This is a genomic window from Streptomyces sp. P9-2B-2, from assembly GCF_030406865.1.
Classification (GTDB): Bacteria; Actinomycetota; Actinomycetes; order Streptomycetales; family Streptomycetaceae; genus Streptomyces; species Streptomyces platensis.
In genome coordinates this window covers 3676264-3733934 of record NZ_CP129126.1, presented here as the reverse complement: position 1 = coordinate 3733934, position 57671 = coordinate 3676264, and the positions used below count along the sequence as shown (strand labels likewise).

The following is a 57671-nucleotide window of genomic DNA, read 5'->3' as shown; positions in this document are numbered from 1 at the left end:
CGGGAGCACGACGCGGAGCGCGAAGAGGTCCGCACCCATATGGCCCATGTACGCAACAGCCTGGCCGCGCTCACCGGGAAGACGCCGGTACCGGACGAGGACGACGGGACGCCGGGCGGCGGGCGGGAAGCCGCCGCGCCGGAGGCCGCCGGCCCCGACGCGGAGGACACCTTGGAGACGCAGCTGCCCCGCGCGGGCGGCGGCGCGGGCGCCTGACGTACGGCCGCTCCACCGCCCCGGGCGCCTGACGTACGGTCACCGCCCCGCCACCGCCCGGACGCCGGTCTTCCGGTCAGGCCCCGGCCTGCCCGCCCTCGCCCGCGCCCGCGCCTGTGCCCTCACCTGCGCCCGTGCCGCCGGTTTCCGAGTGCACCGGGAAGCGCCGCGGTGCCAGCAGCAGGGCGAGCAGCGCGAGCGCGGCGGCCGCGGCGGCGCCGAGGTAGACGTGGTCGACCGTGGTGTCGACGGCGCGGCGGAGGTAGTCGGTGGCCTGCGCGGTGAGGCCGGCGGGGTGTTCCAGCGCGCGGGAGACCGCGTCGAGGTCGTCGGGCAGGCCGGCGCTGATGCCCGAAGGGGCGTGCGCGAGGCGGTCGTTGAGGGTGGCGTTGGCGAGGGCGCCGAACAGCGCGGCACCGAGCGACTGCCCGACCTGGCGGCAGAAGAGTATGGAGGCGGTGGCGGTACCGCGCTCCCGGTAGCCGACGGAGGACTGCACGCCGATGATCAGCGGGAGCTGGAAGAGGCCGAGGGCCGCACCGAGCGCCAGCATGATGAGCGCGGGCTGCCAGGCCGCGCCGGGGTAGGGCAGCAGGGGGAAGGCGAGCAGGACCAGACCGGCCGCGCCGATGCCGAGCATCGAGCAGGTGCGGATGCCGACCCGGTTGTAGACCTGGCTGCTGAGGGCGGCCGAGACCGGCCAGCTCAGCATCATCACCGACAGCACGAAGCCGGCCGCGGTCGGGCTCAGGCCCAGCACCGACTGGGCGTAGGTGGGCAGGAACGCCGTCGGGGCGACCATCAGCAGGCCCAGGGCGCCCAGCGCGAGGTTGACGGCGGAGATGGTGCGGCGGCGCCACACCCAGCCGGGAATGATCGGCTCCGCGGCCCGCCGTTCGATGAGGACGGTGAGCGCCGCGCACCCCGCGCTGCCGGCGAACAGCAGCAGCGACGGGGTGGAGAGCCAGGGCCACGCCACCCCGCCCTGGACCAGCGCGGTCAGCAGCAGCCCGCCGCAGGCGAAGATCGCCAGCGCACCGGGCCAATCCACCCGGGGGCGGGCGCCGGGCACCGGCCGCTGCCGCTGCGGCTCGGTGAAGTGCCGCCCGATCAGCCAGAGGGCGACCCCGCCCACCGGCACATTGATCAGGAAGATCCACCGCCAGTCGGCGTAGGTGGCGAGCAGTCCGCCCAGGGCGGGCCCGGCGACCGCCGAGGTGGCCCAGACGCTGGAGATCCTGGCCTGGATCTTGGGGCGTTCCTTCATCGGGTAGAGGTCGGCGGCGATGGTCTGGACGGTGCCCTGGAGGGCGCCGCCACCCAGGCCCTGCACCACCCGGAAGGCGATCAGCGAGGCCATGTCCCAGGCGCCGGCGCAGGCCAGTGAGCCGACGAGGAAGAGCACGATGCCGGTGATCAGGACGGGCTTGCGGCCGAAGGTGTCGGAGAGCTTGCCGTAGACCGGCAGGGTGACGGTGACGGCCAGCAGATAGCCGGAGAACAGCCAGGAGAAGACCGCGAAGCCGCCGAGGTCGCCGACGATCTGCGGGACGGCGGTGGCGAGGACCGTCGAGTCGAGCGCGGCGAGTGCCATACCGAGCATGAGGGCGGCGACGACGGGGCGGGGCGGCGGGCCCGTGGGTGGCGGGGCCGGCGTGCGCAGCGTGCCCCTGTCTCCGGTACGTCGCGTGCTTCCGCTCACCGTGCCCCCTCCTGAGATCCTTGTAAGGTGCACCCTTCCACGGGAGCGGGGGGTGCGGAACCACGGAGCCAGGTGGCACGGGGCGCGGGGGTGCCGTCCCCGGCTTCCGGCCCGGGCTGTCGGTGGGCGGGCGTACGCTTGGCAACCCCGGCCCGTGAGACGTGTCGGGCTGCTGCGTTGTTCGCCTCGCTGGGACGGAACCCTCACATGAGCCTGACTGGTCTGCTCGACGTCGTCGCAAAGGACCCGGCGCTCGCCGAAGCGGTGCAGGCCGCGACCGACGGGCACCGCCCCCGGGTGGATCTGGTGGGGCCGCCGGCCGCCCGCCCCTTCGCTATCGCCGCGCTCGCCCGGCAGGCCGGCCGCCCGGTGCTCGCGGTGACCGCCACCGGCCGGGAGGCCGAGGATCTCGCCGCCGCGCTGCGCAGCCTGGTGCCGGCCGGCGAGGACAACTCCGTCGTGGAGTTCCCGTCCTGGGAGACGCTGCCGCACGAGCGGCTCTCCCCGCGCTCGGACACCGTCGGCCGCCGCCTCGCGGTGCTGCGCCGGCTCGCCCACCCGCGCGAGGACGACCCCACCGCCGGTCCCGTCTCGGTCGTCGTCGCCCCCATCCGCTCGGTGCTCCAGCCGCAGGTCAAGGGCCTGGGCGACCTGGAGCCGGTCAGTCTGCGCACGGGGCATACCGCCGACCTCGAAGAGATCGTCGACGGGCTGGCGGCGGCCGCGTACGCACGGGTGGAGCTGGTCGAGAAGCGCGGCGAGTTCGCGGTCCGCGGCGGCATCCTGGACGTCTTCCCGCCGACCGAGGAGCACCCGCTCCGGGTCGAGTTCTGGGGCGACGACGTCGAGGAGATCCGCTACTTCAAGGTCGCCGACCAGCGGTCCCTGGAGGTCGCCGAGCACGGGCTGTGGGCGCCGCCCTGCCGTGAGCTGCTGCTGACCGCTGAGGTGCGGGAGCGGGCCGCGGTGCTCGCGGAGCAGCACCCCGAGCTGGGCGAACTGCTCGGCAAGATCGCCGAGGGGATCGCCGTCGAGGGCATGGAGTCACTGGCTCCGGTCCTGGTGGACGACATGGAGCTGCTGCTGGACGTGCTGCCCAAGGGCTCGATGGCCGTGGTGTGCGACCCGGAGCGGGTACGGACCCGGGCCGCCGATCTGGTGGCCACGAGCCAGGAGTTCCTCCAGGCGTCCTGGGCGGCGGCCGCGATGTCCGGCGCGGCCGACGGCGAAGCCGCCCCGATCGATGTCGGCGCGGCCTCCCTGTGGGGCATCGCGGACGTCCGGGACCGGGCGCGCGAGCTGGGGATGATGTGGTGGTCGGTCAGCCCGTTCGCAGCGGATGAGGACCTGGCGGCCGACGGCGACACCCTCAAGCTGGGCATGCACGCCCCCGACACCTACCGCGGCGACACCCAGCGGGCGCTGGCCGACACCAAGCAGTGGCTCGCGGACGGCTGGCGCACGGTCTTCCTCACCGAGGCGCACGGCCCGGCCGCCCGTACGGTCGAGGTCCTCGGCGCCGAGGGCATCCCCGCCCGCCTGGACGCCGAGCCGGCCGACCTCGCCCCGGCCCTCGTCCATGTCTCCTGCGGCTCCCTCGACAACGGCTTCATCGACCCCGCGCTCCGGCTCGCCGTCCTCACCGAGACCGACCTCTCCGGCCAGAAGGCGGCCGGCAAGGACGGTGCCCGGATGCCGGCCCGCCGCCGCAAGACCATCGACCCGCTCACCCTGGAAGCCGGCGACTTCATCGTCCACGAGCAGCACGGCGTGGGCCGCTACATCGAGATGGTGCAGCGCACGGTCCAGGGCGCCACCCGTGAGTACCTCCTCGTCGAGTACGCACCGGCCAAGCGCGGCCAGCCCGGCGACCGCCTCTACATCCCCACCGACCAGCTGGAACAGGTCACCAAGTACGTGGGTGGCGAGGCCCCGACGCTGCACCGTCTCGGCGGCGCCGACTGGACCAAGACCAAGGCGCGCGCCAAGAAGGCCGTCAAGGAGATCGCCGCCGACCTGATCAAGCTGTACTCCGCGCGGATGGCGGCGCCCGGCCACATCTTCGGCCCGGACACCCCCTGGCAGCGCGAGCTGGAGGACGCCTTCCCGTACGCGGAGACGCCCGACCAGCTCACCACCATCGCCGAGGTCAAGGAGGACATGGAGAAGTCGGTCCCGATGGACCGGCTGATCTGCGGCGATGTCGGCTACGGCAAGACGGAGATCGCGGTCCGTGCCGCCTTCAAGGCCGTCCAGGACGGCAAGCAGGTCGCCGTCCTCGTGCCGACCACCCTCCTCGTCCAGCAGCACCTCGGCACCTTCACCGAGCGCTACGGCCAGTTCCCGGTCAACGTCCGGGCGCTGTCCCGCTTCCAGACCGACACCGAGGCCAAGGCCGTCCTCGAAGGGCTGCGGGAGGGCTCCGTCGACCTCGTCATCGGCACCCACCGGCTGTTCTCCTCCGAGACCAAGTTCAAGGACCTGGGCCTGGTCATCGTCGACGAGGAGCAGCGGTTCGGCGTCGAGCACAAGGAGCAGCTGAAGAAGCTCCGCGCCAACGTCGACGTCCTCACCATGTCCGCCACCCCCATCCCCCGCACCCTGGAGATGGCGGTCACCGGCATCCGCGAGATGTCCACCATCACCACCCCGCCCGAGGAGCGGCACCCGGTCCTCACCTTCGTCGGCCCCTACGAGCAGAAGCAGATCGGCGCGGCCATCCGCCGTGAACTGCTGCGCGAGGGCCAGGTCTTCTACATCCACAACCGGGTCGAGTCCATCGACAGGGCCGCCGCCCGGCTCCGCGAGATCGTCCCCGAGGCCCGCATCCAGACCGCCCACGGCCAGATGGGCGAGTCCCAACTGGAGCAGGTCGTCGTCGACTTCTGGGAGAAGAAGTTCGACGTCCTGGTCTCGACCACGATCGTCGAATCCGGCATCGACATCTCCAACGCCAACACCCTGATCGTCGAGCGCGGCGACAACTTCGGCCTCTCCCAGCTCCACCAGCTGCGCGGCCGGGTCGGCCGCGGCCGCGAGCGCGGCTACGCCTACTTCCTCTACCCGCCGGAGAAGCCGCTCACCGAGACCGCCCACGAGCGGCTGGCGACCATCGCCCAGCACACCGAGATGGGCGCCGGTATGTACGTCGCCATGAAGGACCTGGAGATCCGCGGCGCGGGCAACCTCCTCGGCGGCGAGCAGTCCGGCCACATCGCCGGGGTCGGCTTCGACCTCTACGTCCGTATGGTCGGCGAGGCGGTCGCCGACTACCGCGCCTCCCTCGAAGGCGGCGTCGAGGAGGAGCCGCCCCTGGAGGTCAAGATCGAACTCCCGGTGGACGCGCATGTCCCGCACGACTACGCCCCCGGCGAGCGGCTGCGACTCCAGGCCTACCGCGCCATCGCCTCGGCCACATCGGAGGAGGACATCGCGGCCGTCCGCGAGGAACTCACCGACCGCTACGGCAAGCTGCCCGAGCCCGTCGAGAACCTCCTGCTGGTCGCCGGCCTGCGCATGCTGGCCCGCGCCTGCGGGGTCTCCGACATCACACTCCAGGGCGCCAACGTCCGCTTCGGCCCCGTGGAGTTGCGCGAATCCCAGGAACTGCGCCTCAAGCGGCTGTATCCCCGTACGGTCCTCAAGCCGGCCGCGCAACAAATTCTTGTTCCGCGGCCCACGACGGGGAAGGTCGGCGGCAAGCCGGTGGTTGGACGCGAGCTGCTCGCGTGGACAGGAGAGTTCCTCTCCACCATTTTGGGCTCGTAGCCCCGCTTCCCACGTTGCGGGTGGCGCCGCCGTGCCTTGTTTTCGCCTTCGGCGGGGGTGGGTGTGTTTGGGCGGGGGCCGCTTGTTGGCTGTGGTGGGTGCCGGGTTCGGTCCTCCGGGGCCTGTGTTGTGGACTGCTTCGCTTTACGTCCACAACACAGGCCCCGGAGGACCGCCCCCTCCCGTCCGGTGGGCGGCCTCCGTCCGGTGGGGGAGATGTTAAAGACCAGTAGTTCGGCCGTGTCGTGGCGCGGCTGTACCTACTGGTCTTTAACCATTCCCCCCACTGGGGTGGGGTTCCTCAACTCGCGGGAGGTGGTGGGGGTGGAGGGTGTGTTGCCGGACGTAAAGCGAAGCAGTCCGGCAACACACCCCGGAGCCCCCACCACCGGCACCCACCACAAACCGGGGCCCCACCCCTACACACCCCTCCCGCCGAAGGCGAAACAACAGAAGCGGCACGGCGGGCCACCCGACAACGTGGGCGTCAGGGCGTCACTTCGCGGACGTGCGGTGGAACACCAGCAGGTCCGTCGTGTCGCCGAGAACCACATACGTGGAGCGGGGGTGGCGAGCCTTGGTCTCCGCCAACACCTGCCGCGGGGTGCGGTCATCACGCAGCTGGACAGCGACGTACTGGGGCGCCAGCCCCCCCGTGTCGCCGATCCAGAAGACCTGGGTGCGGTGGGTGAGGCGGCTCAGCGGGCGGATGTCGGACTCCACGGTCGCGCCGTCGGGTATGCGCTCCAGCAGCTTCTCGTCGGCGGTGACGTTCGGTGGGGTGCGGTAGGTGGCGGCCTCGGTGAGCCGGGCGAGGGGCAGATTGGCGGTCAGCGCGAGGGCCGCGGCCAGGACGGCGGCCGGCAGATGGTGGGCGTACGAGCGGAGCCAGGGGCGGGCGGAGACCCGTATGCGCGGCAGGGCGTCGATCAGTGCGAGGAAGACGACCGGCATCAGGACGGCGTTGTAGTGCCAGTCGGTGCCCCAGTAGTGCGGCTCGTGGGAGAGGAAGCGCCAGCCGAGGGTGGGCAGTGCGACCAGGAGGAGGGGGGAGCGCAGTGCGAGCAGTCCGGTGGTGGGGAGCAGGACCCACAGGGTGGTGCGGACGGCGTCGTCGAGGGGGATGGTGGCGCCGCCGCCTTCGGCGCCGAACTTGGTCCAGTAGTCGTACGAGCCGGAGCCGTTGAAGCCGGGTATCAGCAGGCCGAGGGTGACGGCGGTGGCGGTGATGCCGAAGGCGACCAGACCGATGGCCAGGGGGCTGGCCCGGCGGGTGCGTATCAGGGCGAGCGCGCCGATGGTGGCCGCGGTCACCCCGAGGTCTTCCTTGACCAGCACCAGGGGCGCGGCCCAGCAGACCGCCGCGGTCCAGCGTCCGCGCAGCACCGCTTCGAGCGCGAAGGCGATCAGCGGCAGGGCGAAGGCGATTTCGTGGAAGTCGAAGTCGACGGCCTTCTGCACGCCCCAGGACATGCCGTAGGCGATGCCGAGGGCCAGGCCCGGGAGGCGGCCCAGGTGGCGGGCGGCGGCGCGGGTGACCGGCAGCACGGACAGCGCGAACAGCGCGGCCTGCGCGGTCAGCAGGGTCACGGGTGAGGGGAACACCCGGTAGAGGGGGGCGAGCACGATCAGTATGGGGCTGAAGTGGTCGCCGAGGATGTTCGTGCCGGGGCCCTTGAGGTCGACTATCGGCGCCTGGAAGTGCGCGTAGCCCCGTACGGCCTGTTCGAAGATGCCCAGGTCCCAGGAGGAGATGGACATGGTGCGGAACCGGAAGACGGACAGCAGCGCGAACGCGAGGAAGAAGAACCCGGCGGTCCAGTAGGGGTCCAGGTGCGGGGCGCGCAGGGGCGCGGTCCGGGTCCGCAGCCGGTCGGCGGTGTGCCGCAGCCGGCCGGGCGGGTCCGGTGGTGCGCCGGTGGTCGTGGTCGCGGCGGCGGCCGGCCCGGCGGTCCGGGGCGGCGGCACCGTGCCGCTGTGCTCTCCCAGAATCCGTCCGGGGGCGCCCCCAGCCGTTGCTGCGGCCGTTTCCATGCGGATCCTCACTCTCCCCGACCCGAAAAGATACTCGAACTGGCTGACCGGTCCGCCCGGTGGCCGCTGCGCCGCGACGGCCGGGCCGGCAGTGGGTCAGACGTGGTCCTGGGGCGGTGCGTTCCCGGAGAGGGACGGCCGCCGGCCCGGCACCGCGGGGTCGCGGTGCCGGGCCGGGGTCCGGAGCGGGGCGGGGAGCCGGTGGCTCAGAGGGCCAGCTTCCAGCTCACGGCGTCGAGCAGGAAGTCCGGCGTGACCTCGACGTCGAGCTGCTTGGCGGTCGGCGGCGCGTCGAAGACCATCTCCACGCTGGCGGACTCGCCGGGGCTGATCGCGTTGCCGAAGTCGTGGTGCAGGATGCCGTGCTTGTCGTCGTCGACCTCCTCGGCCTCCTTGCCGTTGGCCCGGGCCTTGGTCTGGACGAGGGGCTTGTCGAACGCCTTGCTGCCGGTGTTCTTGACCGTGACGGTGAACTTGTAGGCCTTGTTGCCCTGGGTGTGGCCGCTGACGACGGTGTTCGGGTCGACGGTGTAGGGGGCCGCCTTGGAGACGGTGACCTGGACGCCGTTGTTGTACTTCGCCGTCTCGCCCGGGCCGAGGTCCTTGGCGCTCTCGCCGGAGCCGTTCTTCGGCTGGCCGGAGCTCTGCTCCACCTGCTGGTGCACCTCGTCGACCGCCTTGTTGACGGCCAGCACGGTGACGATGACGCCGACGACCGCCAGGACGAGCGCGAGGGCGCCCAGGATCGTGCCGGTCACGGCCACGCCCTTGTTCGTGGCCTGGCCCTTCTTGGCGCGGCTGAGGCCCACCAGGCCGAAGATCAGGGCCAGCACGCCGAGTGGTCCGGCGAGCCAGAACAGGATCATCGGAATGCCGCTGAGCGCGCCGATGATGCCGAGGATCAGGGCGGCGACACCGAGCCCGTTGCGGGCCGCCTGAGGGGCCGGAGCGCCCGTGGGCCCCTGGGGTGCGGGCTGGTAGTGCGTCTGCTGAGACATGCGAAGGGGCCCCTTCCGGGCGCTCAAGAATCGATTGCTGCCGAAGCGATGGGTCAATAAGAGCAGAGGCTGTGAACCGAGTCAACATGAATGAGTGAGGGTGAGTAGTTCACGCTGTGAAGGGGGATGTGTATCGCTGCTGGGTATGCTTGCCGACACAGCGGTCGGGGGCCACGGATGGGAGTCAGCCAGGTGCCGGACAACGCATCACCGGACAACGCGACGGGCGGTGGAAGCGGGGCGGCCGCCGGCGCCACGGCCGAGGTGACCGCCGCCGGTATCGCCCGGCTCGCCGGGGTCGGCCGGGCCGCGGTCAGCAACTGGCGACGTCGGCACGCGGACTTCCCCAAGCCGGTCGGCGGCACCGAGACCAGTCCCGCCTTCGCCCTCCGCGACATCGAGCAATGGCTGCGCGACCAGGGCAAACTCGCCGAGGTCCCGCTCCGTGAACGGGTCTGGCAGCAGCTCGTCGGGCACCCGGCCGGCACCGCGACCGCACTGCGCCAGGCCGGTGCCGTGCTGCTGCTGGTGCATGAGCGGCCCGCGGTCTGGCAGCAGCTGCGCACCGCCGCCGACGACGCCGAACTGACCGGCGTACTCCCCGCGATGCTCGACGCCGTCCTCGCCGACCGACTCGGCCCCGAGCACCCCGTACGCGGACTGACCCGCGAGGCGCTCGCCCCGTCCGCCGCCCTGGTACGGGCCGCCGGTGACCTCGCGGCGGCGGACGGCGCCCCCCAGGCGTACACCTTCCTGCTGGGCCGTCACCTGGACGCCAACCCCCGGCAGTACACCCTCACCCCGCCGGGACCGGCCGCGCTGATGGCCGAACTGGCCGCGTCGGCCGGACCGTTGGGCAGCGTCCTCGACCCGGCCTGCGGCGCCGGTGCGCTGCTGACCGCCGCCCAGGAACGCGCCGGGCAGGAGCCCGCTGACGGGACGGAGGGCGGGGGCACTGCCGCCGCCCCCGTCACCCTGCACGGCCAGGAAGCCGACCCCGACCTCGCCGCGCTGACCGCGCTCCGCCTCGCCCTGAGCGCTCCCGGCGCCCCGGTCCGGGTCCGCGCCGGGGACACCCTGCGCGCCGATGCCTTCCCCGGCCTCGCCGCCGACGCCGTCCTGGCGCACCCGCCGTTCAACGAACGCAACTGGGGCCATGACGAACTCGCCTACGACCCCCGGTGGGAGTACGGCTTCCCGGCCCGTACCGAATCCGAACTGGCCTGGGTGCAGCACGCGCTGGCCCGGCTCCGGCCGGGCGGCACCGCCGTCCTCCTCATGCCGCCCGCCGCCGCCTCCCGCCGCTCCGGCCGCCGGATCCGCGCCGACCTGCTGCGCCGCGGCGCCCTGCGGGCCGTCATCGCGCTGCCCGCCGGGGCCGCCCCGCCCAACGGCGTCCCGCTGCACCTGTGGGTGCTGCGCAAGCCCGGCGGCGGCCAGCCGCCCGCCCCCCACCTCCTCGTCGTCGACACCGCCGACCTCGCCACCGGCACCCCCGCAGGCCGCGACCGGCCCGACTGGCAGAGCGTCCACACCACCGCCGTCGAGGCCTGGCAGACCTTCGACCGCGAGGGCGGCATCGAGGAACAGCCCGGCGTGCGCCGGTCGCTGGCCGCCATCGACCTCCTCGACGACGATGTCGACCTCGCCCCGGCCCGGCACCTCCCGCCGCCCGCGGCAGCCGGCGGCCCCGCCGCACTCGCCCGGGTCCGCGAGCGGCTGACCGCCACCCTCGCCCGTACGACGGAGCTCACCCCCCGGCCCGCGGCCGGCGACACCGACACCGACCCCGCCACCACCGCCCGCCGCCCGCTGACCACCGTCGGCGAACTCGCCCGCTCCGGCGCCCTGGTGCTGCGCGCGGGCGGCGCCGGCACCGTGGCGACGAGCGGGGGCACCCTGCCTACGGGCGCCACCCCGCCCGAGGGCGGCCGGGAGCCCGTGGAAGCGCCCGCGGTGCTCACCGACCATGACGTGCTCGGCGGCGGCGCCCCGTCCGGCGCCCTCCCCGAAGCGCCCGCCTCCGGGCCCGCGGAGGAGGCGGTGCTGCTCCGCGAGGGCGATGTGGTCGTCCCGGTCCTCGGCGGCGGCGCCGTCGCCCGGGTCGTCGACGAGGCCACCGCCGGCGCCGCCCTCGGCCGCAACCTCACCCTGCTGCGCCCCGACCCGGCCGCCCTCGACCCCTGGTTCCTCGCCGGCTTCCTCCGCGGCACCGCCAACACCCGCCAGGCCAGCAGCTATGCCTCCACCGCCACCCGCCTCGACGTCCGCCGACTGCACCTGCCCCGGCTACCCCTCGCCGACCAGCGCCGCTACGGGCAACGCTTCCGCGAACTGGCCGACTTCGAAGGCGCGTTGCGCCTGGCGTCGCGGCTCGGCGAACAACTGGTCCAGGGGCTGCACGACGGGCTGACGGAGGGGTCGGTGGCGCCGGACTGAGGAGGGCTGGGTGGGGCTGGGCTGACTCGGGCGGGCAGCGGCGGACGGGCCGGAGGGGGCCGTCGGACGGGCCGTGGCGGGCCATCGGACGGAGTCATCGGACAGGCCAGGAGCAGGCAGCCGGACGTGCCGAAAGAGGCGGCCGAGTGGCACGCTCCCGGCCCCCCAGATCCGATCGTCCAATCCGTACAACCCCGCACGCGCGGTCGGTGTCGTCTATACGCTCGCAAGCACGTATGCGCAGCCGGGCCCGCCCGCGCGAAGGGGTGGCGCCGCGGGCCGCCACGCCGCCGCCCCGCCCGCCCCGAACGATCCGTCAGGAGCAGCAATGCACGGCCCCGCCCCGGCCCCTCCGCCGTACCGTCCCCCGGCGCCGGGCACGGTCGTTCTGCTGCGGGTGCTCTTCGTGGCCGTCGCGGTGCTCAGCCTGGGCTTTCTGGCCTGGGCCACGCTGCTGCGGGCGGCGCTCGTCCAGCGCAGGCCGCTGGGGTGGTGGCTGTTCGGCGCCGATGTGGCCCTGCTCGGCGCCACCATCATGTGGTCCGGGGGCTATCCCGAGACGGACTGGCACACGGACGCCGCGGTGGCCGTGATCCTGCTCCAGATGGCCGGCGCCGTGGCCTACTACCTCGTGGTCGACCTGCGCTCGGCACGGACGGCCGGACCGGCGTACGGGCCGCCGGCCGGGCAACTGCCGGGCTTCGGGGCCGCGTACGGTGCCGGCCAGGCGGGCTATCCGGCCGGGGGACCGGCCGCCGGTGCGGCGCCGCACCCCTACGGCCCGGCGCCGGTCCCGCACCACGCCCCGGGGCCCCAGCCGTACGGCGGCGCACCGGGCGCTGCCCCCGTCAACCCGTACGCCCTGACCGAGACCCGGCTGCCTCAGCCCGGGGGACCGGCCGCACCGCCCCACCCCGCGCCGCCGCCCGCCGGCCCGTATGCCCCGCCACCGGACCGGCCCCGGCCGCCGCAGCGCATCGACCGGGTGCGGGCCGAACTCGATGAGCTCAGTGACTACCTCCGCAAGGAGGAGGGCCGGTGAACGGCCGGGTCATCGGCGGGCGTTACGAACTCTCCGCGCTGCTCGGCCAGGGCGGGATGGGCCAGGTCTGGATCGGCTACGACCGCCGTCTGGACCGCCGGGTCGGCGTCAAACTGCTGCGCCCCGACCGGGTCGCGGGCACCCCGGACGGCGAGGAGATGCGCCGCCGCTTCGTCCGCGAATGCCGGGTCACCGCACAGGTCGACCACCCCGGGCTGGTCACCGTCCATGACGCGGGCAGCGACGACGAGGACCTCTACCTCGTCATGCAGTACGTCGAGGGCGCCGACCTCTCCGACCATCTCGCCGAGCACGACCCCTACCCCTGGCCGTGGGCGGTCTCCGTCGCCGCTCAGCTCTGCGCCGTGCTGGCGTCGGTGCACGCGGTGCCGATCGTCCACCGCGACCTCAAGCCCCGCAATGTCATGATCCGGCCGGACGGCTCCGTGGTCGTCCTCGACCTGGGCATCGCCTCCGCCCTGGACACCGACACCACCCGCCTCACCCACACCGGTTCCCCCATCGGCAGCCCCGCCTACATGGCGCCCGAACAGGCGATGGGCGGCGCGGTCGGCCCGCACACCGACCTCTACGCCCTGGGGGTCCTGCTCCACGAACTCCTCAGCGGCGAGGTCCCGTTCGCCGGTTCCACGGCCCTCGGCGTGCTCCACCGCCACCTCCACGAGGAGCCCGTCCCGGTACGCACCCTGCGCCCCGACGTCCCCGAGGCCCTCGAAGCCCTCGTCCTCCGCCTCCTCCGCAAGGACCCCGAGGCCCGCCCCACCGACGCCCAAGAGGTCTACCAGGCCCTGGCCCCCCTGCTCCCCACCGCCACCACCGGCCCTCACGCGGCCCAACCTGCACCCGCCCTGGCCCCTCTGGACCCCACCCGCCCCTTCCGCCACCCGCAAGCCCCCTGGCCCACCCGCTCCGCAGGCCCCCCGGCCGCCGCCCCCACACCAACCGCCCTCGCCACCCCGCAAGTACAGCTGCCCTCCCGTCCCACCGGACCGGGCCTCGTACCCCGCCAAAGCACCTCCTCCCGCCCGGCCGCAACCCCGCACCCGACCCCGGACCCCCGCACCTCCGCCGTCCCCGCCACCCCGGCCACCTCCCGCCCCGGCGCCTGGACCTCCGCAGCCATCCCCCACACCCCCTCCACCGCTCCCCCTACTCCCACCCCCGCTTACGCCCCTGCCTCCACCCCCACGCCCAACTCCCTCTCCGCCTCTCCCTCCCCCTCCCCCTCCACCTCCGGACCGGACGTCGCCGCCGCCGTCGACGAGGTCAAGAGCCTGCTCGACCAGGGCCGGATCACCCGCGCCGTGGACATCCTCGGCGGCATCCTGCCGGCCGCCGCCGAACGCCACGGCGCCCACTCCCCGGTCGTCCGCACCCTGCGCAAGCAGTACGCCGCCACCCTCATGGACGACGGCCAGTACCGCCGCGCCCTGCCCGAACTCCGCCTGCTGGCCGAGGAGTTCGGCCAGGAATCCGGCGCCGGCGCCACCCGCCAGGCCCTCCAGTTCCACTACGAGGCCGCCCAGTGCCTGGAACAACTGGGCGAGGTCGCCCAGGCCCTGGACGAGTACCGCGCCCTCCTTCCCTACTTCGAGCACTACGCCGACGACCCCGTACGCCCCCTGGAGATCCGCCGCTCCATAGGCCACCTCCTCCTGGCCCAGGGCGAACGCGCCGCCGCCCACGAAACCCTCACCCGCCTCCTGTACGACGCCGAACGCCTCCACGGCCCCCACCACCCGTTCCCGGAGGAACTCCGCCGGACGCTGTACTGGCTGGGGAGGGTGCAGGGGTGAGCGGGGGCCCACCGCCCGAGACGTCGTGGCCGGACGCCCTCGCTACATCCCGGGGTGCGGCGGGGCGGGGGCTGACGCTGACGGACGAGAAGGACAGCGGACCAGAAACCGACCCCGGCACAGATCGTTGGCCGAAGCAGTGGCCTGGGCCACGCCGACTCCATAGCATCGATCAATCAAGGTCGAGACTCCGTCGCACGATCTGCCGGGAGGCCATGTGTTCCGCCGAAGGACAGCGCTCTCCGTATCCGCCACCGCCGCTCTGCTGGCCGCGACCCCGTTGCTGGCCGCGTGCGGCAACGATGCCCATCCCGGTGCCGCGGCCATCGTGGACGGGAAGCGGATCACCGTCTCGCAGCTTCAGGCGAAGGTGAAGGACGTGCGCGCCGCGCAGGCCAAGTCCCCGCAGGGCGGGCAGCTCGTCATGAACACCGGGCGGCTGAGCCTGGCCACCCTCAACGGCATGATCTTCGACGAGGTGCTGGCGCGCGGTGCGCAGGACGCCGGGGTGACGGTCAGCCGCGGTGACATCCAGAAGTGGCGCGGCCGGGCCGAGAAGCAGGCCGGCAGTGCCGAGCGGCTGAAGGCGATGTGGCTTCAGCAGGGTGTGGCCCCGGACGAGATCGATGCCATGGTCCGTAACCAGCTGCTGCTCGACGGCGTCGCCGAGCATCTGCACGCGGACCGCCGCGCGCCGCAGGGCCAGCAGAAGCTCGCCGGCGCGCTGGCCAAGACCTCCCGGTCCATGGGGATCGACGTCAATCCGCGGTTCGGCAAGTGGGACGACCAGCAGGTCATCCTCGGCGAGACCAAGGACCCGTGGATCACCCGGGAGCCCGCGAAGCAGCAGGCCTGACCGGAAGCCGGGCGGTCGGGCGGTGGGGCGGCTAGGCGGTTGGGCGGGTCGGGCCCGGGGCCGGAAGCCCGACCGCCGACCGGGGCCTGGCACCCGGCCGTCTCAGTCCCACCCGCCGACCGGCGCCCGGCCGTCTCGGCCCCGTCCGCCCACCGCCACCGATCACTGTCAGTGCCGTGCGTTACGTTCGAGGCGTGAACGCTGACGCCTCCGCCTCCGCCGCCGGTACCGGCGCCGACGCCCGTCCTGAGGGTGCCGGCACCGGACGCCTGGTTCTGCTCACCACCAGCCACCGGGTCGCCCCCGGGCTCCTGTCCTGGCCCGCCTGGCAGATATTGCGGGCGGCCGACCGTGTGGTGAGCGCCGATCCGGATCATCCGCAGCTGGCTTATCTGCGGGAGGCCGGTATCGAGGTGGAGACCGCCGCGCCCGCCGCCCGCGAACTGGTCGACTACTGCGTGCCGGAGGCCCGTACGGCCGTCGTGCTGACCTCGGCGGAGGGGGAGAGCGCACTGACCGACGGCCTGGCACGGCTGGCCGGTTCCGGGCGGGAGACCATGCCGGATCTTGAGCTGCTGCCCGGCTCCTACGACCTGCCCGGTGCCCGGCTGCTCGATCTCGTCCAGGTCATGGACCAGATCCGCGCCGAGTGCCCCTGGAGCAGCGTCCGTACGCACCGCGATCTAGCCAAGTACGGCATCGAGGAGGCGTATGAGCTGGTCGAGGCCATCGAGGAGGGCGACCGCGCGGAGCTGAGGGAGGAGCTCGGGGATGTGCTTCTCCAGGTCGTCTTCCATGCCCGGATCGCGCAGGACGATCCGGACGAGCCGTTCTCCATCGACGATGTGGCGGGCACGCTCGTGGAGAAGCTGCTGCACCGCCACCCCCATGTCTTCGGGGACGAGGACGCGGCCACCCCGGAGGACGTCAAGGCGCACTGGCTGCGGAAGAAGGCGGAGGAGAAGCAGCGGGAGTCGGTGACCGAGGGGATTCCGCTGGCGCAGCCGGGGCTGGCGCTCGCGGCGAAGCTGGCGTCGCGGGTGCGGACGGCGGGCATCGAGGTCGCGCCGCCGGCCGGTGAGGGCATCGGCTATGAACTGCTGGCGCTCGCCGTACGGGCGGAGGCGGAGGGCGTCGACCCGGAGGCCGCCCTGCGCGCGGCGGCCCGGGCCTACCGCGATGCGGTGGTGGCCGCCGAGGGCAGCGCCAAGTAGGCGCTGTCAACCAAGCGGGGCCGCTTAATACAGAGGGCGCGCGCCGGGTGGGCCGGCGCCGCTCAGCCACGACATCACCAGCGGCCCCGCTCAGTCAGCACCTGACCGACGGCGTCACCGCCTCGCTTTCCGCGACCGCCCCCTTCCGGCCCCCGCCGGCCGCACGCCGGCGCATGCGTTCCAGCGCCCACAGGGCCACGACCACGGCGGCCAGCGTCGCGCCCAGCACGCACACCCCGTGCCAGCCCGCGGCGCCCCAGACCGCGGAGGTCAGTGCGGAGCCGATCGCGCCGCCCACGAAGTAGCTGGTCATGTAGGCGGAGTTGAGGCGGTTACGGGATTCGGGGCGCACCGCGTAGACCAGGTTCTGGTTGCTGATGTGGACCGCCTGTGCGGACAGGTCCAGGATGATCACCCCGGCGAGCAGCGCGGCCAGGGACCAGGCGCCGCCCGCTCCGCCGAGGGCCAGCAAGCCCCACGAACCCAGCAGCAGGAACGCCGCCGCGCCGGTGACCCGGTGCGCCAGGCCGCGGTCCGCCAGCCGTCCGGCCACCGAGGCGGACAGTGAGCCGGCCGCGCCGACCAGGCCCAGCAGCCCGATGGCCGACTCCTGCCAGCCGTAGGAGGGCCCGGACATCAGGAACGCCAGCGCCGTCCACAGCACGCTGAAGCCCGCGAAGGTCAGGGCGCCCAGCGCGCCCCGCCACCGCAGCACCGGCTCCTGGCGGAACAGCGCCAGCGTGGAGCGCAGCAGCGCCGGATAGCGCAGCCCGGCGGTGGTGCGCAGGGCCGGCAGCCGGAGCCGCAGCAGTACCGCCATCAGCAGCATCAGCGCCGCGTTGACCCAGTACACGGTGCGCCAGCCGCCCAGTTCGGCGAGCAGCCCGGCGGCCGTACGGGCCAGCAGGATGCCGAGCAGCAGCCCGGTCATGACGGTGCCGACGGTCCGGCCGCGCTCGGCGGGTGCCGCGAGGGTCGCCGCGTACGGCACCACGACCTGGGCGGCGACCGAGGCGAGTCCGGTCAGGGCGGTGCCGGTGAGCAGGAGGGCGGCGTTGGGCGCGCTCGCCGTGACGGTGAGGAAGACCGCGGTCAGCGCGGTCAGGGTGACGGCCAGCCCGCGCCGCTCCAGCAGATCGCCGAGCGGGACGAGCAGCAGCAGACCGAGGCCGTAGCCGACCTGGGCGACGGTGACGACCAGCGCGGCGGTGGACGCGGACAGGTGCAGATCGCGGCCGATGACGTCCAGCAGCGGCTGGGCGAAGTAGTTGCCGGCGACGGAGAGTCCGGCGGCGACCGACATCAGCAGCAGGGTGCCGCGGCCCAGGCCCGGTCGCGTCGCGGCGGTGTCCCCGGCGGCCGGCTCCGGTATGTGCTCGGTCTCCATGACCTGACCTCCTCTGTGCGCCCACGGCCACCGCGGCGGCGGGCGCGTTCCAGCCTGGGGCCGGGCGATCGATGAGTCCAACACATCGTTGTCATCGCATCGATCGTGGATGCAGATCGATCGGTCTAGGGTCGGTTCGTATGGAGCTTCAGCAGATGCGGTATGTGGTCGCGGTCGCCGAGACCGGCGGGTTCACCCGGGCCGCCGAGCGCTGTCATGTGGTGCAGTCCGCGCTCAGCCATCAGATCGCCCGGCTGGAGAAGGAGCTCGGGGCCCGGCTCTTCGACCGGACCAGCCGCAGTGTCCGGCTGACCGCCGCCGGGGAGGCGTTCGTCCCGGTCGCCCGGCAGGCGCTGGAGGCGGCCGAGCGGGCCCGTGCCGAGGTGGCGGCGGCGACCGGGGAGGTGCGCGGCCGGCTCGCGGTCGGCGCGATCACCACCGTCGCGGCCGTGGACCTCGCCCGTGAGCTGGGGGCCTTCCGTACGCGGTGCCCGCAGGTGCGGATCAGTCTGCAGACCGACATGAGCGATGAGCTCATCGAGCAGGTGCGGCAGGGCGTGCTGGACGTCGCGTTCGTCGGGCTGGTGCCCGGGGCCCGCACCGTCGGCGTACGGGAGAAGGAGCTGGCGCGTGGCGAGCTGGTCGCCATCGTGCCGCCGGGGCATCCGCTGGCGGGGCGGGAGTGGACCACGCTGTCGCGGATGGCGCGGGAGACCTTCGTCGACTTCACGGCGGGGTCGGCGGCCCGGCGGCAGCGCGATGACGCGTTCCGGGCGGCGGGGCTGACCGCGGAGGTGGCGTTCGAGGTGACCACGGTCGAGTTCCTGGCGAAGCTGGTGCGGGCGGGCCTGGGCGTCGGCATGGTCCCGGAGGCCATCGCCTCCGAGCTGGCCGGGCTGCACATCGTGCGGGTGCGCCCGGCGCCCGAGCGCACCGAGCGGGTGGTGTGGAGCGGCCTCGGCCCGTCGCCGGCGGCGGTGGCCTTTCTGACCGGGCTGGGGGTGGAGGTCTCGTAGCCGGGCCCCCGCCCGGTGCGCGGGCGCGCCGTTGTGCGCCCAGCGGTTACGGTCGGAAGGTGCACGACAAGCCCCACACCCCCGCCGCCGACGCCCCGGCGGGCTGCCCCGCCGCCGGGCCCGCCCCCGCCCTGTTCACCTGGGAGTTCGCCGCCGACCCGTACCCCGCGTACGCCTGGCTGCGCGAGCATGCGCCGGTGCACCGGACCGAGCTGCCCAGCGGCGTCGAGGCCTGGCTGGTGACGCGGTACACCGAGGCGCGGCAGGCGCTCGCCGACGCCCGGCTGTCCAAGAACCCGGTCCACCACAGCGAGGCCGCGCACGGCAAGGGCAAGGTCGGCATCCCGGGGGAGCGCAGCGCGAACCTGATGACGCATCTGCTCAATATCGACCCCCCGGACCACACCCGGCTGCGCCGGCTGGTCTCGAAGGCGTTCACCCCGCGCCGGGTCGCCGCCTTCGCCCCGCGGGTCCAGGAGCTGACCGACCAGCTCATCGACGCCATGATCGCCAAGCCGGGCGGCGCGGGGCAGGCCGATCTGATCCATGAGTTCGCGTTCCCGCTGCCCATCTACGCGATCTGCGATCTGCTGGGGGTGCCGCGCGAGGACCAGGACGACTTCCGGGACTGGGCGGGCATGATGCTGCGACACACGAAAGCGGGGCACGGCGGTGGACCGCGCGGCGGCGTCGCAAAGTCGGTCAAGAAGATGCGCGGCTATCTCGCCGAGCTGATCCACCGCAAGCGCGCGTCGCTGGGCGACACCGCCGAGGCGGACGAGGATCTGATCTCCGCCCTGATCCGGGCCTCCGACCACGGGGAGCATCTGACCGAGAACGAGGCCGCAGCGATGGCCTTTATCCTGCTGTTCGCCGGTTTTGAGACCACCGTGAACTTGATCGGTAACGGCCTCTACGCGCTGCTGCGCCACCCCGCCCAGCGGGAGCTGCTCCAGAAGTCGATCGCGGCGGGCGACGCCGAGCTGCTCACCACCGGCATCGAGGAACTGCTCCGCTACGACGGCCCCGTGGAGCTGGCGACCTGGCGGTTCGCGACCGAGGAGCTGACGCTCGGCGGGCAGCGGATCGCGGAGGGGGACCCGGTCCTGGTGGTGCTGGCCGCCGCCGACCGCGACCCGGCGCGCTTCGAGGAGCCGGATGTGCTCGATCTGACCCGGCGTGACAACCAGCATCTGGGATACGGGCACGGCATCCACTACTGCCTGGGTGCGCCGCTCGCCCGGCTCGAAGGACAGACCGCGCTGGCGACCCTGCTGACCCGCCTCCCGGACATCCGGCTTGCGGCGGAACCGGACGATTTGCGCTGGCGCGGCGGGCTCATCATGCGCGGACTGCGTTCACTTCCGGTGGAGTTCACTCCGGATCGGCTCTGACCAGCGACAAGGCCATATGTGACGCAGAGTCAACTGCGTGACCTTTACGTGATCTCCGCTACACCGACTTGTGACTACCCGTGACCCCGGCTACCTTTCGACCCTACGATCGACAGGCTTCACTCGATCGGTCGAAGCGGCGATGTGGGGGACCGTTGTATACGGTGCCGCTCGCGTGCGTCGGCCGGCCGGAAGCCTCGTCGAGCAGCTCGAAGAGCTCGTCGACAACTCAACCGCCGCGCGAAAGGCATCCGCATGCGTTCCGGGAACGGCCGACATCGTCGCCCCCGTCAGGCACCGGCCATCTTTGTCACGGCGGGAGTGACCGGCGCCGGCTTCGCCCTCCCCCTCCTCGGGGCGAGCGGCGCACACGCCGCCGACACCGCGACCTGGGACAAGGTCGCCCAGTGCGAGAGTGCAGGCGTGTGGAGCGCCGCCTCGGGCAACGGCTACTACGGCGGCCTCCAGCTGACCCAGGAGATGTGGGACGACTACGGCGGCTCGGCCTACGCCTCGCGCCCCGACTACGCCAGTCGCTCCCAGCAGATCGCCGTGGCCGAGTCGATCCTCGACGACCGCGGGCCGGACGCCTGGCCGAGCTGCGCCGTGAACGCGGGGCTGACCGGCGACGGCAAGGCCCCGGAGGTCGACCCCGGCAGCACCAGCACCCCCGCGCCCGACCCGTCGGACTCGCAGGGCTCCCTCGACCCCTGGGACACCTCCGGTTCCCACGACCACGGGGACTCCGCCGGCAAGGACGACGCGCCGCGCGATGAGCAGGGCGACGAGCAGGACAGGCGGCCGTCCGACGCGACGCCCTCGCCCGACGCCTCGGACTCCGGCGAGCCCGGCGACGCGTCCACGAGCCCGGAGCCGTCCGACCCGGCCACGCCCGGCGACCGGGACGACGACCACGACCCGTCGCAGTCCGCCGACCCGTCCGACGACGCCCCGTCCGACGACGACGCGTCCGGCAGCCCCTCCACGGACCCGTCCGGGGACGGCAGCCGCACGGACAGCACCGGCACGCCCCGCGAGGTGCCCGCCAAGGGCAAGCACCGCGGTGAGGCGGGCGACGAGGGCGCCAAGGACGACGACGGCAGGTCCGGCGGCCGGCACGCCTCGCGCGGCGATGACGCGCACCGTACGGGCCCGGCGGCCGGCGGCGACTACACGGTGCGCCCGGGTGACAGCCTGTCAGCCATCGCCACGGCCCACCGGCTGCCCGGCGGCTGGGCCGCGCTCTACGACCGCAACGAGGGCGTCATCGGGTCCGACGCGGACCTGATCCAGCCCGGTCAGCAGCTCGATCTCGGGCGGAACGCAGGGTAGTTCGGCACCCTTCGCCCTCTTTTGGGAAAGTGAGACAAGGGTCTCGTTGACTCTCGTGGGGTCCGGTGTGCTCAACACCGGCATACCGGGCCCCACCTGCGGATACGTAATCAACCCGTGATCAAAAGCGGTCAACTTGGTTCAGATGGTGGGGTTTGAACCCCAGGGGTATTACTGCTTAACGTCAGGATCGCTCGCCAAAGCGAGCCCCTCGATCACGCGCCGAATCCTGCCGGTGGTCGAAGGCACTTGACGCGCAAGCGCCGAAGGCAGGAGCGGGGGACCCAAGGTAAGTGCCGGCCCCGCCCGTGAAAACGGGTCAACCGGCTTGGGGTGAAGCCAGGTGCGCTTGCGTACCGGGCCGGGCGACTCATCAGCCCGAACCCGACAGCTCACCTCGTAGGCGTCGGTGAGGAAACGAACGAACCATGCTGATCTTCAAGGGCAAGCACCGTCGTCCCTCCAAGGCCGTCCGCGTCGCCACCCTCGCCGGTGTGGCCAGTGCCGCCGTGGCCGTCCCGATGATGGGTGCCACCTCCGCCTCCGCCGCCTCCGTCGCCACCTGGGACAAGGTCGCCCAGTGCGAGTCCGGCGGCAACTGGTCGATCAACACCGGTAACGGCTACTTCGGTGGCCTCCAGTTCTCCAACTCCAGCTGGGCCGCCGCCGGTGGTACCAAGTACGCGCCGCGCGCCGACCTGGCCAGCAAGGCCCAGCAGATCTCCGCCGCCGAGAAGCTCCTCGCCATCCAGGGCCCGGGCGCCTGGTCCTGCGCCGGTGCGGGCAACCTGACCGCCGGTGGTCCGTCCCCCGACGTCGACACCTCCGCGCAGACCAAGTCCGCGCCGAAGCAGGAGTCGGCCAAGCCGGAGGTCAAGAAGGCCCCGTCCCAGGACCGTGCCTCGCGCTCCGCCGAGCGCAAGTCCACCGGCCACGGCAACTACACCGTCAAGGCGGGCGACACCCTCGCCAAGATCGCCAAGGCGCACGGCACCAACTGGAAGTCGGTCTACGAGGCCAACAAGTCGGTCATCGGCGGCAACCCGAACCTGATCATGCCGGGTCAGCAGCTCAACGTCTGAGCCGGAGCTCACCGGGGCTCCTGAGGGCCCGAGCGGCGGGCCCCCTTTCCCTCCGTGAGACCGCCCCGTCACGGCGCGCCCTTCCCCCCAGCGCGCCGTGGCGGGGCTTCTCCCGTTCCGGGCCGCACCGGGCCCGCACCCGGCGCGCGCCGCCCGGCGGCAGGCCGCTGACCGGCGCCGTTCCGCGACTTCTCCCGCTCGGCGAACAATGTGCCAAACGTCCCGCCCGCTGGGCCTTTGGGCAGGTTTTCGGGGGTGTTCCGTCCCACGGAGCGGGCCAAGGGCAGGCGGACGAGCCCGGGGCCGTTAGGCTCATGCGCAGAACGCCAGACACCCACGAAGGAGACAACGTGCCGTCGATCGACGTCGTCGTAGCCCGCGAAATTCTCGACTCGCGAGGTAATCCCACGGTCGAGGTCGAGGTCGGCCTCGACGACGGCAGCACCGGCCGTGCCGCCGTCCCGTCCGGCGCCTCCACCGGCGCCTTCGAGGCCATCGAGCTCCGCGACGGCGACCCGAACCGCTACCTCGGCAAGGGCGTCGAGAAGGCCGTCCTGGCCGTCATCGAGCAGATCGGCCCGGAGCTCGTCGGCTACGACGCGACCGAGCAGCGGCTGATCGACCAGGCGATGTTCGACCTGGACGCCACCGACAACAAGGGCTCGCTCGGCGCCAACGCCATCCTCGGCGTCTCCCTCGCCGTCGCGCACGCCGCCTCCGAGGCCAGCGACCTTCCGCTGTTCCGCTACCTCGGCGGCCCGAACGCGCACGTCCTGCCCGTCCCGATGATGAACATCCTCAACGGTGGGTCGCACGCCGACTCCAACGTGGACATCCAGGAGTTCATGATCGCCCCGATCGGCGCGGAGTCCTTCTCCGAGGCGCTGCGCTGGGGCACCGAGGTCTACCACACCCTCAAGAAGGTCCTGAAGGAGCGCGGCCTGTCCACCGGTCTCGGTGACGAGGGTGGCTTCGCCCCGAACCTGGGCTCCAACCGTGAGGCCCTCGACCTCATCCTGGAGGCCATCAAGCAGGCCGGTTACGCCCCCGGCCAGGACATCGCGCTCGCGCTGGACGTCGCCGCCTCCGAGTTCTACAAGGACGGCAAGTACCAGTTCGAGGGCAAGGACCGCTCGGCCGCCGAGATGACCGAGTACTACGAGGAGCTGGTCGCGGCCTACCCGCTGGTCTCCATCGAGGACCCGCTGTTCGAGGATGACTGGGCCGGCTGGAAGGTCATCACCGACAAGCTCGGCGCCAAGGTGCAGCTGGTCGGCGACGACCTGTTCGTCACCAACCCCGAGCGCCTGGCCCGCGGCATCGAGGAGGGCTCCGCCAACTCGCTGCTGGTGAAGGTCAACCAGATCGGCTCGCTGACCGAGACCCTGGACGCCGTCGAGCTGGCCCAGCGCAACGGCTTCAAGTGCATGATGTCGCACCGCTCCGGTGAGACCGAGGACGTCACCATCGCCGACCTCGCCGTCGCCACCAACTGCGGCCAGATCAAGACCGGCGCCCCGGCCCGCTCCGAGCGCGTCGCCAAGTACAACCAGCTGCTGCGCATCGAGGAGATCCTCGACGACGCCGCGGTCTACGCCGGCCGCTCCGCCTTCCCGCGCTTCCGCCACGGCAGCTGACGAAGACGGCCCGCTGCCAGGCCGGACAGGGCAGCAGGGGCTGAACGGGCGAGGCAATCGCCCCGCGCCCCGTACGTCCCCGGCGACGGTCCCGTACCGTTGCCGGGGACGTACCTGCTTGAAGCAGTCAGGCGTCCGTCAGTGAAGGGGAGACGACGTGCCCGCGGACCGGTTCTCGACCGCGACCCGACTCAAGGCGCTCGGCGAGCAGGCCGCCGCCCGCGTCTACCGCGCCCGGCCGCCCCGCCGCAACCGCCTCACCGGCCGTGCCGCCCTGCTGGCGCTGGTGATGTGCTCCCTGGTCGTCGCGCTCGCGTATCCCATAAGGCAGTACGTCTCCCAGCGCTCCGACATCGCCGAGCAGCGCCGTAAGGCCCAGGACGCCGGTGCGGCGCTGGACCGGCTGCGCGAGCAGAAGGCCCGCTGGCAGGACCCCGCGTTCGTACGCCAGCAGGCCCGCCGGCATCTGCACTACGTCCTGCCGGGCGAGGCCGGATACATCGTCCCGGACGGCTCCGGCACCGGCCCCGCACCCAAGGGGGCGCGGGCGGCGCAGCGCCCCTGGTACGAGAATCTGTGGGACGCCGTCGACGCCGCCGACAAGCGGTGACGCCGGCCCGTACCGCTCGCGGGCGGCAGCCCGTACCGTCGACAGCGGACGGCTCGCCGCGCCGCACCGTCCCCTCCACACCACTCACCTCATCGAAAGCGCACATGGACACGCCCCCGCCCCAGACCGAGCCCACCGAGCCCACCGCCGCGGACATCGCCGCCTTCAAGCAGCAGCTCGGCCGCCCGCCCCGCGGGCTGCGCGCCATCGCGCACCGCTGCCCCTGCGGCCAGCCGGATGTCGTCGAGACGGCGCCGCGCCTGGAGGACGGCACTCCCTTCCCCACGCTCTACTACCTCACCTGCCCGCGCGCGGCCTCCGCGATCGGCACGCTGGAGGCCAACGGCGTGATGAAGGAGATGTCCGAACGGCTGGCGACCGACCCTGCGCTTGCCGCCGCCTACCGGGCCGCCCACGAGGACTACATCCGGCGGCGGGACGCCATCGAGGTGCTGGCGGGCTTCCCGAGCGCGGGCGGTATGCCCGACCGGGTCAAGTGCCTGCACGTCCTCGTCGGCCATTCGCTGGCGGCCGGGCCGGGCGTCAACCCGCTCGGTGACGAGGCCCTCGCGATGCTGCCGGAGTGGTGGAAGAAGGGGCCGTGTGTGACCCCGTGCCAGGACACCACCGGAGACCGGGACACCCCCGAAGGAGACGCCACGTGAAGCGGGTCGCCGCCATCGACTGCGGTACGAACTCCATCCGGCTGCTGGTCGCGGACGCCGACCCGGCGACGGGTGAGCTGAAGGACCTCGACCGCCGGATGCAGATCGTCCGGCTGGGCCAGGGCGTGGACCGCACCGGGCGGCTGGCGCCCGAGGCGCTGGAGCGCACCTTCGCGGCCTGCCGGGAGTACGCCGCGGTGATCAAGGGCCTGGGCGCCGAACAGGTCCGCTTCGTGGCGACCTCCGCCTCCCGGGACGCGGAGAACCGCGACGACTTCGTCCGCGGCGTGGTGGACATCCTCGGGGTGGAGCCCGAGGTGATCACCGGCGACCAGGAGGCCGAGTTCTCCTTCAACGGCGCCACCAAGGAGCTCACCGGCATCGAGGCAGCAGGCGCGGAGCGCCTTCCCGGGAAGGGCGGTGGTGGGCGACGGGTGGGCCTGGAGCGGCCGTTCCTGGTGGTGGACATCGGCGGCGGCTCGACCGAGTTCGTCCTCGGCGCCGACTCGGTCCGCGCCGCCCGCTCGGTCGACGTCGGCTGCGTACGGATGACCGAGCGCCATCTGGTGCACGAGGGCGAGATCAGCGACCCGCCCACCCCGGGCCAGATCGCCGCGATAAAGGCCGATGTCGCCACGGCGCTGGACCAGGCCGAGGAGACCGTCCCGCTGCGCGAGGCGGCCACCCTGGTGGGCCTGGCCGGCTCGGTGACCACGGTCGCCGCGATCGCGCTGGGCCTGGACCGGTACGAGTCCGAGGCCATTCACCACTCCCGGATCTCCCTGGCGACGGTCCGCGAGATCACCGACCGGCTGCTGTCCTCCACCCACGCCGAGCGCGCGGCCATCCCCGTCATGCACCCGGGCCGGGTCGACGTGATCGCCGCGGGTGCGCTGGTGCTGCTGTCGATCATGGAACGGACCGGCGCCGAGGAGGTCGTCGTCAGCGAGCACGACATCCTGGACGGCATCGCCTGGAGTCTCGCCGGCTGAGATGAGCACGGGGCGGCAGAGGTCGGCAACGGCCTCTGCCGCCCGGCTTTTTGAGCGGACCCGCGGCCCGGCTGAGCGGCTTTCAGGGTGCTTCGGCGGGCTTCACAGCGGGCTCCGGGAAGAAAGTTCGTGAAATCCTTCACATGAAAAACCCTGTCGTTGGACGAACAATCTCAGTGTTCGGCCCTCAATCGAAGGTCCTAGGTCTTCTCGACCCGGTGAATGCGCGGTTCCGTAAGCCGCGCCGAAGCGCCCGTGGCGATGGCGGTTCGGCCGCTCGACGGGCCGTGACGCCGGAACAACGCCTGATCAACGCGGGTGTCCAACGCCTTGTGGTGCACAGTGGTTCCGCTTTGGACTATGGCGTCGGTCACGAAGCCGGCGGAGTGTAGCAGACACCCCTCCGGTGCTTGTGAAGGGGCTCACGAGCGACCCCCCATGTGGGGGTGGATACTCGATTGCATGAGCACCACGGAGCGTCCCAGGATCCTCGTTGTAGGCGGTGGGTACGTAGGCCTGTACGCGGCACGCCGCATCCTCAAGCAGATGCGGTACGGCGAGGCGACCGTCACGGTCGTCGACCCGCGCTCGTACATGACGTACCAGCCCTTCCTCCCCGAAGCTGCTGCCGGCAGCATCTCCCCCCGCCACGTCGTGGTGCCGCTACGACGCGTGCTCCCCAAGGCGGAGGTCCTCACCGGCCGGGTCACCACCATCGACCAGGATCGCAAGGTCGCCACGATCGCGCCGCTCGTCGGCGAGGCGTACGAGCTGCCCTTCGACTACCTGGTCATCGCGATGGGCGCGGTCTCCCGCACCTTCCCGATCCCCGGCCTGGCCGAGAACGGCATCGGCATGAAGGGCGTGGAAGAGGCCATCGGCCTGCGCAACCACGTGCTGGAGCAGCTGGACAAGGCCGACTCCACGACCGACGAGGAGGTCCGCCGCAAGGCGCTGACCTTCGTCTTCGTCGGCGGTGGCTTCGCGGGTGCGGAGACCATCGGTGAGGTCGAGGACATGGCCCGCGACGCCGCGAAGTACTACAACAACGTGAAGCGCGAGGACATGCGCTTCCTGCTGGTCGACGTCGCCGACAAGATCCTCCCCGAGGTCGGCCCGAAGCTCGGTGCGTACGGCAAGGAGCACCTGGAGAGCCGCGGCGTCGAGGTCTACCTCAAGACCGGCATGGACTCCTGCGTCGACGGCCACGTGAAGCTCAACAACGGCCTTGAGGTCGACTCCAACACCATCGTGTGGACCGCGGGCGTCAAGCCGAACCCGGCGCTGGCCCGCTTCGGTCTGCCGCTCGGCCCGCGCGGCCACGTCGACACCGGCACCACCCTCCAGGTGCAGGGCACCGACTACATCTGGGCCGCAGGCGACAACGCCCAGGTCCCGGACATGGTCGGCCGCAAGAACGGCAACGAGAACGCCTGGTGCCCGCCGAACGCGCAGCACGCGCTGCGGCAGGCCAAGGTCCTCGGCGACAACGTGCTCTCCGGTATGCGGGGCTTCCCGCAGAAGGAGTACAGCCACGCCAACAAGGGTGCGGTCGCCGGTCTGGGCCTGCACAAGGGCGTCGCGATGATCGTCATGGGCAAGGTGAAGATCAAGCTCAAGGGCCGTCTCGCCTGGTACATGCACCGCGCGTACCACGGCATGGCGATGCCGACGTTCAACCGCAAGATCCGGGTCTTCGCCGACTGGACGCTGGCCATGTTCCTCAAGCGCGAGGTCGTCTCGCTCGGCGCCATGGAGAACCCCCGCGAGGAGTTCTACGAGGCCGCCAAGCCGGCGCCGGCCCCGCCGACCGCCGCCGAGGCCGGGGACAAGACGAAGGCCAAGGCCTCCTGAATTCCCGGTCGGCTACTCCGACCAGCCCGAAGGGCGTCCGCCATCCGTGGGGCGGGCGCCCTTTGGCGTGTCCACTCTGGCGCAAAGCGGGCGGTGTGCGGTTCTCTTACGTGTGAACGGGACTAACTGGGCGCCCCATTGGCGTTTACGTGGTGGGTGAATCTTCTTCGCCCGACTCGTCAACACGGAGGTGTGCGACATGGCCGATGCCGCTGGACGGCTCACCAAGCTCGCCGAGGAGGTACTGGGAGCACCGCTCCCGGTACGCATCCGCGCCTGGGACCGCAGCGAGTCCGGCCCGCCGGGGGCACCCACCCTCGTCATCCGCCATCGCCGGGCCCTGCGCCGGCTGCTGTTCAGGCCGGGCGAACTCGGTCTGGCCCGCGCCTGGGTGGCCGGCGACCTCGACATCGAAGGCGATCTCTACGAGGCGCTGGACCGGCTCGCCGGGCTGATCTGGGAGCGCGACGACGCCCCCAAACCGCCGCGCGCCGCCCTCGTACGCGCCCTGGCCCGCCCCGAGATCCGCGCCGCCGCCCGGGAAATGCTCACCCTGGCCGGCGCCCCGGTGCCGCCGACGCCGCCCGCGGAAGAGCTCCGACGCCGCCGCGGACCGCTGCACACCCTGCGGCGCGACAAGGAAGCCATCAGCCACCACTACGACGTCGGCAACGACTTCTACGCCCTGGTGCTCGGACCGTCCATGGTCTACTCCTGCGCCTACTGGGAGAGCCCCCGGGCCACGCTGGAGGACGCCCAGCGCGACAAGCTCGACCTGATCTGCCGCAAGCTCGGCCTCCGCGAGGGGCAGCGGCTGCTGGACGTGGGCTGCGGCTGGGGCTCGATGGTGCTGCACGCGGCCCGCGAGTACGGCGTCCGGGCGGTCGGTATCACCCTCTCCGAGGAGCAGGCCGGCTTCGCCCGTAAGCGGATCGCCGAGGCCGGGCTCGCCGACCGGATCGAGATCCGGGTGCAGGACTACCGCGAGATCCATGACGAGCCGTTCGACGCGATCTCCTCGATCGGGATGGCCGAGCACGTCGGCCGCACCCAGTACGCGGAGTACGCCGACGCCCTGTACTCCCTGCTCAAGCCCGGTGGACGACTGCTCAACCACCAGATCGCCCGGCGACCGGTCGCGGACGAGGAGGCGTATCACGTCGATGAGTTCATCGACCGGTATGTGTTCCCGGACGGTGAGCTGGCGCCGGTCGGCCGGACCGTCGGCCAGCTGGAGGAGGCCGGGTTCGAGGTCCGGGACGTGGAAGCGATCCGGGAGCACTACGCGCTGACGCTGCGCAGCTGGGTCGCCAACCTGGAGCGGCACTGGGACGAGGCGGCGCGGCTCACCTCCCCCGGCCGGGCCCGGGTCTGGCGGCTGTACATGGCCGCGTGCGCGCTGTCCTTCGAGCGCAACCGCATAGGAGTCAACCAGGTGCTGGCGGTCCGGACCCCGGAGCCCGGGGACGCGGGGACGCCGCTGCGGGCGCGGGACTGGACCGGCTGACGCCCCCCTACCTCACCCACACACCCTCCCCCGCCCCCACCGGCCCTCCCCCCGAAGGGGGGAGGGCCGGTGACGGTGGGGGGGCGGGGGCGGGGGCGGAAGAGGCCGCCCCGACGGCGCCCGCCGGGGCCGCCTGAAACCGGGCGGCTAGTCGGCCTTGATCGCGCTGAGCATGTTCAGCCGGGCCGCGCGGCGGGCCGGCCACAGGGCGGCCAGCACTCCGACGAGCGCGGCCAGGCCGAGGAAGAGGCCCAACCGCCCCCACGGCAGCACCAGTTCGTAGCTCGGCATCGCAGCGCTGATCAGTTCACCGGCCGCCCAGCCGAAGAACACGCCCAGGCCGACGCCGAGCACCCCGCCGAACAGCGAGATCACCAGCGACTCCAGCCGCACCATGCGCTTGACCCCGCGCCGGTCCAGGCCGATGGCGCGCAGCATGCCGATCTCCTGGGAGCGTTCGAAGACCGACATCGCCAGGGTGTTGATGACGCCGAGGACCGCGACGATCACGGCCATGGCCAGCAGGCCGTAGAGCATGTTCAGCATCATCGTGACCGATCGGGAGATGCCCTCGGACACGTCCTTCTTGTCGGCGACGGTGATGGCCGGGTTGTTGCCGAGCGCCTTGGCCAGGGTGTCCTTGTTGCCGTCGGTGGCCCCGTCGGCCATCTTGACCAGGATCTGGTCGTCGGCGAGGTGCTTCTGGTGCGGTGCCAGGGTGGCGTTGTCGAGGACGAGGCCGCGGAACATGTCGTTGCCCTCGTAGACGCCGGAGAGGGTCAGCGTGGCCTTCTTGCCGTCGGGGAACGTCACCGGGACACGGGAGCCGGTCTTCCAGTGCTTGTTCTTCGCGGTGTCGCCGTCCACGACGGCCCGGGTGCCGCGCAGTTCGCCGAGCGCGCCCTCGGTGAAGTTCAGCTGGGTCAGGGCGTCGAACTCCCGGCCGTTGACGCCGTTCAGCATCTCGATCTCGTCGCCGCTCTGGGCCATCACCTTGCGCAGCGGGCTGCTGGCCACCACCCCGTCCGCCGCGTCGACCGCCTTCTCCAGCTGGGGGGAGAGCGGCTGCCCGCTGTCCATGGAGATGACGTAGTCGGCCTTCAGCGACTCGGTGGCCAGCTTGTCGACGCCCTTCTGGACACTGGTCGCGATCACCGTCAGTCCGGTGATCAGGGTCAGCCCGACCATCAGCGCCGAGGCGGTGGTGGCGGTACGGCGCGGATTGCGGAGCGCGTTCTGCCGGGCGAGGATGCCGGCGGTGCCGAACGTCCGCAGGACGGGGGCGGCCAGCGCGATCAGCGGGCGGGAGAGCAGCGGCGTCAGGATGAAGACGCCGATCAGCAGCAGCACCGCTCCCATACCCATGGTGCTGCGGCCGTCGTCCATACCGGTGGCGGCCAGCACAGCGGCGGTACCGAGACCCGCGAAGACCGCGCCGATGCTGTTGCGGACCACCAGCGACTTGGTGGTGGCGGGGACGTGCACACTGTTCATCGCGGCGACCGGCGGAATCTTCGCGGCGCGCCGGCCCGGCAGCCAGGCGGCCAGCACCGTGATGACGATGCCCACGGCCAGCGCGGTCAGCACCGTGGTCGGCGCCACCACCAGCGGTCCGTCCGGCAGCTGCCCGGTGGTGCTGCTCACCAGCGCGCGCAGGCCCGCACCGACGCCGATACCGGCCACCAGGCCCGTCGCACCGGCGATCGTGCCGACCAGGAACGCCTCGATCAGCACCGAGCGGGTGACCTGGCGGCGGGCGGCGCCGACCGCCCGCAGCAGCGCCAGTTCCCTGGTGCGCTGGGCGACCAGCATGGTGAAGGTGTTGGCGATGAGGAAGATGCCGACGAAGAGCGAGATACCGGCGAAGACCATCAGCCCGGTCTTCATCCCGTCCATCTGCTGCTCGATCATGTCGGCCTGCTCGTCGGCGAGTTGCTTGCCGGTGATGACCTCGGCACTGCCCGGGGGCAGCGCCCGCTCGACCGCGTGCTGCAGGGCGGTCTGGGACATCCCCGCCGCGGCGGTCACCTGGACCACGCTGTATCCGCCGGGCATCCGGAACAGCTTCTGCGCGGTCGGGGTGTCGAACAGCGTGAGGGTGCCGCCGGCCGAGGCCCGGGCGTCGTCGGTGGTGAAGATGCCGGTCAGCTTCGGCTCCCGGACCGGCCCGTCGACGGAGATCCGTACGGTGTCGCCGACCCGGTAGCCGGCCTTGTCGGCGGTGCGGGAGTCCAGCGCGATCTGGTCCGGGCCCTTGGGGGCGGCGCCGTCCCGCATCGGGTAGCGCGCGTCCTTGCCGTCCTTGCCCGGGAAGTAGTTGCTGCCGCGGGTCGAGAGGCCCGTGCCGAGCAGCTTGCCGTGCTTGTCGGCGACGCCGGTGTAGCCGGAGGCGAGGCCGGTGGTGGCCGCGACGCCGGGCACCCGGTTCACGGTGTCGAGCAGCTTCTGGTCGACCTGGGAGGTGTCTTCGGGGCTCCCGGGGCCCGCGTCGGACTGCGGCGGCTCAAGGGCCACGTCGACGTGTTCGAGGCTCTTCTGGGAGCTGCTGCGGAAGGCGTCGGAGAGGGTCGAGGTGAAGACCAGGGTGCCGGAGACGAAGGCCACGCCGAGCATCACGGCGAGCACGGTCATCAGCAGCCGGGCCTTGTGCGCAAGCACATTGCGCAAGGCGGTGCGGAACATGAGTCAGTCCTGGAGGAGTGGTGCGGAGCGCGGGTGGCTGCCGGTGATCAGCTGGTGCGGGCGGTGGCGTCGGAACCGGGGGTCCGCGGGCCGCCCCCGGAGAGGTTCCGCATGCGTTCCAGCACGCTGTCGGCGGTCGGGCCGGCGATGTCGTCGACGATCCGGCCGTCGGCGAGGAAGACCACGCGGTCCGCGTAGGAGGCGGCGACCGGGTCGTGGGTCACCATCACCACGGTCTGGCCCAGTTCGCGTACGGAGTTGCGCAGGAAGCCGAGGGCCTCGGCGCCGGAGCGGGAGTCGAGGTTGCCGGTGGGCTCGTCGGCGAAGATGATCTCGGGCTGGGAGGCGAGCGCGCGGGCGACCGCGACGCGCTGCTGCTGGCCGCCGGAGAGCTGGCTGGGGCGGTGCTTGAGGCGGTCGGCCAGGCCGACGGTCTGCACGACGCGGTCCAGCCAGGCGCGGTCCGGCTTACGGCCCGCGATGTCCATGGGCAGGGTGATGTTCTCCAGGGCGGTCAGGGTCGGCAGCAGGTTGAACGCCTGGAAGATGAAGCCGATCTTGTCGCGCCGGAGTTGGGTGAGCTTCTTGTCCTTGAGGCCGGTCAGTTCGGTGTCGCCGATCCGGGCGGAGCCGCCGGAGATGGCGTCCAGTCCGGCCATGCAGTGCATCAGCGTCGACTTGCCGGACCCCGAGGGGCCCATGATCGCGGTGAATTGGGCCTGCCGGAACTCGACGGAGACCGCGTCCAGGGCGACCACCTGGGTCTCGCCCTGTCCGTAGACCTTGGTGAGGTCCGTGGCGCGGGCGGCCGCCGTGGTGGCGCGGGGGGCGGTGGCGACGCCGGAGTGGTGGGTGGTCACGGGAGGGTGCTCCTGTCGTACGAGGGATCAGGCCCGCGGCGGCCCCGGGGACCCGGGTGGCGGACGGACCGCGGACGTTCTCCATCGTGGGCCCGGGGGAGGGGTGAGCACGTCAACCCCTGTGGTCGCTTTCGACCACCCCTGGGACGTATCGGGGGTCCGTCCGTCATCCCTGCGGAGGAGGCGACTCCAGATGCTGTTGCCTTGCTCACGGCCGCCGGAGGGTCGGCCGGACGGGGGCGACGGCCACCCCGGCGAGGCATCGAGTTTCCGTCAATTCGGGCATGAAAATGCGCCGGGGGGCTTCCCGCCGAAGGTGGGCTTCAGGCATGTGCCGAAGGCCCGTACCGGTCGCTGATGCTCACTCAGTTGCCAATAAAATAAGACAACCTCGGGAAGAGCGGCCGATGTGTGTCGTGCACTGCGGGCTACGCTCGTGCTGCCCTCTTTGAGGTGCCATGGGGGATCCCAGGCCCGGATGGTGGAATGCAGACACGGCGAGCTTAAACCTCGCTGGCCTACGGCCGTGCCGGTTCAAGTCCGGCTCCGGGCACTCCGCTCGCAGCGGAGCTTAACTGAATTTTCAACGAGAAGGGGCCGCCGGGGAAAGCCGGCGGCCCCTTCTCGCATTGTGAGTTGTCGGCTCAGCGCTCCACGAGCGCGAACAAGCTCTCCCAGCGGCCGACAATCTCCTCCGTGGAGAACCGCTGGATGTTCTCCCGGGCGGCTTCGCCCATCGTGTCCCGCAGCTCCTTGTCGGACATCAGGGCGTCGAGATGCCGGGCGAATTCGGTGATATTGCCCGGCGGGGCGAGGAAGCCGTCCACGCCGTCCGTGATGATCTCGTGGACGCCGGGCGCCACATCGAACGCCACACACGGCACGGCCGTCGCCATCGCCTCCATGGGCGCCAGCGGGAAGCCCTCACCCCGCGAACTGAGCGCGAACACCGCGCTCTTGCGCAGCGCCCCCGGCACATCGCCGGTCCGGCCCATCCACTCGACCGTGCCGGTGATCCCCAGCTCCGCGGCCTGCTTGCGCAGCGCCTCCTCCTCCTCACCGGAGCCGTAGACCCGCAGCGTCCAGTCGGGATGCTGCGGGGAGACCCTGGCCCAGGCCTCCAACAGCAGGTCCACGCCCTTCTCTTCGTGCAGCCGGCCGATGCTGACCACGCAGTTGCCGGAGCGGTCCGAGGGCACCTCGGGGAAGAAGGGCAGCGGGTTCGGCATGAAGCCGACGTTGTCCATCCGCTGCCGGATCCAGCGGTCCGCGTCTTCCCGGGTGAGCGTCAGCATTCGGTCGACGTCCTGGTAAAACCGCTTGACCCGGGCGAACCGGGAGGACTTGCGGCAGGTGTCGAAGGATTCATGGCTCATCCCGAACACCGTCAGCCCCGCGGTATCGGCCAGCGCGACCCACTCCATGGCCCACACCTGAGTGACGATCACCACCCCGCCGGGCTTCGCCGCCCGGAACAGCGCGCTCAACTTGGCCGCCTGCTCCCGCATTCCGGCTTCCCGGGCCGCCCGGCGGCGCTGCTCGACGAGGTTGAGTCTGTCCTTGAGGCCGCGTACCGGGGTCAGGGTCGGCGGGTGCTCGGCGTACAGCGTCGTGGTCCGGAACGGCACGTCGGGGGCCAGCTCCTGGACCCGTCCCTCAGGGGCCGGCACCACGCCGACGAGGTGCACCCGGTGGCCCCGCTCGCTGAACAGCCGCGCCATCTGGTGCGACCAACTGGTGATGCCACCCAGCTCGTTGACGCTGTTGGACACGAAGAAGATGTCCCGCGGCTCGGCTGCGTTCGACTTGGTCATCAACGGCTCCACTGGGCGAAAAACTGATCGACGATGCTCCGGGCGGCGTCGCCCCGGTCGTATTCGCCGAACTTGGCGACGAATTCCCTGCGGCACTTCGCGTATTCCAGCGCCTGCGACTCGAACGACTTGATCGTCTCGTGGAAATCGTCCTCGGTGCGGACCACCGGACCCGGTGCGTGCTCCAGCAGATCGAAGTAGGTGCCGCGCCCCTCGTGCACATACTCGTCGTAGTCGTAGGTGAAGAACACCAGGGGCCGGTCGAGCAGCGCATAGTCGAACATCACTGACGAATAGTCGGTGATCAGCCCGTCGGCCAGCTCCAGCAGCGGCGTCACATCGTGGCGCGCCGATACGTCGATGACCCGGCCCTGCACGGTCGGTGGCAGCACCACATGATTGAGGTAGTGCGAACGCACCAGGAGGACATAGCGGTCGCCGAACTGATCGGCGAAACGCTCCACGTCGAAGGGCAATTCGAAGCGCCCGTGGCGCCCGCCCGCCTTGCGGAACGTCGGCGCGTAAAGGAGTACGGTCCGGTCCTCGGGAATGCCCAACTCCGCGGCCAGCGGCCCGCGTTCACGCACCCCGCGCTCGGCCTCCCGCTCCCGGGCGTGCACCAGTGCGTCATTGCGCGGGTATCCCGCCCGCAGCAGCGTCTTCTCCTGGAGCCGGAACGCCTTGGCCAGGGTGTGCACATCGTGCTCGGAGCGGACCAGGAAGCGGTCGAAGCGGTCCAGCGAACGCTGCTGCTCCTCCTGCTGCCGGCGGGTCTGCGCCTTCAGCGCCGGCTGGTCGAAGCCCATGTTCTTCAGCGCCGAGCCGTGCCACGTCTGGAGGTAGGTGGTCTCCGGGCGCTTGGTGAGCTTGAGCGGGTAGCTCTGGTTGTCCACCCAGAACTCGGCCTGCGCCAGCGCCTTGAGATACGGCAGCGACCAGCGCCGTACGAGCGTGACGTCCTTGGGGAAGTCCTTCGGGGACCCGGCGTACGACCAGATCGCCTCGAACTCCAGGCCCTGCCGCCGCATCTCCTCGTAGAGGGCGCGCGGGCTGTCGCTGTACTGCTTGCCCAGGTGGCTCTCGAAGACCACCGTGCGCTTCTTGATCGGCAGCCGGCAGAACACCTCGTGGTAGGCGCGGAGCTTGTTGTCGCCGGAGGTGACCTTCTGGCGCAGCGCCTTCGCCTTGCGGAAGCCGGTCTTGGCCAGCGTCCCCGGCTTGCCGCGCACCCCGCGGTTGATCAGCTCCTGCACGCGCTCGGCGCTGCGGCCCTCGCTGACCAGGCGGAACGCCAGATGACCCTTGGCCGAGACATGCGGTGCGAGATGGTCGGCGACCATCCGCGTCAGCCGCGGCCGCACCGGCAGCGGCTCGGACAGCCCGGTGTCGGCGACGGTGAGCCGGGTCGTGGTGTGCACCCCGTCCACGTCCAGGCGCAGCCGTACGTCCCAGATGGTGTCGACGATGCCCAGCGGGCGCAGCTTCGCGGTGAGGTCCGCGGTGGCCTCCCAGTGGACGGTGTCGCCCTCGTGGCGCAGCTCCCGCACCGGGAACTGGAAGGACTGGAGGCTGCGCCGCCGGGCGCTGAACTCCAGCCGGCCCTTGAGGCGGGCACCGGGCGGGATGACGCCGAGCGGATTGGTGATCCGGCCGGCCAGCGAGACCGCCTTGCCGGACGCGCTGAAGCGGGTGAGCTGGTTGCGCAGGAACAGCTGGTTGACCGGTTTCTCGTGGTAGCCGATGTCGGTCACGTCCAGGATCTCGCGCCCGAAGGTGTCGTCGAGGTGGCCGTCGCACCAGTAGATCCGGCCGTCGTGCTCGGCAAGCGGCGAGGAGACCTTGTCGCGGTTGATGAGGGTGTCGACCGCCGGGATCAGGTTCTCCCAGTCACCCTGCTGGAGCAGGTAGGCGCAGATGGCCTGGATCGGCTGGACCCGCTCGTACGCCTCGGGGGCGATGCTCGCGAGGTATTCCCGGGAGAGCTCGCAGAATTCCTGCCGATAGGAATCGTCGCGGAACGGCAGATCCCGCAGATGCAGCACCAGATCGTGCTTGAGGAATTTCACGTCCTTGGCGAGCTTCAGCTCGTCCAGTCCGCGTTCCGCCAGCAATGCGTCGATGCGCCGGTGGATCTCCAGCCGGTGCGTGTAGTTGGTCATTTCGTGGCGCCGGTTCGTCACCGACTTCACGGCGGCCCGTTCGTATACGTGCCAGAAATAGACCTGATTGGGAATCAGGGTGATGCGTCCCGCCGCCAGATAAGCATCGGCGATAAACATCAGGTCCTCGTAGAACATCCCCTTGGGGAATCGGAGATTGTTCTCGACAAGGAAGTCCCGGCGATAGCACTTGTTGGTGGAAAGGGTGTCCCAGACGAACAGGTCCGGCAATTCTGTGACGGATTCCAGCGTGCGGGTCGTGGAGTACAGCCAGGCGTACCACTCGTCGCGCTTCTGATTGCGGGTGTCCTTGTGCAGCCGGACGCACAGACCGGAAACAATATCCGAGCCGGATTCCTCGGCGGCTTCCAGCATATTGCGGCACGCATTGATTTCCAGGACGTCATCGCTGTCCAGGAACATGACGTAGCGGCCTTCGGTGTGCTCGATGCCGACGTTCCGCGGCTCGCCTCCCGCACCGCTGTTCTCCGGCAGCTGGAAGGCTCTGACCCGTCCGGGGTGATCGGCCGCGAGCCGCTGCGCGACTTCGAAAGAACGGTCGGTGCTGCAATCGTCGACGATCACCACCTCGACGTCCCGGAGCGTTTGGTCCAGCACGGACTGAACCGCGGTCGGCAACCGGTCGGCGTCGTTGTAGACGATGACGACTACTGAGACGTCAGGCACAGGCACCTCAACCCTCTTTCGCTGCTGTTTCCCGCCAGAATAGCCCTATCTGTACCCTCGGATTACAACCGATCGCGCCCATAGCGCTACGGACGGTGAGGCGCGGGTGCATCGAGAAGGGGCACTCCGGGGTCGGATCTTGACCATGCGTCAGCCCTGCGGAACCACCCACCAGGGCAGTTCCGGCCGGCAGGGAAGACGGCCCCTCCCGCGAATCGGTTGCCTGCCGGGTCCGGTGACGTCCGTTGCGATCAGACATTTATCGGATTCCGTTCGGCGGCAGCGGGAAGAAGCCCCAGGCGGAGCAGAAGGGAAATCCCAGTTCGAGCCGTCGGCAGCGGATGACGGCAACGGACGATGACCACAGGACGACAAGAGGACGACAACAAGACGGCAAGGCGGTGGCCGGAGATCGAATACCCGGAATGCCCGGGACGGGACCGGGAGGTGTGACGGTGCGACAGCGGGCCGCCGCGGCGACGCGCCGCGGTCCGCATCCTGCTCCGGGCACGTCCGCGCCCTCCCGCACGTCCTCCTCATGGCGGATGTGCCGTCCCGGGTTCAGGGAAAGATCCTGCTCAAGAACTAGCGACGCGCCTTTGCCAGGCCATTACGCTTGCCGTCAAGGCCGCGCAGGGCGGCCATGGAGGAGTGAGATGAGGAGCAGCAACCCGGTCTTCTCGCGACGGGGGTTCAGCCGCGACACCGGCTACGCGGGCTTCAACGCACCGCCGCAGGCCGGGGCCGCCGCGAACCCGTACGCCGGAGCGAACCCCTACGCGCAGGGCGGCAACCCCTACGCGGACCCGACCAACCCGTACGCCCAGGGCCAGGCCCCCACCCAGGCGCCGCCGCAGTACACCCCGCAGACCCGCCCGATGACGATGGACGATGTCGTCGCGCGCACGGGCATGACGCTCGGCACGGTCATCGCGGGCGCCACCGTCGGCTGGCTGTTCCTGACCCAGAGCCTCGGCTTCGCCATCGGGGCCGGTCTGGTCGCGATGGTGCTGGCGCTGGTGCAGTCCTTCAAGCGGAAGCCGTCGCCCGCGCTGATCCTGGGCTACGCGGCCCTGGAGGGCCTCTTCCTCGGTGCGCTGAGCGGCTACCTCAACGGCCTGCCGAACATGAACGGCGCCCCCATGCAGGCGGTGCTGGGCACCATGGCGGTGTTCGTCGCCATGCTGGTCGCCTACAAGACGCGGATCGTGCGGGTCACCGCGCGCTTCACCCGCTTCGTGATGATCGCGGCGATGGGCTTCGTCCTGCTGTCGCTGGTCAACGTGCTGTTCATGGCGTTCGCCGGCGGTGCGGGTCTGGGCTTCCGCAGCGGCGGTCTGGGCATCGTCTTCGGCATCGTCGGCGTGGTCCTCGGCGCGCTCTTCCTGGCGCTGGACTTCAAGCAGGTCGAGGACGGCATCGCCTACGGCGCTCCGCGCGAGGAGTCCTGGCTGGCCGCGTTCGGTCTGACGCTGACCCTGGTGTGGATCTACATGGAGATGCTGCGGCTGATCTCGATCCTCCGGGGCGACTGACGCCCCACGACGCCGGCGCCCCGTGCGCCGGCGCAACCGTCGAAGGGCCCGCGGGCGAACTGCCCGCGGGCCCTTCGACGTGCGGAGTGCCGGATGAGGGGAATGTTCTGAGCCGGACCGGCACGGTGTCCGGCGGCAGGGATCAGAACTTGCGCGCGGCGCGCCTGAGATCGTATTCGTGGACGATTGCCTTGGCGTGGCCGTAGGCGAGGTTGTGCTCGCCGCGGAGCCAGCTGACCTTCTCATCGAAGCGGAAGAGGGCGGGGCCCTCGTCAACGGTACGGAGCCAGTCGGAGATTTCCCGGCCGGTGCAGTGCGGGATACGGGAGAGCATGTTCCGGTGGGTCTCTTCGGAGAAGAGCTGAGACATCGGCGCCTCCGGACGCGGTCGATGCTGGTTCTTCAGGCCACCGTGCCTGAGCGTTCGGGCGTTGGCAACCACCCGGGAGTGGCGCATAGGCTCACGGCGTGCTTGACGTGACCCCCTTGCAGACCGCCGTGGACGCCCTCGCCGACCGCCTCCGATCGCTGCCCCAGAGCAGGCTCGGCCAGGGCGCCGCGGCCGAAGCGCTCGCACTGGCCCGGCAGTTGGCGACCCGGGCGCAGCTGATCGAGCGGCCGGGGGAGCCGCCGTACGAGCTGCCGGACGCCGGGATGTTCGCGGCGGGCGACCAACTGGCGGTGGCCGGGCACGATCTTGTCGAGGCACTGCGGGCCGCGGCGGCCCACTCGGCCGACGGCACGGCGAACTCTGACGCGAAAGTGGCCCCCGCCGACGAACTGGCGGAGGCCGTGCGGTGCGTGCGGGCGGTGGCGGACCGCTACTAGGCCCGCCGTGCCGGGGTCAGAGTGAGGCGATGACGCGGTCCGCGAGGATGTAGACGCTCTCCTCGCGGGTCTCGCCCCAGGAGAAGGTCAGCGCGTACGCCCCGGAGATACCGGAGCCGCCCAGCAGTACGGGGGTGCGCCCCGCGTGCAGTGCGTCGGCCACGCGCTCCGCGGTCTCGCGCTGCCCGGGGGTCAGGCAGAGCGTGGTGCCGTCGGCGAAGACGTAGACGTCCAGGGTGCCCAGGGGGCCGGGGCGGACGTCCGCGAGCGGGGTGGCGTCCTGCGCCAGTTCCTCCAGGCGGGCCACCGTGCGCTCATGATCACTGATCACCGGGGACGGGGAGAAGTCCGGGTGCGAGGGGTGGCGCCGGCGCGCGGCGGCCAGCTCGGCGGACTCGGTCTCCTCGACCGGCTCCAACTCCGGCGCGTCCAGGGCTTCCAGCGCCTCCAAGGACTCCAGGGAATCCATCGCCTCCAGGGCGTCCGGGCCCAGCAGCGGCTCCAGACCGGCCAGATCCGCCTGGCGGGGCAGGAACGGCTGGGTGTCGAGCCGGTCGGACTCCGGGCGCTCGAACGGCTCGCGATGGTCCGCGCGCGGGTCCAGCAGTCCCTCGTCGCCGAGGCCGACGAGCCCGCCGAGCAGGGACGGGGCGTCGGCGGCGTCCCGGGCCTCCTGCGCGGCCCAGAAGGCGCGCGCCTCGGCCAGTTCACGCTCCCGCTCCTCGGCCAGCGCGTCCGCGACGGCGGCACGTATGTCCGCGAGCGGGGTCTCGGCGGCCGGGACCGTGCGGGCGGCCGGGATGGCCGCGGTGGCCGGATGCGCCGTCGCGGCGCCGACCGCGGTGTCCTGACGGGCGGCGAGGAGCTCGGCGCGCAGCTCGGCGATCTGGCGGCGCAGGGCGCGGGCGGTGTGCAGGGCGGCGGCGCCCAGCGCGACGGCGGTGGCCGTGGCCACCAGCACGACGAGGGTGTTCACACTCATGCCGAAACCTCGCTTCGCTCGGCCCCGCATTCGCGAGGCGCGCCCCCTTCAATGGTTCGCTCGCAGAGCTCGCTCACGCCGAAACCTCGCTTCGCTCGGCCCCGCATCCGCGGGGCGCGCCCCCTTCGTTGGTTTGCTCGCTGGGCTCGCTCACGCCGAAACCTCTCTGTTCGGTGCCGCATGGGCGAGACGCGCACCTCTCGACCCGCTCGGGGCGCTCGCTCATGCGTCCTCCCCACTTCGCTCGGCGGCCCTGTTCCCAGGGGCCGCGCATCGGTACCCGGACTTCGCCCGGCCGTCCGGCCGGGCGACCCCCTTGATGCGCTCGCTCGGGATCACGCCTGGTAGCGGCTCGGTCACCGGCGTACTCCCGTTAGCAGATTGTTCTCCGACTTCCTACATCAGCCTGCGGGTGGTCGGCGACCGCACCTCGTGCCCTATGTCCCGAAATGGAGGGGAGTCAGGGCGCTGTATGGGCCGGTGCCCCCCTGCTGACCTGCAAGAACACTGCTCCCCCAGGGCGTTGGTCACAATCCTGGGGGAGATTGGGTCGCGATCTCGTTAACGAGTGGCCCAGGTCACGCCGTGTCGCCGCCCGTGTTCATGCGAGCGCGAAGGGTGTGCGCGGGGCGGAAGTTGGTCCGTTTTCCCGCGCACACCCGTGGAGTGCCGCCGAGGGGGCAGCCGGAAGCCCGGCCGCCACCCTTTGCTGAGGCTCAGCCCAGCCCGCTACGACTCAGCTCAGCCGCTCGTGCCTGTGGTCGCGCTGAGCTTCGCCTCCGCTGCGGGTGGAGGCCGGGCGCTCGTTCCTCGCACCCGGCCTCCACCCTTCGCTACGACTCAGCTCAGCCGCTCGATGACCATCGCCATGCCCTGGCCGCCGCCCACGCACATCGTCTCCAGGCCGAACTGCTTGTCGTGCCACTGGAGGGAGTTGATCAGGGTGGTGGTGATGCGGGCGCCGGTCATGCCGAAGGGGTGGCCGACGGCGATCGCGCCGCCGTTGACGTTCAGCCGGTCCAGGTCGATGCCCAAGTCCCGGTAGGACGGGATGACCTGGGCGGCGAACGCCTCGTTGATCTCGACCAGGTCGATATCGGAGACCGAGAGGCCGGCCCGGCGCAGTGCCTGCTTGCTGGCCTCGACCGGGCCGTAGCCCATGATCTCGGGGGAGAGGCCGGAGACGCCGGTGGAGACGATCCGGGCCAGCGGGGTCAGGCCCAGCTCGCGCGCCTTGGTGTCGGACATGATGACCAGCGCCGCGGCACCGTCGTTCAGCGGGCAGCAGTTGCCGGCGGTCACCAGGCCGTCGGGGCGGAAGACCGGCTTGAGGCCGGCGACGCCCTCGACGGTGACGCCCGCGCGCGGGCCGTCGTCCTTGGAGACGACCGTGCCGTCCGGCAGCGTCACCGGGGTGATCTCGCGCTCCCAGAACCCGTCGTTGATCGCCTTCTCGGCGAGGTTCTGGGACCGGACGCCGAACTCGTCCATGTCCTGGCGGGTGACGCCCTTGAGGCGGGCGAGGTTCTCCGCGGTCTGGCCCATCGAGATGTACGCGTCCGGGATCAGGCCGTCCTCGCGCGGGTCGTGCCAGTCGGCGCCCTCCTGCTCGGCGCGGGCCGCGGTGCGGGCCTCGGCGTCGGCGAAGAGCGGGTTGTGGGTGTCCGGCAGGCCGTCGGAGCTGCCCTTGATGCTGCGCGAGACGGTCTCGACACCGGCCGAGATGAAGACGTCGCCCTCACCGGCCTTGATGGCGTGCAGCGCCATACGGGTCGTCTGGAGCGAGGAGGAGCAGTAGCGGGTGATGGTGCACCCCGGGAGGTGGTCCATCCCCATCTGGACGGCCACGATGCGGCCGAGGTTGTGGCCCTGCTCGCCGCCCGGCAGACCGCAGCCGAGCATCAGGTCGTCGATGTCCTTCGGGTCCAGCTCGGGGACCTTGGCGAGCGCGGTCTCGATGATCTTCGCGGTCAGGTCGTCCGGCCGCAGATCCTTCAGTGAGCCCTTGAAGGCGCGGCCGATCGGGGAGCGGGCGGCTGAGACGATCACGGCTTCGGGCATCACACGGCTCCAGGTGCGCGGGAAATGGGCGGACTGTGAGGGAAGTTACCTGCACGTACAGCTGAGGTCACGGGGTGCGTGCTGTGATGCGGGCCTCTTTTCTAAGCGGGCGCTTATGGGAACGGGGCGGGGCCGCCGGGTATTCCCGTACGGCCCCGCCCCGCTCCTCCGCGCCCCGCTCACCGCCGCCCCGGCGCCCGCTCCCTCACGGGGTGACGGACGACGGTCCGGTCTTCTCCGCCGTGGGCAGCTGACGGCGCCTGCGGTGCTTGAGCAGCGCCCAGGGGGCGCGGGAGGCGGTGACCTCCGTGCCGCCCTCGGAAGCCGCCTCGGCGGCCGCCTGCTCGACCGGCAGCAGGCCCTCGCCCCGGGCGGGCTCCGGGCGCTCCCCCTCCGGCCACAGGCCGAGTGAGGCGCACAGCGTCGGCAGCAAGGCCATCGCGGCGGTGGCGTAGCCCTCGGCCGACGGGTGGTAGTTGTCCGGCCCGAACAGCTCCCGCGGCCGCGCCTCGAACTCGGGGCCGAGCAGATCGCCGAGGGAGACCGTACGGCCGCCGCTCTCGATCACCCCGATGGTCTGGGCGGCGGCCAGCTGCCGGGAGAGCCGCCGGGCCACCCAGCGCAGCGGCTGGTAGACCGGCTCGACGCTGCCCAGATCAGGGCAGGTGCCGACGACCACCTCGCAGCCCGCCGCGCGCAGCCGGCGCACCGCCTCGGCGAGATGGCGTACGGACTGTGCGGGCGGCATCCGGTGGGTGACGTCATTGGCGCCGATCATGATGACGCAGACGTCCGGGACCCCGGTGCCCGCCGCCAGCAACAGCTCCACCTGGCGTTCCAGGTCGTCGGACTGCGCGCCGGGCAGCGCCACATTGCGGAAGTCGACCGGCAGCTCGGAGAGCGCGGCCAGACCGGAGGCGAGCAGGGCGCCCGGCGTCTGGGAGGCGCGGTGCACCCCCTGGCCCGCGGCGGTGGAGTCCCCGAGGAAGCCCAGGCGCAGCGGCGGGCGGTCGGTGCGGTGGCCGAAGGGGGCGCCGTAGCGGCCGTCGGCGCACGGCGGGATGTCGCTGGAGCCGCCGACCGTCCGGCGGGCCAGCCGCACCTCGGTCAGCAGCACCCCGACGGCGGCGACGCCGAGCAGCCCGGCCCCGCCGCCGCCGAACGCGGCAGCGGTGGCGATCCGCCGGGCCACTCTCGCCCTGGACATCGGCATCGGCATGGGCCCAAGCACCTCCCCGTACAGTGCGGGCGCGCCGCGGCCCAGGGCCGGACGCGCTCTTGAAACGGCAAGAACTCCTACAACAGGGTGTTGCCCGTTCCCGCACGGAACGCAACGCGTCCTTCCTCCAACGGACCCGGGCAATAGGCTGGCCGCACCGGCGCAGGAGAGCGTGCCCCCGACCGCGGAGACCACCGTGCAGTTTTACGATTCGATGATTGAGCTTGTCGGCAACACCCCGCTCGTGCGGCTCAACAACGTCACCCGAGGAATCCAGGCCACCGTCCTGGCGAAGGTCGAGTACTTCAACCCCGGCGGATCGGTCAAGGACCGGATCGCCGTGCGGATGATCGAGGCCGCCGAGCAGTCGGGTGAGCTGAAGCCCGGCGGCACCATCGTCGAGCCCACCTCCGGCAACACCGGTGTGGGCCTGGCGATCGTCGCCCAGCAAAAGGGCTACAAGTGCATCTTCGTCTGCCCGGACAAGGTGTCCACGGACAAGATCAATGTGCTGCGGGCCTACGGTGCCGAGGTGGTGGTCTGCCCGACCGCCGTGGACCCCGAGCACCCGGACTCGTACTACAACGTCTCGGACCGGCTGGTCCGTGAGACGCCCGGCGCCTGGAAGCCCGACCAGTACAGCAACCCGAACAACCCGCGCTCCCACTACGAGACCACCGGTCCGGAGCTGTGGGAGCAGACGGGCGGGCGGCTCACCCACTTCGTGGCGGGTGTCGGCACCGGCGGCACGATCAGCGGCACCGGCCGCTATCTGAAGGACGCCAGCGAGGGCCGGGTCAGGGTCATCGGCGCCGACCCGGAGGGCTCGGTCTACAGCGGCGGCTCCGGGCGCCCGTATCTGATCGAGGGCGTCGGCGAGGACTTCTGGCCGACCGCCTACGACCGTACGGTCGCGGACGAGATCGTGGCGGTCTCGGACAAGGACGCCTTCCAGATGACCCGGCGGCTGGCCAAGGAGGAGGGCCTGCTGGTCGGCGGCTCCTGCGGAATGGCCGTCGTGGGCGCGCTGGAGGTCGCCTCGCAGCTCGGCCCGGACGACGTCGTCGTCGTGCTGCTGCCGGACAGCGGCCGCGGCTACCTTTCCAAGATCTTCAACGATGAGTGGATGGCCGACTACGGCTTCCTGGAGGAGGGCGGCGCCGCCGCCCGCGTCGGCGAGGTGCTCCAGCACAAGGAGGGCGCGCTGCCCTCGCTGGTGCATATGCACCCGGAGGAGACCGTCGGCGAGGCGATCGAGGTGCTGCGCGAGTACGGCGTCTCGCAGATGCCGATCGTGAAGCCGGGCGCCGGGCACCCCGATGTGATGGCCGCCGAGGTCGTCGGCTCGGTCGTCGAGCGCGAGCTGCTGGACGCGCTGTTCACCCAGCGCGCCTCGCTGACCGACCCGCTGGAGAAGCACATGTGCCCGCCGCTGCCGCAGGTCGGCTCGGGCGAGCCGGTCGCCGATCTGATGGCGGTGCTGGAGACGGCGGACGCCGCGATCGTCCTCGTCGAGGGCAAGCCGAAGGGCGTGGTGAGCCGGCAGGACCTGCTGGCCTACCTGGCGCGCGAGGCCGGCAAGTAGCAGGAGGTCCCGGCGGCCGTCCTTGTGGCGGGCGCCGGGCCGCCCGGCCGCGGACGGCCCCGGGTACCCGGCGGTGCGTCAAGTGGCCGTCAGGAAACGGGCCGCAGCCGCAAGGTGTACGCAGGCGTCATGTGCGCGCAGCACGCGCTTAACACTCGTCGGGCAGAGTGAACGTGTACGGCGAACGGACCTCCGGAGCGGCTCCCGGACCTCCACTCTCGCCGCCCGGACGCGACGGCCGGCCCTGACCCGGACGCGCGTCCCTTGCGGGGACCGCCGTCGTCCCGCCCCCGGCCCCGGCCGGGGTGCGGCGGTCCCCGCAACACTTCCCCCGGAGCCTCAGCTCCGCGCGGCGTCGCGACGGTCCGTACGCGCCCGCAGCGCCGGCCACCGGACGGCGCCGTGCACCGCGTTGACGCCGACGATGCCGGCCCAGGTCACCAGCAGGCCCGGCAGCCCGGTGTGCACCGCCGCGACCGTGGACAGCGGGATGGCCAGCACCAGCGAGAAGGCGGCGACCCCGAACCGCTCCCAGAACTCCCGGCCGTGGCCCGCGCTGCGGGGCGGCAGGGTGCCGCGCGCCACCTGGATCTGCTGCTCGGCCAGTTGCCGCCGCACCCGCCGGTCGACGTTCGCGTCCAGCTTCTCCAGGAAGGACTCCAGCAGCTCCGACTCGTACTCCGGGCCCAGCTCCTTGCGCGTCTGGAGAGTCGCGTCGAGTTCTTTCCGCAGATCGGGGTCGTGTGTCGCCATGCTGTCGAGATTACGGGCCGCGGGCGGGCGGCGCGCTGGGGTTAACCCCCCGATCCGGCGGGGGAGGGCTCCTCCTGGCGCGGGCCGGGCGCCACCGTGCGCGCGGTGTCGCGGCGGGCGGCGAGCCAGTACAGGACGGCCGGTACGGCGAGGCCGATAAGCCAGGAGATGTCGGCGCCGCCGAGCGGTGCCACCAGCGGGCCGGTGTAGAAGTGCGTGGCCAGGAACGGGAGCTGGGCGAGCACCCCGAGGACATAGACCGTCAGGGCCCGGACGTTCCAGGCCCCGTAGCGGCCCGCCGGGTCGCTGAGCGCCGGGATGTCGTAACGCTCCTTGGAGATCAGGTAGTAGTCGACGAGGTTGATCGCCGACCAGGGCGTGAAGAACGTCAGCAGGAAGAGCAGGAAGTCCTTGAAGGACGTCAGGAACGAGTCCTTGCCCAGGAGCGCGACGGCGGTGCCGGCCACCATGATCCCGGCGATGTAGGCGGAGCGGCCGCGGGGCGACAGGGTGCGCTGGCCACGGAAGCCGCTGACGCTGGTGACCAGCGACATGAAGCCGCCGTAGGTGTTGAGGATGTTGATGGTGAGCTTGCCGAGGGCGATGACGAAGTAGAGGCACGAGGCGATCAGTCCGGCGCCGCCCAGGCCCACGATGTAGGTGACCTCGTGGCCCACGAACGCGGCCGGCGCCGAGGCGGCCGCCAGCGCGCCGAACGTCATCGACCACTGCGAGCCGAGCACCGAGCCGGACAGCGTCCACCAGAAGGTGGCACGCGCCGAGGTGTGCCGCGGGAGGTAGCGCGAGTAGTCGGCGACGTACGGGCCGAACGCCAGCTGCCAGGAGGCCGAGAGCGAGACGGCGAGCAGAAAGACCGGCAGCCCGAAGCGGTGGTCGGCGAGGAGCGCGCCGAGGTCGGCGCGCTGCACCAGCCGGATGCCGAGGTAGACGAACGTCAGCGCGCAGATCAGGCCGGCGATCTTGCCGAGGGTGTGGATCAGGCGGTAGCCGACGGCCGCGGCGACGGCGGTGACCGCGGCGAAGAGCACGATCCCGGGCGTCTCGCCGAGGTGGGTCAGCTCGCCGACCGCCTGCCCGGCCAGCACGCTGCCGCTGGCGAAGAAGCCGATGTACATCACGATGACCAGCGCCAGCGGGACCACCGCCCCGCGCACCCCGAACTGGGCCCGGGAGGTGATCATCTGCGGCAGTCCGAGCCGCGGCCCCTGCGCCGAGTGCAGGGCCATCACCGCCCCGCCCAGGAGGTTGCCGAGCAGCAGCCCGATCAGCGACCAGAAGGCGTTCGCCCCGAAGACGACGGCCAGCGCGCCGGTGATGACGGCGGTGATCTGGAGGTTGGCGCCCAGCCAGAGCGTGAACTGGCTGACCGCGCTGCCGTGCCGTTCGTCGTCGGGGACGACGTCGATGGAGCGCTGTTCGACCACACCTGCCATGAATCCGCCTCGGGTCGCGCCTGTATGGATCCATGCAGGATCGACTCCGATGAATGGAAGGTCAATAGGTGGGATCGATTACCGCGGTTAATTGCTGGTAACGGCCGGGGCGGCGGTCCGCTCAGGCGGCCGCCGCCGCGTCCATCGGCCGCAGCTCATCGGCGTACGAGACCGACACCCGCCGCATCAGCCCGTCCTCGGTGATGTCGTACTGGCCCAGGCGCCACAGCGGGGGCGAGTAGGCGTGCACCGACACCGCGTCGTCGGTCGCGCCGGTGAGGCGGTGGATGTGGTCCGGCCCGAAGCAGAACGAGGAGCCCGCGCCGACCGGGGTGGCCAGATGCTCGCCGCCGATCCGCGGATTGGACTCGGTCAGGACGCCCTGGACGACGCGCACCGCCCCCGAGGAGAGGTCGTGGTCGTGCCAGCCGGTGTCGTTCTGCCGGGTCCAGCACAGCAGCCAGACGTCCACGAACTCGTCGCGGTGCAGCGAGGCGTAGTGCCGCTCCGTGTCGGAGAAGGCGACCTCCTCGCGCCACAGCTCCGGGCGCGCGGCCAGCTCGTCGACCAGGGCCTGGAGCTCACGTTTGTCGAGGTTGCGCTCGGGCAGTGCGGTGAACGGCTGCTCGCCGTCGGGGACCTCACGGGCGGTGTCGGCCTGGGAGGCGGTGTCCGTCATGGGCGGGCTCCTTTCGTCGGGCCCAGCAGGCGGGCCGGGTTGGCATGGCGCAGGGCGTGGACGGCGGCGTCCGCGCCGAGGTCGGGAAGGACGGGCGCGGCGTACGGGCGGTCGCTGCCGCTGACCACCACGTCGATGCCGACGGCCCGTACGAGCGCGTCCACCGCACGGGTTCCGTAGGACGAGGTCTCGTAGAAGGCGCGGTAGTCCACCCGGCCGCGGTCCCGGCCGCCCCCGCGGGCGACCAGCCGCTCCCCGTGCAGCGGCGCCAGACCGGCCAGCGCGGCGAAGCAGACCCGCAGATCCGGGTGGCGCGGCCGGCCGAAGGCGCGGAAGGCGAACCAGGAGGCGTGCAGCTGCTGGACGTACGGGACCAGGGCGGGCCACCAGGCGGGCGCGGTGGGCTGGGCAGTCGAAAGGGGCCGCGCAGCGTCGGCTCGGGGCGGTGGCGGGATGGGGGCACCTCCCAGCGGTAGCTGGGGGAGGGTGGGCGCCGCCCCGGGGTGCACGAACAGCGGTTTGTCGTGCTCCACGGCGACGTCCAGCAGAGGTGCGCAGTGGTCCCAGCCCGTGGCGTCGAGGAGTGCGGTGGCGGGGAGCTGGAGGCCCACGCAGCCGCGCGCCAGCTCGCGCCGCAGCGCCTCCGTGTCCGGCTCGGGGGCGGAGAGGCAGGCCGAGGCCCAGACGCCGAAGGGGGCCGGCAGCTCCAGCGCGCCGTCGTGGAACGCGGTGAGCAGCGGGGCGGCCTCCGTGGGCGGCAGATATTCGATGCCCAGCGGACTGGAGAGCGAGACCAGGGCGAGGTCCAGGCCGTCGGCGCGGGCGAGCCGGGTGCGGGCCGCGATGTCGTGGTCGGCGGGGTCGACGGCGTACGGCGGCTCACCGGGCAGATGCAGCGTCCAGCCGTCGAGCCGGGGCGGCGCGGTGCGGGACCGCAGCAGGGCGAGGAACTCGGGCGGCCAGATGTGCTGGTGGACGTCGGTGGCCACGGGCCTCCCTCCGGGACGGCGCGGTCGGACGGACCGCCGGGTGGTCGGGCGGGCGGCCGGCGTATGCGGAACGGCTGCCCGCCTGTCTGCCGCCCCTGAACCGCTTAACTTAACCGATTAACTGATGCGCTTAAGTGAAACGGTTAACAGCTTCCGCTGTCAAGGCCGTGCCCGAGCCGCCGGGCCGTGGACCCCACCGGGAAGGCCCGATCGTGGCCGGGTGCGGCGCCCTCCTTGGGTAGGCTTCCGGACATGGCCAGGCCCAATAAGCGCACCACCCTCCGCGAGGTGGCCGAGGCCACCGGACTCTCCACCGCCGCCGTCTCCTACGCACTGCGCGGCAAGCATGTCTCCAAGGAGACCGAGGAGCGGGTGCGCAGGGCCGCCGCCGAGCTCGGCTACGAGGCCGACCCGATCGCCCGCGCCCTCGCCAGCGGCCGTACGAGCACCGTCGGGGTGCTCGCCGGTGACCTTCAGGACCTGTGGCAGCAGCAGCTGATGGCGGCCATAGGGCGCGAGCTGCTGGCCGGTGACCGCTATGCGCTGATCCTCGACGCGGGCGGCGACCCCGAGCGCGAACTGGCCCTCGCCAAGCAGCTGCGCGACCAGCGGGTCGACGGTCTGCTGGTCTCGCCCGTCGACCCCTCCGCCGAGGGCTGGTCGAAGATCGCCGACGCGGTGCCCGTGGTGTCCATCGGCGACGCGCTGAGCCGGGCCCGTACGGCGGGTGAGGTGCTCTTCGACAACCGCGCGGGCATCGACGCCGTCCTCGACTACCTCCGCGGGCTGGGCCACCGCCGGATCACCGTGCTGACCCCCACCGGCCCCTCCACCCCCGACCGCCCCGCCGACGTCTATGTCCGCGAGGCCGCCGACCGTCTCGGTATCGAGGCCGAAGTCCTGCCCTGCCCCCAGGAGTTGGACGCGGCGACCGCGATGGCCCGCCGCGTCCTGGCCAACAGCCCGGACGGCCGCCGCCCGGCCGGTGCGCTCGCCCCGCCCACCGCCGTCTTCTGCTTCTCCGACTCCATCGCCTACGGCGTCTACGCGGCCGCCGCCGAGGCCGCCCTCACCGTCGGCCGCGACCTCTCCGTCGTCGGCTTCGACGACCACCCCGTCTCCCGGGTCCTCACCCCGCCCCTGACCACCGTCGACTGGGGCCTGGCCGAGATCGCCAAGGAGGCCGCCCGCCTTGCCGTCGCCGCCATCGAGGGCCGCCGCGTCCGCCGCAAACGCATCCTCTGCGCCCCCCGCCTCTCGGAACGGGGGTCGGCGGCAAAGCCAGGGCGGGGGTGAGCGGGCGGGCCGGACGCCCTTACCGCGCCCTGCCATCGCCCGCCCCCGGCTGCACGGTGCCCCGCCGGGGAGCAGACTGGTGCCGGGTGCTCCGGTACGGTCGGGGCGTGTGTGGCGGTGGTCGGCCGATGGGCGGAGGGGCGGGTCCTCGATGAAGCGGTCCTCGGTGGGTGAAGCCGTGGCGGGCGAGGGTGTCGTGACGGCTGAGGGTGCCGGGCGGGGCGTGCCGCAGGGGGAGCCGGTGGACCGGCTGGAGGCGCACCGTACCGAACTGACCGGCTACTGCTACCGGATGCTGGGGTCGGCGTTCGAGGCCGAGGACGCCGTGCAGGAGACGATGGTGCGGGCCTGGCGGAGCTACGACCGGTTCGAGGGGCGCTCCTCGCTGCGGTCCTGGCTCTACCGGATCGCCACGAACGTCTGCCTGGACCTGCTCAAGGGCAGCCAGCGCCGGGCCCGGCCGATGGATCTCGCCTCCCCGTCGAGCGTGGACGGCCCGATCACGGGGCTGCCCGAGACCACGTGGATCGGACCGGTCCCGGACCAGCGGGTGCTGGCGTCCGCCGGGGATCCGGCGGAGACCGCCGTCGCCCGGGAGTCGATCCGGCTCGCCTTCATCTCCGCGCTCCAGCGGCTGGCGCCCCGGCAGCGGGCGGTGCTGATCCTGCGGGAGGTGCTCAGCTGGTCGGCGAGCGAGGTCGCGGAGCTGCTGGGGAGTTCGGTCGCGTCGGTCAACAGCGCGCTTCAGCGGGCCCGGGCCACCCTCGCCGCGTCCGGTGACCATGCCGCCGACGCCGCGCCGCCGCCGTTGGACGACGCTCAGGAGGCGCTGCTGCGGCGCTATGTCGACGCCTTCGAGCGGTTCGACATGGACGCGCTCACCGCCGTGCTGCACGAGGACTCCACGCTGTCCATGCCGCCGTACGCCCTGTGGCTGCGCGGCCGCGCCGACATCCTGAAGTGGCTGCGCGGGCCGGGCGAGGGCTGTGAGGGGTCGCATCTGGTGCCGGTCCGGGCGAACGGCCGGCCGGCGTTCGGGCAGTACCGCGCGGACGGTGTGCCCTGGGCGATCCAGGTCATCGAGACGGCGGACGGCCGGGTCACCGCCCTCCAGTCCTTCCTGGACACCGAGCGGCTGTTCCCGCTGTTCGGCCTTCCGCCGCGTTACGGCGGCCCCGGGGTCAGTCCAGCTTCTGCTTCTTGAGCCAGGCCGCGGCGACCCGGTCCGGGTCCTGCTTCTCCTTGTCGACGAGGCGGTTGAGCTCGGTGAGGTGGGCGGTGGTGAGGGTGTTGCCCAGACGGGCCAGCGCCTTGCGGACCTGCGAGTCGGCCTTGCGGGCGGCGATCAGCGGCACGATGTGCTGGGCGGGGATGAGCTGCTTGGGGTCCTGGAGCAGCACCCAGCCGTTCTCCGCGGTGTCGACGTCGGTGGTGAAGACATTGGCGACATCGATGTCGCCCTTCTTCAGTGCGCCCTTGACCAGCGGACCGGACGAGTCCAGCGCCTTGAACTCCTTGAATTCCACGCCGTACTGCTCCTTGAGGCCGACGAGCCCGACGACCCGCTTCTTCATCTCGGCGGCGGCGCCGAAGACCAGCTTCCCGTTGACCTTGCGCAGATCGGCGAGCGTCTTCAGTCCGTAGTGGTCGGCGGTCTCCCGGGTCACGGCGAAGGTGTCGCGGTCCTCGGCGGCGGCGTACGGGAGGACTTCGAGGCCGTCGGGCAATACGGTGGCCAGCGCGTTCTGCATCGCCCCCGCCTCGGTCTCGGTGGCCTTCTTGTCGAGGTAGAGCAGCAGGCTGCCCTGGTATTCGGGGAGCAGATCGATATCGCCGGAGCGCAGTGCGGGGACCACGATCTCGCGGGAGCCGAGGTTGGGCTTGACGGTGGTCTCGACCCCGGCGGCGTTCAGCACGCCCGCGTAGAGGTAGCCGAGGATCTGGTTCTCGGTGAAGTTGGCGGTGCCGATGGTCAGGCCGCCGCTGCTGCTGCCGCTGTCGCCGCCGACGCCGTCCCCCTTGAGGGAGGTGATGCCGGAGGAGCAGGCGGCCAGCAGCGGGGCCGAGGCGCCGGCGAGGAGCGTGGTCAGGACGGTACGACGGTTCATGGGCGGGACTCCTCGGGACGTACGGAGGGGACGGGGCGGCGGATGCTCAGCGGGCGGCGGCGGGGCGGCCGCGGAACAGCAGCCGGGTCAGGCCGCCCAGCGCCAGGTCGGCGGCGACGGCGAGCACGGCCACCAGGACCGCGCCCCCGAGGACCTGCACCAGGTCGCGCTGCGCCAGGCCGTCGAAGACATAGCGGCCCAGCCCGCCGAAGCTGACATAGGCGGCGATGGTGGCGGTGGCGACGACCTGCACGGTCGCCAGCCGGACGCCGGTCATGATCAGCGGCAGCGCGAGCGGGAGTTCGACCTGCCAGAGGACCTGGCGGCCGCGCAGCCCCACCCCCTTGGCCGCGTCCTTGACCTCGGGGTCGACGGCGGCCATGCCCGCGTACGTATTGGTGATGATCACGGGCACGGCGAGCGCGACCAGCGACACATACACCGGCCAGACGCTCAGCCCGCCCGCCAGGAACACCAGGGTGACCAGGCCGACGGTGGGCAGCGCCCGGCCGAAGGAGGAGAGGTTCACGGCGAGGAAGGCGCCGCGGCCGGTGTGCCCGATGAGCAGGCCGACCGGCAGCGCGATCACGGCCGCGGCGAGGGTGGCCAGGAGCGAGTACTCCAGGTGCTCCAGGACGCGGGTGGCGATGCCCTCGGGGCCGGACCACTGGGCCGGACTGGTGAGCCAGGCGGCGAGGTTCTTCAGGAGTTCGAGCATCGGCGCGTCACGCTGCCTTCCGCCACTTGAAGGTGCGCTGCCGGGAGGTGGTGCCGCGCCGCCAGGGGGTGCACAGCCATTGGACGGTCACCAGCAGCGCGTCGGCGACCAGGGCGAGCAGCAGGGTCAGGGCCACACCGGCGATGACCGGGGTGGGGTAGTTGCGCTGGAAGCCGTCGGTGAAGAGCTGGCCGAGGCCGCCGTAGCCGATGTAACTGGCCACGCTGACCAGGGAGATCGACATGACGGTGGCGACGCGTACGCCCGCCATGATCACCGGGAGGGCGAGCGGCAGCTCGACGGTGAGCAGCGTGCGCAGCGGCCGGGTCCCCATCGCCTGGGATGCCTCGCGGGCCTTGGCCGGGACCGCGTCCAGGCCCTCGACGGTGTTCCGCACCAGCACGACCAGGGTGTACGCGGTCAGACCGACGATCGCGGTGGTGCGGGTCAGCCCGGTGACCGGCAGCAGCAGGACGAAGAAGGCCAGGGACGGGATCGTGTAGAGGATGTTGGACGCGCCGAGGACGAAGCCGCGCAGCGGCCGTACCCGGTGTGCGAGGACCGCCAGCGGCAGTGCGATCAGCAGGCCGAGGAGGACCGCGGGGACGGCGGTGGCGAGGTGGTCCGCGGTGAGCCGGGCCATCTCGTCGGCGTGGTCGGGGAACCAGCCCCACTCGATGGTCATGCGGAGGGCTCCGGGGCGGAGGCGGTCTTGCGGGGCGCGGCGTCCTCGGAGGCGGGCGGCTCCGGGGCGGACTCCGTGGCGGCCGCCGCCCGGCCCGCCTCCGCGTGGCTGCGGCCGGCCCGTTCGTGGATGGCGTCGCGGGAGGTGAGACCGGTCAGCACCCCGTCGGCGGTGACCCGGGCGACCGCGGCGGCCGGTGAGGAGACGGCCTCGTTGAGCGCCGAGAGGAGCGAGTCGGTGTCGCGCAGCGGCCGTACGGCCTCCAGGGGGGCCTCGCCGGCGGTGCCCCCGGCGGGCAGCGCGTCGGTGTCCAGCCAGCCCAGCGGTTCGCCGCGCGGGGAGGTCACCAGGCGCCAGCGGTCGCCGTCGCGGGATATCCCGCCGACCGGCTCGTCCGCGCGTATGGACCCGCCGGGCGCGTACGGCACGTCGGCGAGGCCGGTGAGCGAGAGCAGCTTGAGACCGCGCTCGGCGCCCAGGAAGCCGGCGACGAAGTCATCGGCTGGACGGGCCAGCAGCTCGGCGGGGGCGGCGCACTGGACGAGCCGGCCGCCGGTGCGGAAGACCGCGATCCGGTCGCCCAGCCGGACCGCCTCGTCGATGTCGTGGGTGACGAAGACGACGGTCTTGCGCAGCTCCTCCTGGAGCCGCAGCAGCTCGTTCTGGAGCTGGGTGCGGACGACCGGGTCGACCGCGCCGAACGGCTCGTCCATCAACAGGACGGGCGGGTCGGCGGCGAGCGCACGGGCCACGCCGACGCGCTGCTGCTGGCCGCCGGAGAGCTGGTGCGGATAGCGCTTGCCGGCGTCGGTGGGCAGGCCGACCAGCTCCAGCAGTTCGGCGGCGCGGGCGCGCGCCTTGCGCCTGCCCCAGCCCAGCAGCAGCGGGACCGTCGCGATGTTGTCCAGGATCGTACGGTGAGGGAAGAGACCGGACTGCTGGATGACGTAGCCGATGCCGCGGCGCAGCTCGGCGGCGTCCGCCTCCAGGATGTCGCGGCCGCCGACGCTGATCGTGCCGGAGGTCGGCTCGACCATGCGGTTGACCATCCGCAGGGTGGTCGTCTTGCCGCATCCCGACGAGCCGACGAGGACGGTGACGCCGCCCTCGGGCAGGTCCAGGGACAGCTTGTCCACGGCGGTGGTGCCATTCGGGTATCGCTTGCTGACTGCGTCGAACTTGATCATCCGCTGCCCCTTGCCCGGCCTGCATATGGTCATGCAGAGTCATAGGCGCGTGAATAGAAGTCAATAGGCGGAAGCGAATCGCCTGTTACCCCGCCGGTTACGTCGCCTCACCGTACGGAACGAGGTGTCGGACTTCCATCCATAAAGCGCGTTAAAAGAGGGAGTTGAACCCCTTGGTTTCTCACATGCTGGACAACGGCCGACGCATCACGCTCGACGGCAGCGCTCTGCGCACCACCGATATCGCCGCCCTCGCCGAGCGCACCGCACACCCCACGGCGCCCGACCCCAAGGCCTTCGCCCGCGCCGGGGAGTCCTGGGAAACCGCCCGCCGTCTCGCCGCCACCGGCCGGGTCTACGGGCGCAGCACCGGCGTCGGCGCCAACCGCACGCAGGACGTCGGGGCCGCCGACGCCGACCACGGACTGCGGCTGCTGCGCAGCCACGCCGGTGCGATCGGCGACCCGCTGCCCGGCCGCGAGGTCCGGGCCATGCTCGCGGTACGCGCCAACCAGCTGCTGGCGGGCGGCGCGGGCCTGAACCCCGCCGTCATCACCTCCCTGCTCACCGCCCTGGACGCCGGCGCCCACCCCGTCGTCAACGAACACGGCGCCGTCGGCACCGGCGACCTGGCCGCGCTCGCCCAGACCGGCCTCGCGCTGGCCGGCGAACACCCCTGGCACTGCGAGCCCGGCGGCCGGGCCCCCGCCCCCATCGCCCTCGACAACAACGACGCCCTCGCCCTGATCAGCAGCAACGCCCTCACCTTCGGCCAGTCCGCGCTCGCCCTCGACGAACTGCGCCGGCTGCTGGCCGCCTCGCTCCCGATCGCCGCGCTCTCCCTCCTCGCGGTCGGCGGCTCCTACGAACCCTTCGCCGAACCGGTCATGCTCGCCCGCCCGCACTCCGGCTCCACGGCCGCCGCCGCCCGGCTGCGCACCCTCTCCGGCATCCCGACCCGCCCCACCGCGCCCCTCGGCCGCATCCAGGACCCGTACGGCTTCCGCTGTCTGCCGCAGATCCACGGCCCGGCACTGGACGCCGCCGACACCCTGGACGGGGTGCTGACCGTCGAGGTGAACGCCGCCGCCGAGAACCCCCTGATCAGCATCGAGGACCAGGCCGCCTACCACCACGGCAACTTCTACGCCGCACATGCCGCGCTCGCCCTGGACACCTTCCGGCTGGCCGTCCTCCAGACCGCCCGGCTCTCCACCGCCCGGCTCGCCGCGCTCTCCGAGCCCGACCTCACCCGGCTGCGGCCGTTCCTGGGCGACGCGGCGCCCGCCAGCTCCGGCGTGATGATCCTCGAATACGCGGCCGGTGCGGCGCTCGGCGAGATGCGCGCGGTCTCCCACCCGGCCTCACTCGGCCACGCCGTCCTCTCCCGCGGCGTCGAGGAACAGGCCAGCTTCGCCTCCCTCGGCGCCCGCCAGGCCCTGCGCGCCTGCACCTACTACCGCCAGATCCTCGCCTGCGAACTGGTCGCCGCCCTACGCGCCTTGCGCATGCGCTCCCTGGAACCCGACCCGGGCCTGCCTCTCGCCACCGCCTTCTCGCTCGCCGCGGAAGCCCTCGACCCGCGGATGGAGGACCGCCCGCTGACTGATGATGTGGCGGTGGCGATGGGATTGCTGGATGGGATGGCGGGGGTGTGAGGGGGCTTTGGCGGGAGCTGTGTGAGGGGGTGTTGGTGGGAGTTGTGCGGGGCCGGGTGGGGACATGAGGGGCTTGGGCGTGGTCCCGTACGGACGGCTGGCGCCGCGGCCGCCGACGCCCGGGGCGCTCCAGTACGGACGGATCGCGTGGCGTACCCCGGACCGGAGCG

At 72.0% G+C, this 57671-nt stretch carries 43 protein-coding genes, 1 tRNA gene and 1 riboswitch (1 of these 45 running past the window's edge); of the genes, 24 read left to right on the top strand and 20 right to left on the bottom strand.

The window, feature by feature from the left end; genetic code table 11:
• On the top strand, positions 1–216 hold the end of the coding sequence (locus QT196_RS16155; RefSeq protein ID WP_290355123.1) for a cellulose-binding protein. Its footprint begins 789 nt before the window's first position; 216 of the gene's 1005 nt are visible here — the last part of the coding sequence; its start codon lies off the left edge, out of view; it ends in the stop codon at positions 214–216.
• A 76-nt stretch (positions 217–292) separates the two neighbouring features.
• On the opposite strand, the gene QT196_RS16150 is transcribed toward QT196_RS16155, so the two are convergent.
• Entirely contained in the window at positions 293–1879 is a 1587-nt protein-coding gene (locus QT196_RS16150) for an MFS transporter (protein WP_290356665.1), read from the bottom strand.
• A 246-nt stretch (positions 1880–2125) separates the two neighbouring features.
• Here QT196_RS16150 and mfd point away from each other — a divergent pair, with 246 nt between their 5' ends.
• Positions 2126–5686: a transcription-repair coupling factor gene (mfd, locus tag QT196_RS16145; protein WP_168479577.1), complete on the top strand. Its 3561-nt coding sequence runs from the start codon at positions 2126–2128 to the stop codon at positions 5684–5686.
• Between the two features lie 495 nt (positions 5687–6181).
• On the opposite strand, the gene QT196_RS16140 is transcribed toward mfd, so the two are convergent.
• Together QT196_RS16140 and QT196_RS16135 are read right to left on the bottom strand one after the other, a co-directional pair.
• On the bottom strand, positions 6182–7720 hold the full coding sequence (locus tag QT196_RS16140) for a DUF2079 domain-containing protein (protein WP_290355122.1): 1539 nt from the start codon (positions 7718–7720) through the stop codon (positions 6182–6184).
• Positions 7721–7926: 206 nt separating this feature from the next.
• The gene (locus QT196_RS16135; protein ID WP_290355121.1) at positions 7927–8718 is read right to left on the bottom strand and encodes a DUF4190 domain-containing protein; all 792 of its coding nucleotides are present in this window, start codon (positions 8716–8718) and stop codon (positions 7927–7929) included.
• A 264-nt stretch (positions 8719–8982) separates the two neighbouring features.
• Between QT196_RS16135 and QT196_RS16130 the strand changes: the two genes are divergently transcribed.
• The 5 genes from QT196_RS16130 to QT196_RS16110 all read left to right on the top strand — a co-directional run bounded on the left by QT196_RS16130 (position 8983) and on the right by QT196_RS16110 (position 16086).
• Positions 8983–11157, top strand: a complete 2175-nt coding sequence (locus tag QT196_RS16130; RefSeq protein WP_290356664.1) for an N-6 DNA methylase — start codon at positions 8983–8985, stop codon at positions 11155–11157.
• A gap of 328 nt (positions 11158–11485) precedes the next feature.
• Complete coding sequence (locus QT196_RS16125) at positions 11486–12199, top strand: hypothetical protein (RefSeq protein WP_266738878.1); 714 nt, start codon at positions 11486–11488, stop codon at positions 12197–12199.
• Complete coding sequence (locus tag QT196_RS16120; RefSeq protein WP_290355120.1) at positions 12196–14016, top strand: serine/threonine-protein kinase; 1821 nt, start codon at positions 12196–12198, stop codon at positions 14014–14016. Before QT196_RS16125 ends, QT196_RS16120 begins: the two co-directional genes overlap by 4 nt.
• A gap of 217 nt (positions 14017–14233) precedes the next feature.
• Positions 14234–14872, top strand: a complete 639-nt coding sequence (locus QT196_RS16115) for a SurA N-terminal domain-containing protein (RefSeq protein ID WP_168479568.1) — start codon at positions 14234–14236, stop codon at positions 14870–14872.
• A 194-nt stretch (positions 14873–15066) separates the two neighbouring features.
• Positions 15067–16086 carry a nucleoside triphosphate pyrophosphohydrolase gene (locus QT196_RS16110; RefSeq protein WP_168479567.1) on the top strand — a complete coding sequence of 340 codons (1020 nt, stop codon included), beginning with the start codon at positions 15067–15069 and terminating at the stop codon, positions 16084–16086.
• A 94-nt stretch (positions 16087–16180) separates the two neighbouring features.
• On the opposite strand, the gene QT196_RS16105 is transcribed toward QT196_RS16110, so the two are convergent.
• Complete coding sequence (locus tag QT196_RS16105; protein ID WP_266738875.1) at positions 16181–17473, bottom strand: MFS transporter; 1293 nt, start codon at positions 17471–17473, stop codon at positions 16181–16183.
• Positions 17474–17613: 140 nt separating this feature from the next.
• Between QT196_RS16105 and QT196_RS16100 the strand changes: the two genes are divergently transcribed.
• The 10 genes from QT196_RS16100 (at position 17614) to QT196_RS16055 (ending at position 29562) form a co-directional block, all read left to right on the top strand.
• On the top strand, positions 17614–18489 hold the full coding sequence (locus QT196_RS16100) for a LysR family transcriptional regulator (protein ID WP_168479564.1): 876 nt from the start codon (positions 17614–17616) through the stop codon (positions 18487–18489).
• A gap of 59 nt (positions 18490–18548) precedes the next feature.
• Positions 18549–19883: a cytochrome P450 gene (locus QT196_RS16095; RefSeq protein WP_266738874.1), complete on the top strand. Its 1335-nt coding sequence runs from the start codon at positions 18549–18551 to the stop codon at positions 19881–19883.
• A gap of 255 nt (positions 19884–20138) precedes the next feature.
• Entirely contained in the window at positions 20139–21215 is a 1077-nt protein-coding gene (locus QT196_RS16090) for a transglycosylase family protein (RefSeq protein ID WP_290355119.1), read from the top strand.
• A gap of 251 nt (positions 21216–21466) precedes the next feature.
• Positions 21467–21636: riboswitch (cyclic di-AMP (ydaO/yuaA leader) on the top strand.
• A 7-nt stretch (positions 21637–21643) separates the two neighbouring features.
• Entirely contained in the window at positions 21644–22297 is a 654-nt protein-coding gene (locus QT196_RS16085) for a transglycosylase family protein (protein ID WP_290355118.1), read from the top strand.
• Positions 22298–22647: 350 nt separating this feature from the next.
• Positions 22648–23934: a phosphopyruvate hydratase gene (gene eno / locus QT196_RS16080; protein WP_248001168.1), complete on the top strand. Its 1287-nt coding sequence runs from the start codon at positions 22648–22650 to the stop codon at positions 23932–23934.
• Positions 23935–24091: 157 nt separating this feature from the next.
• Entirely contained in the window at positions 24092–24544 is a 453-nt protein-coding gene (locus QT196_RS16075; RefSeq protein ID WP_168479556.1) for a septum formation initiator family protein, read from the top strand.
• A 104-nt stretch (positions 24545–24648) separates the two neighbouring features.
• On the top strand, positions 24649–25209 hold the full coding sequence (locus QT196_RS16070) for a DUF501 domain-containing protein (protein ID WP_168479554.1): 561 nt from the start codon (positions 24649–24651) through the stop codon (positions 25207–25209).
• Positions 25206–26201 carry a Ppx/GppA phosphatase family protein gene (locus tag QT196_RS16065; protein WP_266738872.1) on the top strand — a complete coding sequence of 332 codons (996 nt, stop codon included), beginning with the start codon at positions 25206–25208 and terminating at the stop codon, positions 26199–26201. The genes QT196_RS16070 and QT196_RS16065 overlap by 4 nt, the downstream gene beginning before the upstream one ends.
• A gap of 462 nt (positions 26202–26663) precedes the next feature.
• Entirely contained in the window at positions 26664–28055 is a 1392-nt protein-coding gene (locus QT196_RS16060) for an NAD(P)/FAD-dependent oxidoreductase (protein ID WP_168479550.1), read from the top strand.
• Between the two features lie 199 nt (positions 28056–28254).
• The gene (locus tag QT196_RS16055) at positions 28255–29562 is read left to right on the top strand and encodes a cyclopropane-fatty-acyl-phospholipid synthase family protein (RefSeq protein WP_168479548.1); all 1308 of its coding nucleotides are present in this window, start codon (positions 28255–28257) and stop codon (positions 29560–29562) included.
• 147 nt (positions 29563–29709) lie between these two features.
• On the opposite strand, the gene QT196_RS16050 is transcribed toward QT196_RS16055, so the two are convergent.
• Both QT196_RS16050 and QT196_RS16045 read right to left on the bottom strand, forming a co-directional pair.
• Positions 29710–32244 carry an ABC transporter permease gene (locus tag QT196_RS16050; protein ID WP_266738871.1) on the bottom strand — a complete coding sequence of 845 codons (2535 nt, stop codon included), beginning with the start codon at positions 32242–32244 and terminating at the stop codon, positions 29710–29712.
• Positions 32245–32291: 47 nt separating this feature from the next.
• Complete coding sequence (locus tag QT196_RS16045) at positions 32292–33104, bottom strand: ABC transporter ATP-binding protein (protein ID WP_290355117.1); 813 nt, start codon at positions 33102–33104, stop codon at positions 32292–32294.
• A 472-nt stretch (positions 33105–33576) separates the two neighbouring features.
• Between QT196_RS16045 and QT196_RS16040 the strand changes: the two genes are divergently transcribed.
• Positions 33577–33657, top strand: a tRNA-Leu gene (locus QT196_RS16040).
• Between the two features lie 91 nt (positions 33658–33748).
• On the opposite strand, the gene QT196_RS16035 is transcribed toward QT196_RS16040, so the two are convergent.
• Both QT196_RS16035 and QT196_RS16030 read right to left on the bottom strand, forming a co-directional pair.
• Positions 33749–34918, bottom strand: a complete 1170-nt coding sequence (locus QT196_RS16035) for a glycosyltransferase (protein WP_168479542.1) — start codon at positions 34916–34918, stop codon at positions 33749–33751.
• On the bottom strand, positions 34918–37764 hold the full coding sequence (locus QT196_RS16030) for a CDP-glycerol glycerophosphotransferase family protein (RefSeq protein WP_266738894.1): 2847 nt from the start codon (positions 37762–37764) through the stop codon (positions 34918–34920). Before QT196_RS16030 ends, QT196_RS16035 begins: the two co-directional genes overlap by 1 nt.
• Before the next feature lie 656 nt (positions 37765–38420).
• Here QT196_RS16030 and QT196_RS16025 point away from each other — a divergent pair.
• A complete protein-coding gene (locus QT196_RS16025) occupies positions 38421–39299 on the top strand; it encodes a Bax inhibitor-1/YccA family protein (protein ID WP_168479540.1) in 879 nt (292 codons plus the stop codon).
• Between the two features lie 142 nt (positions 39300–39441).
• Here the strand turns inward: QT196_RS16025 and QT196_RS16020 are convergent, their stop codons facing one another.
• A complete protein-coding gene (locus tag QT196_RS16020) occupies positions 39442–39669 on the bottom strand; it encodes a DUF4287 domain-containing protein (protein WP_042156435.1) in 228 nt (75 codons plus the stop codon).
• A gap of 98 nt (positions 39670–39767) precedes the next feature.
• Here QT196_RS16020 and QT196_RS16015 point away from each other — a divergent pair, with 98 nt between their 5' ends.
• Positions 39768–40127 (top strand): hypothetical protein, encoded by a 360-nt coding sequence (locus QT196_RS16015; protein WP_168479538.1) that lies wholly within the window; start codon positions 39768–39770, stop codon positions 40125–40127.
• Between the two features lie 16 nt (positions 40128–40143).
• Here QT196_RS16015 and QT196_RS16010 read toward each other — a convergent pair whose 3' ends face one another.
• The 3 genes from QT196_RS16010 to QT196_RS16000 form a co-directional block, all read right to left on the bottom strand.
• Positions 40144–41109 (bottom strand): hypothetical protein, encoded by a 966-nt coding sequence (locus tag QT196_RS16010; RefSeq protein ID WP_168479536.1) that lies wholly within the window; start codon positions 41107–41109, stop codon positions 40144–40146.
• A gap of 840 nt (positions 41110–41949) precedes the next feature.
• Positions 41950–43170, bottom strand: coding sequence for an acetyl-CoA C-acetyltransferase (locus QT196_RS16005; protein ID WP_266738869.1), 1221 nt, complete (start codon positions 43168–43170; stop codon positions 41950–41952).
• Between the two features lie 205 nt (positions 43171–43375).
• A complete protein-coding gene (locus tag QT196_RS16000) occupies positions 43376–44377 on the bottom strand; it encodes an SGNH/GDSL hydrolase family protein (RefSeq protein WP_290356663.1) in 1002 nt (333 codons plus the stop codon).
• Between the two features lie 208 nt (positions 44378–44585).
• Between QT196_RS16000 and QT196_RS15995 the strand changes: the two genes are divergently transcribed.
• The gene (locus QT196_RS15995) at positions 44586–45974 is read left to right on the top strand and encodes a cystathionine beta-synthase (RefSeq protein WP_168479532.1); all 1389 of its coding nucleotides are present in this window, start codon (positions 44586–44588) and stop codon (positions 45972–45974) included.
• A 339-nt stretch (positions 45975–46313) separates the two neighbouring features.
• Here the strand turns inward: QT196_RS15995 and QT196_RS15990 are convergent, their stop codons facing one another.
• From QT196_RS15990 to QT196_RS15975, 4 genes are all read right to left on the bottom strand, one after another.
• Entirely contained in the window at positions 46314–46727 is a 414-nt protein-coding gene (locus QT196_RS15990; protein ID WP_290355116.1) for a hypothetical protein, read from the bottom strand.
• Positions 46728–46768: 41 nt separating this feature from the next.
• Positions 46769–48181 carry a cytosine permease gene (locus QT196_RS15985; RefSeq protein WP_168479529.1) on the bottom strand — a complete coding sequence of 471 codons (1413 nt, stop codon included), beginning with the start codon at positions 48179–48181 and terminating at the stop codon, positions 46769–46771.
• Between the two features lie 121 nt (positions 48182–48302).
• Positions 48303–48860: a cysteine dioxygenase family protein gene (locus tag QT196_RS15980; protein ID WP_085926335.1), complete on the bottom strand. Its 558-nt coding sequence runs from the start codon at positions 48858–48860 to the stop codon at positions 48303–48305.
• A complete protein-coding gene (locus QT196_RS15975; protein ID WP_266738867.1) occupies positions 48857–49849 on the bottom strand; it encodes an amidohydrolase in 993 nt (330 codons plus the stop codon). Before QT196_RS15975 ends, QT196_RS15980 begins: the two co-directional genes overlap by 4 nt.
• Positions 49850–50101: 252 nt before the next feature.
• Here QT196_RS15975 and QT196_RS15970 point away from each other — a divergent pair, with 252 nt between their 5' ends.
• Positions 50102–51145: a LacI family DNA-binding transcriptional regulator gene (locus QT196_RS15970; protein WP_168479525.1), complete on the top strand. Its 1044-nt coding sequence runs from the start codon at positions 50102–50104 to the stop codon at positions 51143–51145.
• A gap of 151 nt (positions 51146–51296) precedes the next feature.
• Positions 51297–52349 (top strand): sigma-70 family RNA polymerase sigma factor, encoded by a 1053-nt coding sequence (locus QT196_RS15965; protein ID WP_290355115.1) that lies wholly within the window; start codon positions 51297–51299, stop codon positions 52347–52349.
• Here the strand turns inward: QT196_RS15965 and QT196_RS15960 are convergent.
• From QT196_RS15960 to QT196_RS15945, 4 genes are read right to left on the bottom strand one after another with little or no spacing between them, the layout of a single operon-like run.
• The gene (locus QT196_RS15960; protein WP_168479523.1) at positions 52327–53253 is read right to left on the bottom strand and encodes an ABC transporter substrate-binding protein; all 927 of its coding nucleotides are present in this window, start codon (positions 53251–53253) and stop codon (positions 52327–52329) included. The two genes, QT196_RS15965 and QT196_RS15960, sit on opposite strands and share 23 nt — an antisense overlap.
• A 46-nt stretch (positions 53254–53299) precedes the next feature.
• Complete coding sequence (locus QT196_RS15955) at positions 53300–53971, bottom strand: ABC transporter permease (protein WP_085926340.1); 672 nt, start codon at positions 53969–53971, stop codon at positions 53300–53302.
• 7 nt (positions 53972–53978) lie between these two features.
• Positions 53979–54656 carry an ABC transporter permease gene (locus QT196_RS15950; RefSeq protein WP_290355114.1) on the bottom strand — a complete coding sequence of 226 codons (678 nt, stop codon included), beginning with the start codon at positions 54654–54656 and terminating at the stop codon, positions 53979–53981.
• On the bottom strand, positions 54653–55843 hold the full coding sequence (locus QT196_RS15945) for an ABC transporter ATP-binding protein (protein WP_290355113.1): 1191 nt from the start codon (positions 55841–55843) through the stop codon (positions 54653–54655). Before QT196_RS15945 ends, QT196_RS15950 begins: the two co-directional genes overlap by 4 nt.
• 185 nt (positions 55844–56028) lie before the next feature.
• On the opposite strand from QT196_RS15945, the gene QT196_RS15940 reads away from it, so the two are divergent.
• Positions 56029–57501, top strand: a complete 1473-nt coding sequence (locus QT196_RS15940) for an aromatic amino acid ammonia-lyase (RefSeq protein ID WP_290356662.1) — start codon at positions 56029–56031, stop codon at positions 57499–57501.
• The last annotated feature ends 170 nt before the right edge of the window (positions 57502–57671 follow it).

Excerpts from the sequence above, each read along its gene's own strand:
- mfd (WP_168479577.1), top strand. The coding sequence starts at position 2,126 with ATGAGCCTGACTGGTCTGCTCGACGTCGTCGCAAAGGACCCGGCGCTC.
- QT196_RS16140 (WP_290355122.1), bottom strand. The coding sequence starts at position 7,720 with ATGGAAACGGCCGCAGCAACGGCTGGGGGCGCCCCCGGACGGATTCTG.
- QT196_RS16135 (WP_290355121.1), bottom strand. The coding sequence starts at position 8,718 with ATGTCTCAGCAGACGCACTACCAGCCCGCACCCCAGGGGCCCACGGGC.
- QT196_RS16125 (WP_266738878.1), top strand. The coding sequence starts at position 11,486 with ATGCACGGCCCCGCCCCGGCCCCTCCGCCGTACCGTCCCCCGGCGCCG.
- QT196_RS16105 (WP_266738875.1), bottom strand. The coding sequence starts at position 17,473 with ATGGAGACCGAGCACATACCGGAGCCGGCCGCCGGGGACACCGCCGCG.
- QT196_RS16100 (WP_168479564.1), top strand. The coding sequence starts at position 17,614 with ATGGAGCTTCAGCAGATGCGGTATGTGGTCGCGGTCGCCGAGACCGGC.
- QT196_RS16090 (WP_290355119.1), top strand. The coding sequence starts at position 20,139 with ATGCGTTCCGGGAACGGCCGACATCGTCGCCCCCGTCAGGCACCGGCC.
- QT196_RS16085 (WP_290355118.1), top strand. The coding sequence starts at position 21,644 with ATGCTGATCTTCAAGGGCAAGCACCGTCGTCCCTCCAAGGCCGTCCGC.
- QT196_RS16070 (WP_168479554.1), top strand. The coding sequence starts at position 24,649 with ATGGACACGCCCCCGCCCCAGACCGAGCCCACCGAGCCCACCGCCGCG.
- QT196_RS16060 (WP_168479550.1), top strand. The coding sequence starts at position 26,664 with ATGAGCACCACGGAGCGTCCCAGGATCCTCGTTGTAGGCGGTGGGTAC.
- QT196_RS16055 (WP_168479548.1), top strand. The coding sequence starts at position 28,255 with ATGGCCGATGCCGCTGGACGGCTCACCAAGCTCGCCGAGGAGGTACTG.
- QT196_RS16050 (WP_266738871.1), bottom strand. The coding sequence starts at position 32,244 with ATGTTCCGCACCGCCTTGCGCAATGTGCTTGCGCACAAGGCCCGGCTG.
- QT196_RS16035 (WP_168479542.1), bottom strand. The coding sequence starts at position 34,918 with ATGACCAAGTCGAACGCAGCCGAGCCGCGGGACATCTTCTTCGTGTCC.
- QT196_RS16025 (WP_168479540.1), top strand. The coding sequence starts at position 38,421 with ATGAGGAGCAGCAACCCGGTCTTCTCGCGACGGGGGTTCAGCCGCGAC.
- QT196_RS16020 (WP_042156435.1), bottom strand. The coding sequence starts at position 39,669 with ATGTCTCAGCTCTTCTCCGAAGAGACCCACCGGAACATGCTCTCCCGT.
- QT196_RS16010 (WP_168479536.1), bottom strand. The coding sequence starts at position 41,109 with ATGAGTGTGAACACCCTCGTCGTGCTGGTGGCCACGGCCACCGCCGTC.
- QT196_RS16005 (WP_266738869.1), bottom strand. The coding sequence starts at position 43,170 with ATGCCCGAAGCCGTGATCGTCTCAGCCGCCCGCTCCCCGATCGGCCGC.
- QT196_RS16000 (WP_290356663.1), bottom strand. The coding sequence starts at position 44,377 with ATGTCCAGGGCGAGAGTGGCCCGGCGGATCGCCACCGCTGCCGCGTTC.
- QT196_RS15990 (WP_290355116.1), bottom strand. The coding sequence starts at position 46,727 with ATGGCGACACACGACCCCGATCTGCGGAAAGAACTCGACGCGACTCTC.
- QT196_RS15985 (WP_168479529.1), bottom strand. The coding sequence starts at position 48,181 with ATGGCAGGTGTGGTCGAACAGCGCTCCATCGACGTCGTCCCCGACGAC.
- QT196_RS15980 (WP_085926335.1), bottom strand. The coding sequence starts at position 48,860 with ATGACGGACACCGCCTCCCAGGCCGACACCGCCCGTGAGGTCCCCGAC.
- QT196_RS15970 (WP_168479525.1), top strand. The coding sequence starts at position 50,102 with ATGGCCAGGCCCAATAAGCGCACCACCCTCCGCGAGGTGGCCGAGGCC.
- QT196_RS15965 (WP_290355115.1), top strand. The coding sequence starts at position 51,297 with ATGAAGCGGTCCTCGGTGGGTGAAGCCGTGGCGGGCGAGGGTGTCGTG.
- QT196_RS15960 (WP_168479523.1), bottom strand. The coding sequence starts at position 53,253 with ATGAACCGTCGTACCGTCCTGACCACGCTCCTCGCCGGCGCCTCGGCC.
- QT196_RS15955 (WP_085926340.1), bottom strand. The coding sequence starts at position 53,971 with ATGCTCGAACTCCTGAAGAACCTCGCCGCCTGGCTCACCAGTCCGGCC.
- QT196_RS15950 (WP_290355114.1), bottom strand. The coding sequence starts at position 54,656 with ATGACCATCGAGTGGGGCTGGTTCCCCGACCACGCCGACGAGATGGCC.
- QT196_RS15945 (WP_290355113.1), bottom strand. The coding sequence starts at position 55,843 with ATGATCAAGTTCGACGCAGTCAGCAAGCGATACCCGAATGGCACCACC.
- QT196_RS15940 (WP_290356662.1), top strand. The coding sequence starts at position 56,029 with ATGCTGGACAACGGCCGACGCATCACGCTCGACGGCAGCGCTCTGCGC.